The following is a 57,671-nucleotide window of genomic DNA, read 5'->3' as shown; positions in this document are numbered from 1 at the left end:
CCGTATAAAAATAAATTTTAAAAGTTATGAAAAGAGTTGAATTTTTTCCTTCAGCCTCCTGTTGGACAGTTAATTAAAATGGAGTATTTATTATAATAGGTAACAATAAAGCTCAGATAAGTGTTTTTATATTTACCCGTGATTAACTTAATTATTACAATCAAACGTCATTGCGAAAAAATAAAAAAAAGGGGCAATGAAATTGCCCCGTAATATAGCTCAGGCGATTGAATACGCCTACAGCCATTAATGTTATGTGCGCTTATTTTGACCAGTAAGCGGCTTTTGCCTTCTGCAATTTTTCATATGCATTCAGCAGCGACTGATGTGCCGGGAAGGCTTTCAGATCGCTATCAACCGCTTGCAGGCCATAGAACGGCTCTTCACCGCTCAGCGCCGCGCTGGCAGCTTCAACGGCATCCGCACCGTACATGCGGACAAAGGCGTTCAGATACTGCAATGGCTCGCGACCGTCTTCCTGAGAAAGCAGGAGTAGCGTTTGCAGGCAACGGTAATAGTTAGTGCGCTCGGCGGAGAAGACGGACTGGTTAAATTCCATCGTCCACTCGGTCCAGGCCAAAGCCTGATCCAGATCGCCGCCCGCCAGCGCCAGCATCGCTTTCAGCTCACCGATGCGCAGGGTGTACCAGCCGTTATCTTTCCCGGTCGCCAGACCCAGTAGTTCGCGTACGCGGGTGAAATCATCGTGTCCTTCTTCGTCCAGCTGGGCGATCAGGTTCAGATAATCTTCTTTATCCCACTCGCTGCCTGGCAGGGCCAGCAGGGTTTCGCGCAAATGCGCGCCCATGCTGTTGTTCGCCAGCCACAGATCTTCTGCCGGATAGATATCCGACATGCCCGGCACAATAATTCGACACGCGTAGACGCCGAGGTGTTCATAGTCGGCAATGTAGACTTCCTGATCTTCCGCGTTGAAGATCGCCATCAGGGTGGCAAACTCTTCTTCCGTCGTACCGGCAAAGCTCCAGTCCACGAACGGATAGTCCGCGTCCTGCTTGAACATATCCCAGGAGATCAAACCGCTGGAGTCGATGAAGTGCGTTTCGAGGTTGGTGTGCTCGGCGACTTCTTCGTCATCGAAGGTTGGCGGGGTAAAGACATCGAGATCTTTCAGGCTGCGGCCTTGCAGCAGTTCGGTCACGGTACGCTCCAGCGCCACGCCGAAGTCCGGGTGCGCGCCGAAAGAGGCGAAGCAGGTGCCATTTGCCGGGTTGAACAGGACCACGCAGATCACCGGATATTTGCCGCCCAGAGAGCCGTCATAAGCAAAGATTGGGAAACCTTCCGCTTCCAGTTTGGCGATGGATTCCACCACGCCCGGGTAGCGCGCCAGCACGTCTGCCGGGATCTCCGGCAGGCTGATGGATTCAGCAATAATGCGGTTTTTGATGTGACGCTCGAAAACTTCAGACAATCCCTGCACGCGCGCTTCGTTACGGGTGTTACCGGCAGACATGCCGTTAGACACATACAGGTTGCCGACGATGTTCATCGGAATATAAACGGTCTGCTCGTCAGACTGACGGGTGAACGGCAGGGCGCAGATCCCACGCTCTTCATTGCCAGACTGAAGATCGATCAGCATGCTGGCGGTCAGTTCGTTTTCCGGATCGTAGAACGCGCGCAGGCGGGCATCGAGAATGCCTTCCGGCAGTTCGTCATCTTCGGCCAGCGGGAACCATTTTTCGTTCGGGTAGTGAACGAACGGACCGTTGGCGATGGTTTCGCCCAGCCAGAAGTCGGCGAAGAAATAGTTGGTGGACAGACGCTCAAAATACTCACCCAGCGCAGAGGCCAGCGCCGCTTTTTTGGTCGCGCCTTTACCGTTGGTAAAGCACAGCGCACAGTCTTTGTCGCGAATATGCACGGACCAGACGTGAGGCACCGGATTCAGCCAGGAGGCTTCTTCGATATTAAAGCCCAGGTCGGTCAGTTTCTGCTGGAAGCGAGCGATGGAATCTTCCAGAGCGGCGTCTTTGCCGGGGATAAACGTTTGAGTCATGGCGTTCACTTTTATCGTACGTAAAGCGCGCAATGATACGGGTTTTGCGTGACGGGTGCTATCTCCGACGAAAATAAATGGCTGGGCTATGCTTATAAGCAGTAACCTACTGTTAAGGCATAGAAAAATGAAAGCATTTGATCTCCAGCGGATGGCGTTTGATAAAGTCCCCCCAGAGTTTTTAGGCGAAGTGGCGCTGCGCAGTCTGTACACCTTTGTACTCGTTTTCCTGTTTCTGAAAATCACCGGACGCCGTGGCGTGCGGCAGATGTCGCTGTTTGAAGTGTTGATCATCCTGACGCTGGGGTCGGCGGCAGGGGACGTTGCCTTTTATGACGATGTGCCGATGGTGCCGGTCTTTATCGTCTTCGTGACGCTTGCGCTGCTGTACCGGCTGGTCATGTGGCTGATGTCGAAAAGCGAGAAACTGGAAGATCTGTTGGAAGGGAAGCCGGTGGTGATTGTCGAAGAGGGTCAACTGGCCTGGGAGAATGTGAAAAGCGCCAATATGACGGAGTTTGAGTTTTTTATGGAACTCCGTCTGAGCAGCGTTGAGCAACTGGGGCAGGTACGTCTGGCGATTATGGAAACGAACGGTCAAATCAGCGTCTATTACTATTCTGACGATGAGGTGAAGCCCGGCCTGTGTATTCTGCCGGATATGCTCATTGAACGATACAAAACCGTACCTGAAGCGGGCGAGTACGCCTGCATAAAATGTAGTCATGTGGTGGTCATGCAGGCGGGCGATCATCAATTATGCCCCCGCTGTACGAATCCAGAATGGACGAAGGTTAGCCGGGCTAAACGCATCACCTGACAGCGATTTTGTCGGTTTTGTGACAACGGTGCGGCAGATTGTTTTGTGTGACGAGGGACACATTTCTCCGGCCATCAGTTTTAGACATTGCGGCGCGTGTCACTGAATGATAAAACCGATATCCACAGTTATAACTTATGGCTTTTAGCGTGGTGAGGGGAAATGGCTCAAGTCTTTAATTTCAGTTCAGGTCCGGCAATGTTACCGGCAGACGTACTTAAACAGGCTCAACAGGAGCTGTGTGACTGGAACGGTCTGGGTACGTCGGTGATGGAAGTCAGCCACCGGGGTAAAGCGTTTATTCAGGTGGCGGAAGAGGCAGAAAAGGATTTTCGCGATCTGCTGAATATTCCCTCGAACTACAAAGTATTGTTCTGTCACGGCGGCGGACGCGGCCAGTTTGCGGGTATCCCGCTCAATCTGCTCGGCGACAAAACCACCGCTGATTACGTTGATGCCGGCTACTGGGCAGCCAGTGCGGTAAAAGAAGCACACAAATATTGCACACCGAATGTTATCGATGCAAAAGTGACCGTTGACGGTCTGCGTGCCGTGAAGCCAATGCGCGAGTGGCAGCTTTCTGACAACGCCGCGTATCTCCACTACTGCCCGAACGAAACCATCGACGGTATCGCCATACACGAAGAGCCAGACTTTGGCGAAAATGTCATCGTGACAGCGGACCTCTCTTCCACCATTCTGTCTACCCCGCTGGATGTCAGCCGCTACGGCGTCATCTATGCGGGTGCCCAGAAAAACATCGGTCCTGCGGGTCTGACTATCGTTATCGTGCGTGAAGACCTGCTGGGGAAAGCCCATAAGTCTTGCCCGTCAATTCTGGATTACACTGTCCTGAACGACAACGATTCCATGTTCAATACCCCACCAACGTTTGCCTGGTATCTCTCCGGCCTGGTCTTCAAATGGCTGAAGCAAAAAGGCGGCGTGGCGCAGATGGACAAGATCAATCAGCAAAAAGCTGAACTGCTGTACGGCGTGATCGACAAGAGTGATTTCTACCGTAACGACGTCGCCAATACTAACCGTTCACGCATGAACGTGCCGTTCCAGCTGGCGGACAGCAACCTGGATAACGTGTTCCTGGAAGAGTCCTTCGCGGCGGGTCTGCATGCGCTGAAAGGCCACCGAGTAGTAGGCGGCATGCGCGCCTCTATCTATAACGCCATGCCGCTGGAAGGCGTTAAGGCCCTGACTGATTTCATGATCGACTTCGAACGTCGTCACGGTTAATTGGCTGTTTTTCACCCCCGCAGCGTTCCTGCGGGGTTTTTATTATGTTGAGTTGAGAGTTGAGTTTCATGGAATCCCTGACGTTACAACCTATCGCGCGGGTAGATGGCACCATTAATCTGCCTGGTTCAAAAAGTGTCTCGAACCGCGCTCTGCTGCTGGCAGCTCTGGCAAACGGCACCACCGTCCTCACCAATCTGCTGGACAGCGATGACGTGCGCCATATGCTCAATGCACTGAAAGCGTTGGGCGTTCAGTACGCGCTGTCTGACGATCGTACCCGTTGTGAAGTCACCGGTAACGGCGGTGCGTTACATTCTGCTGAAGCGCTGGAGCTTTTCCTGGGTAACGCGGGTACAGCGATGCGTCCTCTGGCCGCAGCGCTGTGTCTGGGGAACAACAATATTGTGCTGACCGGTGAGCCGCGAATGAAAGAGCGTCCGATCGGCCATCTGGTGGATGCCTTGCGTCAGGGCGGCGCGCAGATCGATTATCTTGAGCAGGAAAATTACCCGCCCCTGCGTCTGCGCGGTGGTTTTACAGGCGGTAACGTTGAGGTTGACGGCAGCGTTTCCAGCCAGTTCCTGACCGCGCTGCTGATGACCGCACCGCTGGCACCAGAGGACACCGTTATCAGCATTAAAGGCGACCTGGTCTCTAAGCCGTATATTGATATCACGCTGCACCTGATGAACACCTTTGGTGTTGTGGTGGAAAACCAGTTATATCAGCGCTTCGTGGTGCGTGGAGCGCAGCAGTATCAGTCCCCGGGCAACTACCTGGTTGAAGGTGATGCTTCCTCCGCCTCCTATTTCCTTGCCGCTGGCGCGATCAAAGGCGGTACGGTAAAAGTGACGGGTATTGGCCGCAACAGCGTGCAGGGCGATATCCGTTTTGCTGACGTACTGGAAAAAATGGGCGCGGTGGTGACCTGGGGTGATGATTTTATCGCCTGTACCCACGGCGAGCTGAACGCCATCGATATGGACATGAACCATATTCCGGATGCGGCGATGACCATTGCTACGGCGGCGCTGTTTGCCAAAGGAACCACTACACTGCGTAACATCTACAACTGGCGCGTAAAAGAGACGGACCGCCTGTTCGCAATGGCAACCGAGCTGCGTAAAGTGGGTGCGGAGGTAGAAGAGGGCGAAGACTACATTCGCATCACGCCGCCAGCGAAACTGCAATTTGCAGAAATTGGCACCTACAACGATCACCGCATGGCGATGTGTTTCTCGCTGGTGGCGCTGTCCGATACGCCTGTGACTATTCTCGATCCGAAGTGTACGGCAAAAACCTTCCCGGACTACTTCGAGCAGCTGGCGCGCATCAGCACTCCGGCCTGATGACCCTATGCCGCATCATTCGATGCGGCATTTCCTTACGCTTTCTGACAGTCATCCTCTTTCATTTCTTCTACACTCTGCTTCAATCATTCCGTAATTTGCACGCAAAGGTAACAGTTGCGCACGTTGGCGCGTATAATGCGCGGCGTTCATGTAAACGGTATGCCTTAATTAAGGAGAAAAAGATGACGGCAATTGCCCCGGTAATCACCATTGATGGGCCAAGTGGCGCAGGGAAAGGTACTCTGTGCAAAGCGATGGCGGAAGCATTGCAATGGCATCTTTTAGATTCGGGAGCAATCTATCGCGTGCTGGCGCTGGCTGCGCTGCATCATCATGTGGATGTTGCGTCTGAAGAAGCGCTGGTGCCGCTGGCTGCGCATCTGGATGTGCGCTTTGTCTCTACTGATGGCAACCTTGAAGTGATCCTGGAAGGGGAAGATGTCAGCGGTGAAATCCGTACGCAGGAAGTGGCCAATGCGGCCTCTCAGGTGGCGGCTTTCCCACGCGTTCGTGAAGCGCTGTTACGTCGCCAGCGCGGTTTCCGCGAAGCGCCGGGGCTGATCGCCGACGGCCGCGACATGGGAACCGTGGTATTCCCTGATGCACCCGTGAAAATTTTCCTTGACGCCTCTTCGGAAGAACGTGCTCAACGCCGCATGCTTCAGTTGCAGGAAAAGGGGTTTAGTGTTAACTTTGATCGCCTTTTATCCGAGATAAAAGAGCGCGATGACCGCGATCGTAACCGCGCCGTCGCACCACTTGTTCCCGCAGAAGATGCATTAGTTCTGGATTCAACCAGTTTAACTATTGAGCAAGTGATTGAAAAAGCGCTACAATATGCGCGCCAAAAACTGGCACTCGCGTAAACGCGACCGATTTAGCAGTACCCCCGCTGCAATGGATTGACGGCGGGTATGTGAAACAACCCCATCCGGCACGGAGCCAGGTGGACGTTAATATTAACCTGAAGATTAAACATGACTGAATCTTTTGCTCAACTGTTTGAAGAATCCTTAAAAGAAATCGAAACCCGTCCGGGTTCCATCGTTCGTGGCGTTGTTGTTGCTATCGACAAAGACGTAGTACTGGTTGACGCCGGTCTGAAATCTGAGTCTGCCATCCCGGCTGAGCAGTTCAAAAACGCCCAGGGCGAGCTGGAAATCCAGGTAGGTGACGAAGTTGACGTTGCTCTGGACGCAGTAGAAGACGGCTTCGGCGAAACCCTGCTGTCTCGTGAGAAAGCGAAACGTCACGAAGCATGGATCACGCTGGAGAAAGCTTACGAAGAAGCTGAAACTGTGGTCGGTGTTATCAACGGCAAAGTTAAAGGTGGCTTCACTGTTGAGCTGAATGGTATTCGTGCGTTCCTGCCAGGTTCACTGGTAGACGTTCGTCCAGTCCGTGACACCCTGCACCTCGAAGGCAAAGAGCTTGAGTTCAAAGTAATCAAGCTGGACCAGAAGCGTAACAACGTTGTTGTTTCCCGTCGTGCCGTTATCGAATCCGAAAACAGCGCAGAACGCGATCAGCTGCTGGAAAACCTGCAGGAAGGCATGGAAGTCAAAGGTATCGTTAAGAACCTCACTGACTACGGCGCATTCGTTGACCTGGGCGGCGTTGATGGCCTGCTGCACATCACCGACATGGCGTGGAAACGCGTTAAGCACCCAAGCGAAATCGTGAACGTGGGCGACGAAATCACTGTTAAAGTGCTGAAGTTCGACCGCGAGCGTACTCGTGTATCCCTCGGCCTGAAACAGCTGGGCGAAGATCCATGGGTAGCTATCGCTAAGCGTTACCCAGAAGGTACTAAACTGACTGGTCGCGTGACCAACCTGACTGACTACGGCTGCTTCGTTGAAATCGAAGAAGGCGTTGAAGGTCTGGTGCACGTTTCCGAAATGGACTGGACCAACAAAAACATCCACCCATCCAAAGTTGTTAACGTTGGTGATGTAGTGGAAGTGATGGTTCTGGATATCGATGAAGAACGTCGTCGTATCTCCCTGGGCCTGAAGCAGTGCAAAAACAACCCATGGCAGCAGTTCGCGGAAACCCACAACAAGGGCGACCGTGTTGAAGGTAAAATCAAGTCTATCACTGACTTCGGTATCTTCATCGGCCTGGACGGCGGCATCGATGGCCTGGTTCACCTGTCTGACATCTCCTGGAACGTTGCAGGCGAAGAAGCAGTTCGTGAATACAAAAAAGGCGACGAAATCGCAGCAGTTGTTCTGCAAGTTGACGCAGAGCGTGAGCGTATCTCCCTGGGCGTTAAACAGCTCGCAGAAGATCCGTTCAACAACTGGGTTGCACTGAACAAGAAAGGCGCAATCGTAAACGGTAAAGTGACTGCTGTTGACGCTAAAGGCGCAACCGTAGAACTGGCTGACGGCGTTGAAGGTTACCTGCGCGCTTCCGAAGCTTCACGTGACCGCGTTGAAGATGCAACTCTGGTTCTGAGCGTTGGCGACGACGTGGAAGCTAAGTTCACCGGTGTTGACCGTAAGAACCGTGCAATCAGCCTGTCTGTTCGTGCTAAAGACGAAGCTGATGAGAAAGATGCAATCGCAACTGTGAACAAACAGGAAGATGCAAACTTCTCTAACAACGCAATGGCTGAAGCTTTCAAAGCAGCTAAAGGCGAGTAAGTTCAGGTCCGCACCATCATTTGAGCTGTAACGCATTTACAGCGCGAAGGATGGAGAGCAGACTTGACAGATTGCAGGATTCGTCCTGTAATCAATAACAAAGGGCGGCTACGGCCGCCCTTGTTTAATAAGCTGTTTAGCTAATGGGTTTGAAAGGAACCGGAGGAATCATGACCAAGTCAGAATTGATTGAAAGACTTGCCAGTCAGCAACCGCATATCCCTGCCAAGGCTGTGGAAGATGCCGTTAAAGAGATGCTGGAGCATATGGCTACCACTCTTGCCCAGGGCGAGCGCATTGAAATCCGCGGTTTCGGTAGTTTTTCTCTGCACTATCGTGCACCACGTACCGGGCGTAACCCGAAGACTGGCGATAAAGTGGAGCTGGAAGGAAAGTATGTTCCGCACTTTAAGCCGGGTAAAGAACTGCGCGATCGCGCCAATATTTACGGTAACTGAGTTTAATCCTTAAGGTTAAACTGAGTTTAAAGAAAGCACCTCAGGGTGCTTTTTTTGTATCCCGCCTCTGTATTTCTGAATACGCGCCGCATTCTCAGCTTCTCTTTTCTGTAAACACTTAAAAACGTTGCAGCGCCCGCTGTAAATCCCGCCTTTTCTGTCTGACGACGCATCAGTCCCGCCGCATAATCACCTGAAACATGGAGGTGAAGATGGGGATCCACGTCATCAGTATTTGCGCCATTCTGGCCATCATCCCGCTCTATTGGTTGCCCGTTTTGCCAGATTTGCAGACCGTCTGGATGCTGATTGCCGCAGGAATCGCGTTATCACTACAGCAGAGAAAATGGCTTACGTTTTCAGGCCTTGCATTGCTCTTTTTATGCTGGGGCATTCTGGCCGCTCAGGAAAGCGTGTGGCCGATGAACCATTTGACGAAAGCACCGCAGCAGGCCGAGGTAGTCATTACCGCAACGGACGGCGCAACGATGCATCAGGGAAGGATTGTCAGCCTCAATGGGAAGCGCGTGTGGGCTGCCATGGGCGTGGCGCTGTATGGCAACTACCTGCCACAAAACGTCTGCGTCGGCCAACGCTGGGCAATGACCCTGCGGCTCAGGGCAGTGCATGGAGAACTCAACGATGGCGGTTATGATTCGCAGAAAAATGCCTTTGCACGACACCAGACGCTGAGCGGACGGTTTACCCATGCGGAGATTGTGGACGCACACTGTAGTCTGCGTGCGCAATATCTGACATCACTACAGAATACACTTTCTGCATATCAGTGGGGGACCGTGATCCTGGGGCTGGGAATGGGTGAGCGGCTGTCGGTCTCGCGGGAGATAAAAAACCTGATGCGCGAGACCGGTACGATGCATCTGATGGCAATCTCGGGATTGCATATTGCGCTGGCCGCTTCCGTTATCTGGTTTCTGGCGCGGGGCATCCAGTTCTTCCTGCCGGGCCGCTGGATTATCTGGCAAATTCCCTTGCTGGCAGGACTGATTTTTGCCGCGTTTTACTCATGGTTAACGGGCTTGCAGCCGCCCGCGCTGCGTACGGTTATTGCGCTTGTGGCACTGGCTGCATTAAAAATGAGCGGTCGCCAGTGGTCGCCCTGGCAGGTATGGCTTACCTGCGTGGCGGCGATCCTGATTTTTGACCCACTGGCGGTACTGTCACAAAGCCTGGCGTTGTCAGCGTTTGCGGTCGCCGCGCTTATTTTTTGGTATCAGTGGCTGCCTCTTGCGCACTGGCAACGGGGCTGGTGCCTGCGGACGCTGATTACGCTGTTGTATTTGCAGGTCGGAATGCTGCTGCTTCTGTTGCCGCTACAGGTATTGATTTTCCATGGTTTCAGTCTCTCTTCGCTGGTGGCGAATCTGTTTGCTGTTCCTCTGGTGACCTTTATTTCAGTTCCGCTGATCCTGCTCGGCATGTTTCTGCATCTGTTTCCTGTGGCGGCGCTGGAAAGTATCGTCTGGCTGGCTGCCGATAAATCTCTGGCAGGGCTTTTCTGGCTATTGATGCGTTTACCGAATGGCTGGCAGGACGTTGATGAACGCTGGCAATACCTGGCGTTACTGCCGTGGCTGCTGATCATTGGCTGGCGATTCAGGGCCTTCAGCACAGTACCCGCAGTCTGTCTGGCAGGCAGCGTGGTACTGGCATTTCCACTCTGGCACAGGGTAAAAACCGACAGCTGGTCCCTGCATATGCTGGATGTAGGGCAGGGGCTGGCGATGGTCATTGAGCGTCACGGTAAGGCGATTCTGTATGACACGGGGCTGGCATGGCCCGGTGGGGACAGCGCGCAGCAGCTGATCATCCCCTGGCTACGCTGGCATCACCTGAGGCCGGAAGGGGTGATCCTGAGCCATGAACACCTCGATCACGCGGGGGGACTGGCATCGCTAAAAGCTGCCTGGCCCGCAATGTGGATCAGAAGCCCCTTAGCCTGGGCCGGGCATCTTCCCTGCTTTCGTGGGCAGCGATGGCAGTGGCAGGGATTAACGTTCTCCGTGCACTGGCCACCCGCAAACACTCCGGTGAAAGGTAACAACCGCTCCTGCGTGGTAAAAATTGATGACGGCGAACAGAGCGTTTTACTGACCGGGGATATTGAAGCGCAGGCAGAACTGGGAATGCTGAGCCACCGCTGGCGTCAACTTACGGCTACACTGATTCAGGTGCCGCATCATGGAAGTAACACGTCATCCTCAACACCGCTGCTACAGCGCGTGGAGGGGCAGGTGTCGCTGGCCTCAATGGCCCGCTATAACGCGTGGCGTTTCCCTTCCGTCAAAGTGGTCCGGCGCTATCGAAATGAGGGTTATCTCTGGCTTGATACCCCGCAGTCCGGGCAGATATCCGTGACGTTTTCGCACCATAGTCGGCAAATTCGCCGCTTACGCGAACACTATTTACCGCGTTGGTATCATCAGTGGTTTGGCGCGCCCGTAGATAACGGGTAGAATATGCGGCTATTTCAACAAATGCTGGTTTTTTGAATGCATAACGACAAAGATCTCTCCACGTGGCAAACGTTCCGCCGGCTCTGGCCGATGATTGCTCCTTTCAAAGCAGGCTTGATCGTGGCGGGCGTAGCGTTAATCCTCAACGCAGCCAGCGATACGTTTATGTTATCGCTCCTCAAACCGTTACTGGATGACGGTTTTGGTAAAACGGATCGTTCAGTGCTGCTATGGATGCCGCTGGTGGTTATTGGGCTGATGATCTTACGCGGCATCTCCAGCTATGTATCCAGCTACTGCATCTCCTGGGTATCCGGTAAAGTGGTGATGACCATGCGCCGTCGGTTGTTCAGCCATATGATGGGGATGCCAGTCTCATTCTTTGATAAACAGTCAACCGGTACGCTGCTGTCACGTATTACCTACGATTCAGAGCAGGTAGCGTCCTCCTCATCCAGCGCACTGATTACCGTTGTGCGTGAAGGCGCATCCATCATCGGTCTGTTTGCGATGATGTTCTATTACAGCTGGCAACTGTCGCTTATCCTTATTGTGCTGGCACCGATTGTTTCTATCGCTATTCGCGTGGTATCAAAGCGTTTTCGCAACATCAGTAAAAATATGCAGAATACGATGGGGCAGGTGACTACCAGCGCCGAGCAGATGCTGAAAGGCCATAAAGAAGTGTTGATTTTCGGCGGTCAGGCAGTCGAAACCAAACGCTTTGATAAGGTCAGCAACCGAATGCGCCTGCAAGGAATGAAAATGGTATCGGCCTCGTCGATTTCCGATCCGATCATTCAGCTGATTGCCTCTCTGGCACTGGCCTTTGTCCTTTATGCTGCAAGCTTCCCGAGCGTCATGGAAACCCTGACTGCGGGTACCATTACCGTGGTGTTCTCATCCATGATTGCGCTGATGCGTCCGCTGAAATCGCTGACCAACGTCAACGCCCAGTTCCAGCGTGGGATGGCAGCCTGCCAGACGCTGTTCAGCATCCTCGATTCCGAACAGGAAAAAGATGAAGGGACACGCGTGATCGCGCGCGCTAAAGGCGACCTGGAATTCCGCAACGTCACCTTTACCTATCCTGGTCGCGAAGTACCGGCGCTACGCGATATCAGCCTGTCCATCCCGGCGGGGAAAACCGTTGCGCTGGTAGGTCGTTCCGGTTCAGGCAAGTCGACCATTGCCAGCCTGATTACCCGTTTCTACGATATCGACCAGGGCGAGATCCTGCTGGATGGTCATGACCTGCGGGAATATACCCTACAGTCGCTGCGTAATCAGGTCGCGCTGGTCTCGCAGAACGTGCATCTGTTCAACGATACGGTGGCGAACAACATTGCCTATGCCCGTACCGAAGAGTACAGCCGCGAAGAGATCGAGAATGCGGCGCGTATGGCCTATGCGATGGACTTCATTAACAAAATGGATAATGGTCTGGATACGGTCATTGGCGAAAACGGCGTGCTGCTCTCCGGTGGTCAGCGTCAGCGTATCGCGATAGCCCGTGCGCTGCTGCGCAACAGTCCGATTCTGATCCTGGATGAAGCGACATCTGCACTGGATACGGAATCTGAACGCGCTATCCAGTCGGCTCTGGATGAATTACAGAAAAACCGCACCTCGCTGGTTATCGCGCACCGCCTGTCGACTATCGAACAGGCTGACGAAATCGTGGTGGTGGAAGACGGCGTGATCGTTGAACGCGGCAGCCATGCGGACCTGCTGGAACAACGGGGTGTTTACGCGCAGCTTCATAAAATGCAGTTCGGTCAATGATTGCACGCATCTGGTCAGGTGAATCCCCTCTGTGGGTGCTGCTACTCCCGCTCTCCTGGCTGTATGGCCTGGTGAGCGGTGCTATTCGTCTGCTTTATCGCCTCGGGATCAAGCGCGCCTGGCGCGCACCGGTACCGGTAGTGGTGGTCGGTAACCTGACGGCGGGTGGAAACGGCAAAACCCCGGTGGTGATCTGGCTGGTAGAACAACTCCAGAAGCGCGGCATCCGCGCGGGGGTTGTCTCACGCGGTTACGGTGGCAAAGCGGCGCAGTATCCTCTGGTGCTGAGCCCTGACTCGACAACCGCTGAAGCCGGTGATGAGCCGGTACTGATTTACCAGCGTACAGGCGCGCCGGTCGCGGTATCGCCGGTGCGCAGTGATGCCGTGAAGGCACTGCTTGCGAAGCATGACGTACAAATCATTATTACTGATGATGGTTTGCAGCATTACGCGCTGGCGCGTGACAAAGAGATCGTGGTCATTGATGGCGTTCGGCGTTTTGGCAACGGCTGGTGGCTGCCCGCCGGGCCTGTGCGTGAGCGTGCGTCGCGCCTGAAAACCGTCGATGCCGTGATTGTGAACGGCGGTGAAGCCAGAGCGGGCGAAATCCCAATGCATCTTCGTCCCGGACAGGCCGTGAATTTGCTGACCGGCGAACGTAAAGACGTCGCACATCTGGGGCAACTGGTTGCGATGGCCGGGATTGGTCATCCGCCGCGGTTCTTCGCGACGCTGGAGCAATGTGGCGCACAGCTGGAAAAACGTGTACCGCTGGCCGATCACCAGGCGCTGGTTGCCGAAGAGGTCGACAGGCTGGCAGCGCCGGGTCAGACGCTGATCATGACGGAAAAAGACGCGGTAAAATGCCGGGCCTTTGCGAAAGAAAACTGGTGGTATCTGCCGGTTGACGCTGAACTCAGCGGCGAACAGCCGGAACATTTGCTCAAGGAACTGCTCGCGTTAGTGCAGTAACTTCTACGCGGTTCCGGTGGCGCTTTGACTGACAGGAAAACGCATGTCTCTACCGCAACTCTCACTTGCAGCCGCACGAAACTTGCATCTTGCCGCCCAGGGGCTTCTGAAAAAGCCCCGCCGCCGCGCGCAGCCAGCGGATATCCTCTCAACCGTGCAACGCATGTCGTTGCTGCAAATCGACACCATTAACATCGTGGCGCGTAGCCCGTATCTGGTCCTGTTTAGCCGCCTGGGAAACTATCCTCCGCAATGGCTGGATAATGCGCTGAGTCAGGGCGAACTGATGGAATACTGGGCGCATGAAGCCTGTTTTCTCCCGCGCAGCGATTTTTCACTGGTGCGTCACCGCATGCTCGCCCCGGAGAAAATGGGCTGGAAATACCGCCAGGAGTGGATGGTGGAACACGCGACGGAAATAGAGCAACTGATTGCCCATATTCAGGAAAACGGTCCGGTACGCTCCGCGGATTTTGAACATCCGCGAAAAGGCGCAAGCGGATGGTGGGAGTGGAAACCGCACAAACGCCATCTCGAAGGGCTGTTTACGTCGGGCAAAGTGATGGTGGTCGAGCGTCGCAATTTTCAGCGCGTCTATGACCTCACGCACCGCGTAATGCCCCACTGGGACGATACGCGTGACCTGCTGTCTCAGGACGCAGCCGAAGCCATCATGCTTGAAAACAGCGCCCGCAGCCTGGGCATATTTCGCCCGCAGTGGCTGGCGGATTATTATCGTCTGCGTCAGCCGCAGCTAAAACCGCTGCTGGAAACGTGGCAGCGCGAACAGCGCGTCATGCCGGTCTCGGTAGCGTCGTTAGGTGAAATGTGGTTGCATGCGGATTTGTTCCCTCTGCTGCCGCAGGCGCAGGAGGGCAAACTCCAGGCGACCCACAGTGCCGTGCTGTCGCCTTTCGACCCCGTCGTCTGGGACAGAAAGCGGGCCGGGCAGTTGTTTCATTTCAGCTACCGTCTGGAATGCTACACCCCGGCGTCAAGGCGTCAGTATGGTTATTTTGTTTTGCCGCTGCTGCACAAAGGCCAGCTGGTCGGGCGGATGGACGCTAAAATGCACCGTAAAACCGGCATGCTTGAAATTATCGCGCTCTGGCTCGAAGAGGGCATAAAAGTGACGGCTGGCCTGGAAAAAGGGTTAACGACTGCGCTCAGTGACTTTGCGCGCTGGCAGGGGGCGCATGAAATTGTACTCGGTCACGTACCTGCGGGGCTGTTTACGACCTGTCGAGGTGGCTGGGAAACAGACACTCCCTGAAAACGGAATGTGATAAGCTTTAGCGATTACCCATACGGAGGAACTATGGATCACCGTTTACTTGAAATTATTGCCTGCCCGGTGTGCAACGGCAAACTCTATTACAGCCAGGATAAACAAGAGCTGATTTGCAAACTGGACAGCCTGGCATTCCCGCTGCGTGACGGTATTCCGGTCCTGCTGGAAAATGAAGCCCGTTCCCTGGTGGCAGAAGAGAGCAAACCATGAGTTTTGTTGTCATTATCCCTGCGCGTTATGCTTCAACGCGCCTGCCGGGTAAACCGCTGGTGGATATCAACGGTAAGCCGATGATTGTGCACGTGCTTGAACGGGCGCGCGAATCGGGTGCCGGACGGGTCATCGTCGCCACCGATCACCCGGATGTCGCGCGAGCGGTTGAGGCCGCGGGTGGGGAAGTGTGCATGACCCGTGCCGATCATCAGTCAGGCACCGAGCGTCTGGCGGAAGTCGTCGGAAAATGCGGTTTCAGCGACGAGACGGTGATTGTGAACGTGCAGGGCGATGAGCCGATGATCCCGGCGGCGATTATCCGTCAGGTGGCCGACAACCTGGCGCAGCGTCAGGTTGGCATGGCGACCCTCGCGGTGCCGATTCACCACGCTGAAGAGGCGTTCAATCCGAATGCGGTGAAAGTGGTCACGGACGCAGAGGGCTACGCGCTCTATTTCTCCCGCGCCACCATTCCGTGGGATCGCGACCGTTTTGCACAATCGAAAGAGACGATCGGCGAAACCTTCCTGCGCCACATTGGAATTTATGGCTACCGCGCCGGTTTTATTCGTCGCTATGTCGCCTGGTCGCCAAGCCCGCTGGAGCATATCGAAATGCTCGAACAGCTTCGTGTGCTGTGGTACGGCGAGAAAATTCACGTTGCGGTTGCCCGGGAAATCCCTGGCACCGGCGTGGATACCCCTGAAGATCTTGAGCGCGTACGCGTCGAAATGCGTTAATTCGCTGGCATCCCCTCGTTCGGGGGGATGCTCTCCCGCCTGGCTATTTTTCCCTTTTCTTTTTCATTATTGATCTCTACCGGGTGACATCCGGGGTTCACGCGCTCATTATAAAAGCAGTAGTCTTAATGGGGGGAATCTCATATGGAACAACTGCGTGCTGAACTCAGCCATCTGCTGGGCGAAAAGCTAAGCCGGGTGGAGTGCGTGAATGAAAAGGCCGATACCGCACTCTGGTCGTTGTATGACAGTCAGGGAAACCCCATGCCGCTGATGGCCAGAAGTTTTACCTCGCCGGGTGTCGCCAGACAGCTGGCCTGGAAAATGTCAATGCTGGCGCGGGAAGGAACGGTCCGTATGCCGACGGTTTACGGCGTGATGACGCATGAGGATCATCCCGGCCCGGATGTTCTGCTTATTGAGCGTTTACGCGGGGTCTCTGTTGAGGCCCCGACACGTACACCGGCGCGCTGGGAGCAGCTGAAAGATCAGATTGTTGAGGCTCTGCTTGCCTGGCACCGGCAGGACAGCCGGGGTCTTGTCGGCGCGGTAGACAGCACGCAGGAAAACCTGTGGCCGCTGTGGTATCGCCAGCGTGTCGAAGTGCTGTGGGGCACGCTGAACCAGTTCAACAACACCGGTTTAACGATGCAGGACAAACGTATTCTGTTCCGCACCCGGGAATGTCTGCCGACGCTGTTTGAAGGTTTTAACGACAACTGCGTGCTGGTGCACGGCAACTTCACGCTGCGCAGTATGCTGAAAGACTCGCGCAGCGACCAGCTGCTGGCGATGGTCGGGCCGGGGATCATGCTCTGGGCGCCGCGTGAGTACGAACTGTTCCGGCTCAGCGAGGGCGGGGCGGCGGAAGATTTGCTCTGGCACTATCTTCAGCGCGCCCCCGTTGCGGAGGCCTTTCTCTGGCGGCGCTGGCTCTATCTGCTCTGGGATGAGGTGGCGCAGCTGGTCAACACCGGGCGCTTTAATCGCGCCAGTTTCGATCTGGCCGCTAAATCACTCCTGCCCTGGCTTGCCTGACGAACCTTTGAGCCACTGCCAGAGGCGGCCAAGCGTCTCGTAGCCGACGCGGTCGCTGTGCATCAGCCATACCGGGGACGGGATTATTCGTTCCCACGGATTGAGCGGGGCGTCAATAGCCATCTGGTTTGCCGGAGCAGGAAGCGGATGCAGGCCCTGCTGCTCAAAGAAAATCATTGCGCGCGGCAGGTGTGAAGCAGAAGTCACCAACAGGAATGGGACATCACCGATGGCCTGTTTCACTGCGGCCGCCTCTTCTTCGGTATCTTTTGGGCTATCCAGCGTGATGATGGCGGAGCGTGGTACGCCAAGGGATTCAGCCACTCTCGCTCCTGCTTCAGCGGTACTGACCGGGTTGGTTTTTGCCGCAGCGCCCGTGAAGATCATCTTCGATCCCGGATTGGCCAGCCACAGGCGGATCCCCTCGTTCAGACGCGGCAGACTGTTATTGATCAGGTTCGAGCTGGGTGCCCAGTGTGGATCCCAGGTATACCCGCCGCCCAGCACCACGATATAGCCTACCTTCTGACTTCCCTGCCATGTCGGGTAGGTGTTTTCAATCGGACGTAACAAACCGTCAGCGACCGGTTGCAGGCTGAGTAACAGCAGCGCCAGCCAGCCCACGGTAACGAGAGATTTACCGCTTTTCTGAAAGCGGCTAAACCATATCAATGCCAGCCCCAGCGCGATGAGAAGCAGCAGCAGGGGAAGAGGAAGCATCATGCCTCCGAGATATTTTTTTAGGGTAAAAAGCATCCTTTTTGGTTCCTTTTTTAACCATACAGCAGGCGATTGCCCGTGATATTACACCAGAGTGGTTCATTCTCCGCGCGGGTGTGACAAAATAGCGGTTTTGCAGTGAGTGGAACCCTCCCAATGCGGGATCGCAATTTTGATGACATCGCGGAAAAGTTTTCGCGCAACATTTATGGCACCACCAAAGGTCAGCTTCGTCAGACGATCCTCTGGCAGGATCTGGACAAGTTGCTGGCGGAATTCGGTGACCGACCGTTGCGCGTGCTGGATGCCGGCGGTGGGGAAGGCCAGACTGCAATTCTGATGGCGCAGCGGGGACATCACGTCACGCTTTGCGATCTTTCTGCCGAGATGGTTGCACGCGCCGGGCGCGCGGCAGAAGAGGAAGGTGTGAGCGACAACATGCATTTTATACATTGCGCCGCTCAGGACATTCCGCAGCATTTGGAAACGCAGGTTGATCTGATATTGTTTCATGCTGTGCTCGAATGGGTCGCCGAACCACAGGCAATGTTAAAAACGCTGTGGTCGATGTTGCGCCCGGGCGGTGCGTTATCGCTGATGTTTTACAATGCCAACGGCCTGCTGATGCGAAACGTGCTGGTTGGCAATTTTGGCTACGTACAGCAGGGCATGTATAAAAAGAAACGACGCACGCTTTCACCGGATTTCCCCCGTGAACCGCAGCAGGTCTATGGCTGGCTGGAGGAGATCGGTTGGGAAATTACCGGCAAAACCGGCGTGAGGGTGTTTCATGATTATCTGCGTGATAAACAAAAACAGGATGACTGTTTAGACGCCTTAACAGAAATAGAGACGCGGTACTGCCGCCAGGAGCCTTATCTGAGCCTTGGCCGCTATATACACGTCACCGCGCGCAAGCCGCAGATGCAAGGATAATCTATGAGTGAATTTTCCCAGACAGTCCCCGAACTGGTTGCCTGGGCCAGGAAAAACGATTTCTCCATCTCGCTGCCGGTAGACAGACTCTCATTCCTGCTGGCGGTTGCGACGCTAAACGGCGAACGTCTTGATGGCGAAATGAGTGAAGGCGAACTGGTGGATGCGTTCCGCCACGTCAGTGATGCGTTTGAGCAAACCAGCGAAACCATTAGCGTGCGTGCCAACAACGCAATCAATGATATGGTGCGTCAACGTCTGCTGAACCGCTTTACCAGCGAACAGGCGGAAGGAAACGCCATCTATCGTCTTACGCCCCTGGGCATTGGCATTACCGACTATTACATCCGCCAGCGCGAGTTTTCCACCCTTCGTCTCTCCATGCAGCTCTCTATTGTTGCAGGCGAGCTGAAGCGTGCCGCCGACGCGGCCGATGAAAACGGTGACGAATTCCACTGGCACCGCAACGTTTACGCGCCGCTGAAATACTCGGTCGCCGAGATTTTCGACAGTATCGATCTGACTCAACGTCTGATGGACGAACAGCAGCAGCAGGTGAAAGACGATATTGCCCAGTTGCTGAATAAAGACTGGCGTGCGGCCATCTCCAGCTGTGAACTCTTACTGTCAGAAACGTCCGGTACACTGCGTGAATTGCAGGATACGCTGGAGGCGGCGGGAGATAAGCTTCAGGCCAACCTGCTGCGCATCCAGGACGCGACGATGGCGCACGACGATCTGCATTTTGTCGACCGTCTGGTGTTCGATTTGCAAAGCAAGCTTGACCGTATTATCAGCTGGGGCCAGCAGTCGATCGACCTGTGGATCGGCTACGACCGCCACGTGCATAAATTTATCCGTACCGCCATTGATATGGATAAAAACCGCTTCTTTGCTCAGCGTCTGCGCCAGTCGGTGCAGACTTACTTTGATGCGCCGTGGGCGCTGACCTATGCCAACGCCGATCGTCTGCTGGATATGCGCGACGAAGAGATGGCGCTGCGCGATGAAGAGGTCACCGGGGAACTGCCGCCGGATCTGGAATACGAAGAATTTAACGAAATTCGCGAGCAACTTGCGGCGATGATCGAAGAACAGCTCGCTGTCTACAAAACCAGACAAGCACCGCTGGATCTTGGCCTCGTGGTACGCGACTATCTGGCGCAGTATCCGCGCGCGCGCCACTTCGATGTTGCCCGCATTGTTGTAGACCAGGCGGTGCGCCTGGGCATCGCACAAGCCGATTTCACCGGACTGCCGCCGAAGTGGCAGCCGATTAACGATTACGGAGCCAAGGTACAGGCGCATGTCATTGACAAATATTGAACACGTGATGCCAGTTAAGCTGGCACAGGCGCTGGCGAATCCGTTGTTTCCGGCGCTGGACAGCCAGCTGCGTGCCGGTCGTCACATTGGCCTTGACGAGCTGGATAATCACGCCTTTTTGATGGACTTTCAGGAGTATCTGGAAGAGTTTTACGCTCGCTATAACGTTGAGCTGATCCGCGCGCCGGAAGGCTTTTTCTACCTGCGTCCGCGCTCTACCACGCTTATTCCGCGCTCGGTGCTTTCCGAACTGGATATGATGGTCGGCAAAATTCTCTGCTACCTCTACCTCAGCCCGGAACGTCTGGCGAATGAAGGGATCTTCACCCAGCAGGAGCTTTACGATGAGCTGCTGTCGCTGGCGGATGAAAGCAAGCTGCTTAAGCTGGTGAATAACCGCTCGACGGGGTCCGATCTGGACCGTCAGAAATTACAGGAAAAAGTGCGATCTTCCCTTAACCGTCTGCGCCGTCTGGGAATGGTCTGGTTCATGGGTCACGACAGCAGTAAGTTCCGCATCACCGAATCGGTCTTCCGCTTTGGCGCCGACGTGCGCGCGGGTGACGATGCGCGTGAAGCACAGCTGCGCATGATCCGTGACGGTGAAGCGATGCCGGTGGAAAACCATTTGCAGCTCAATGACGAGCACGAAGAGAATCAGCCGGATAGCGGGGAGGAAGAGTAATGATTGAACGCGGTAAATTTCGCTCACTAACGCTGATTAACTGGAACGGCTTCTTTGCCCGAACCTTCGATCTGGATGAGCTGGTGACAACGCTCTCCGGCGGTAACGGGGCGGGGAAATCCACCACCATGGCGGCCTTCGTGACGGCGCTGATCCCTGACCTGACCCTGCTGCACTTCCGTAACACCACAGAAGCGGGCGCCACGAGCGGCTCTCGTGATAAAGGCCTGCACGGTAAGCTGAAAGCGGGCGTCTGTTATTCCGTGCTGGACGTGATCAACTCCCGTCATCAGCGCGTGGTTGTAGGCGTGCGCCTGCAACAGGTTGCTGGCCGCGACCGTAAAGTGGATATCAAACCGTTTGCGATCCAGGGGCTGCCAACCTCCGTACAGCCAACCGCGCTGCTGACGGAAACCCTGAATGAACGCCAGGCGCGCGTCCTGACGCTCCAGGAGCTGAAAGACAAGCTGGAAGCCATTGAAGGCGTACAGTTTAAGCAGTTTAACTCCATTACCGACTACCACTCTCTGATGTTCGATCTGGGCGTGGTGGCCCGTCGTCTGCGCAGTGCGTCAGATCGTAGTAAATACTACCGTCTGATTGAAGCCTCTCTGTACGGCGGTATCTCCAGCGCCATTACCCGCTCCCTGCGTGACTATCTGTTACCGGAAAACAGCGGCGTGCGTAAGGCCTTCCAGGATATGGAAGCTGCGCTGCGTGAAAACCGCATGACGCTGGAAGCGATTCGCGTCACACAGTCTGACCGCGACCTGTTTAAACACCTGATCAGCGAAGCCACTAACTACGTGGCGGCGGATTATATGCGCCACGCCAACGAGCGCCGCATCCATCTCGACCAGGCGTTAGAGTATCGCCGCGAGCTGTTTACCTCCCGCAAACAGCTGGTGGCCGAGCAGTATAAGCATGTCGAAATGGCGCGCGAACTGGGTGAGCACAACGGTGCCGAAGGGGATCTGGAAGCCGATTACCAGGCAGCCAGCGAACACCTGAATCTGGTGCAGACCGCGCTGCGTCAGCAGGAAAAAATCGAGCGCTACGAAGCCGATCTTGATGAGCTGCAAATTCGTCTTGAAGAGCAAAACGAAGTGGTGGCCGAAGCCGCCGAGTTGCAGGAAGAGAACGAAGCCCGCGCGGAAGCCGCCGAGCTGGAAGTGGATGAGCTGAAAAGCCAGCTCGCTGACTACCAGCAGGCGCTGGACGTGCAGCAGACGCGTGCGATTCAGTACAACCAGGCGTTGCAGGCGTTGCAGCGTGCTAAAGAGCTATGCCACCTGCCGGACCTGACTCCGGAAAGCGCTGATGAATGGCTGGATACGTTCCAGGCCAAAGAGCAGGAAGCCACTGAAAAACTGCTTTCTCTCGATCAGAAAATGAGCGTGGCGCAAACGGCGCACAGCCAGTTTGAGCAGGCGTACCAGCTGGTGGTGGCGATTAACGGTCCTCTGGCGCGTAACGAAGCGTGGGACGTTGCCCGTGAACTGCTGCGCGACGGCGTCAATCAACGCCATCTGGCCGAGCAGGTGCAGCCGCTGCGCATGCGCTTGAACGAGCTGGAACAGCGTCTGCGTGAACAGCAGAAAGCGGAGCGTCTGCTGGCGGAATTCTGCAAGCGTCAGGGTAAAAATTACGATTTCGACGAGCTTGAGGCCCTGCACCAGGAGCTGGAAGCACGTATTGCGGCCCTGTCGGATACCGTATCGAACGCCAGCGAACAGCGCATGACGCTGCGTCAGGAGCTGGAACAGCTTCAGTCGCGTTCGAAGACGCTCTTACAGCGTGCGCCGATCTGGCTGGCTGCACAAAGCAGCCTGAACCAGCTCAGCGAACAGTGTGGCCAGGAGTTTGCCTCCAGCCAGGACGTCACCGAATACATGCAACAGCTGCTGGAGCGCGAGCGTGAAGCGATTGTTGAGCGTGACGAAGTGGGTGCGCGCAAGCGTGACGTCGATGAAGAGATTGAGCGTTTAAGCCAGCCTGGCGGCTCAGAAGATCCGCGCCTGAATGCCTTAGCCGAGCGTTTCGGCGGCGTGCTGCTGTCTGAAATTTACGACGACGTTGGTCTGGATGATGCGCCGTACTTCTCCGCGCTGTACGGTCCGTCCCGTAACGCGATTGTGGTGCCGGATCTGTCGCTGATTTCAGACCAGCTGGCAGGGCTGGAAGACTGTCCGGAAGATCTCTACCTCATCGAAGGGGATCCGCAGTCGTTTGATGACAGCGTATTCAGCGTCGACGAGCTGGAAAAAGCGGTGGTGGTGAAAATCGCCGATCGCCAGTGGCGTTACTCGCGCTTCCCGGAACTGCCGCTGTTTGGCCGCGCCGCGCGTGAAAACCGAATTGAAAGCCTGCACGCCGAGCGCGAAACGCTTTCAGAACGTTTTGCAACCCTGTCGTTTGATGTGCAGAAAACCCAGCGTCTGCATCAGGCGTTCAGCCGCTTTATCGGCAGCCATCTGGGCGTTGCCTTTGAACCCGATCCGGAAGCCGAAATTCGTAAGCTCAACACCCGCCGTGGTGAGCTGGAGCGTGCGCTTGCGAGCCATGAAAATGACAACCAGCAAAGCCGCGTGCAGTTCGAGCAGGCGAAAGAGGGCGTTGCGGCGCTTAACCGCATCCTGCCGCGCCTGAACCTGCTGGCGGACGATACGCTCGCCGACCGCGTGGATGAAATTCAGGAACGTCTGGATGAAGCGCAGGAAGCGGCGCGCTTTGTGCAGCAGCACGGCAATCAGCTGGCAAAACTGGAGCCGATGGTTTCCGTTCTTCAGAGCGACCCGGAACAGTTTGAGCAGTTAAAAGAAGATTACGCCTGGTCACAGCAGGTGCAGCGCGAAGCCCGTCAGCAGGCGTTTGCCCTGACGGAAGTGGTGCAACGTCGCGCGCACTTCGGCTACTCCGATTCAGCAGAAATGCTGAGCGGGAACAGCGATCTGAATGAAAAGCTGCGCCAGCGTCTGGAGCAGGCCGAAGCAGAACGTACGCGCGCCCGTGAAGCGATGCGTACTCACGCCGCACAGCTGAGCCAGTACAGCCAGGTCATGGCGTCGCTGAAAAGTTCCTTCGACACCAAGAAAGAGCTGTTAAACGATCTGCATAAAGAGTTGCAGGACATTGGGGTGCGCGCCGACAGCGGTGCAGAAGAGCGGGCGCGTATTCGTCGCGATGAGCTGCATGCTCAGCTCAGCAACAACCGCGCGCGGCGTAATCAGCTGGAAAAAGCGCTGACCTTCTGTGAAGCGGAAATGGACAACCTGACACGACGCCTGCGCAAGCTGGAGCGTGACTATTTTGAGATGCGTGAACAGGTTGTGACCGCGAAGGCGGGCTGGTGCGCGGTAATGCGCATGGTGAAAGACAATAACGTGGAACGTCGTCTGCACCGTCGCGAGCTGGCGTACCTGTCCGCCGATGAACTGCGTTCGATGTCGGATAAGGCGCTGGGTGCGCTGCGTCTGGCCGTGGCGGACAATGAACACCTGCGCGACGTGCTGCGCATGTCCGAAGATCCGAAGCGTCCTGAGCGCAAAATTCAGTTCTTCGTGGCGGTTTATCAGCACTTACGCGAGCGTATTCGTCAGGACATCATCCGTACCGACGATCCGGTAGAAGCCATCGAACAGATGGAGATCGAACTGGGCCGTCTGACGGAGGAGCTGACCTCCCGCGAACAGAAGCTGGCAATCAGCTCCCGCAGCGTGGCGAATATTATTCGTAAAACCATTCAGCGCGAGCAGAACCGTATCCGTCAGCTGAACCAGGGTCTGCAAAGCGTGTCGTTTGGCCAGGTCAACAGCGTGCGGCTGAACGTGAACGTGCGTGAAGCGCACTCCACGCTGCTGGACGTGTTGTCTGAACAGCATGAGCAGCATCAGGATCTGTTCAACAGTAACCGCCTGACCTTCTCCGAAGCGCTGGCGAAACTGTATCAGCGTCTGAATCCGCAGATTGACATGGGCCAGCGTACGCCACAAACCATCGGTGAGGAGCTGCTGGACTACCGCAACTATCTGGAAATGGAAGTTGAGGTTAACCGTGGTTCCGACGGCTGGCTGCGCGCTGAATCCGGTGCGCTCTCTACCGGGGAAGCCATCGGTACCGGTATGTCGATTCTGGTGATGGTGGTGCAAAGCTGGGAAGATGAAGCGCGTCGTCTGCGTGGCAAAGACATCTCTCCATGCCGCCTGCTGTTCCTCGATGAAGCGGCGCGTCTCGACGCCCGCTCCATTGCCACGCTGTTTGAGCTTTGCGATCGCCTTGATATGCAGCTCATTATCGCGGCGCCGGAAAACATCAGCCCGGAAAAAGGGACGACCTATAAACTGGTGCGTAAGGTATTCCAGAACAGCGAGCACGTACACGTCGTTGGCCTGCGCGGTTTCGCACCACAGCCACCGGAGTCGTTACCGGGCACGGCTGACGCCTCTTAACACGGGGTGCGACAAAGGGCGGCGCTGAGGCGCCGCTTTTTTTATTCACTTAACTTGTGTTCAGGGCTGCGTTATCTTTAAACTTCTTTACATAAGGTAAGGCAGTAGCGTGTATGCCTTTCTATACTGAAGGAAAGCTCCAGAATAATGGGCATGTCGTGAAAAACAGGGGGCAAGGGATGTTGCTTAATAAAAATCGTGGTCGTCAGCTGTCTGCGCTGAGTTTGTGCCTGACAGTGATGTTTGCTCCACTGTTTACCGCTCAGGCCGATGAGCCTGAAATTGTACCGACTGACAGCTCTGCGACGATGGGCGCGCAGCCGACATCACTGTCACAACCGCTGGATCAGTCTCCGGCCACGGCCATTATGGCCGGCATTAAACCGCTGCCGGAAGGCATCGACATTGAATCCTTGCGCCAGAAGCTTATGACCGGGCTGCCCTCGGGCTATACCCCGGCTTATATTAACCAGCTCACGCTGCTTTACGCGGCGCGCGATATGAAACCGATGTGGGAAAATCGCGAGGCGGTACGTGCCTTCCAGCAGCAGCTGGCTGAAGTCGCGATTGCGGGTTTTCAGCCGCAGTTCACGACCTGGGTTGAACTCCTGACCGACCCTGCCGTTACCGGACAGGCGCGTGACGTGGTGCTGTCTGATGCCATGATGGGCTACTTACAGTTTGTGGCGGGCATTTCGGTGAACGGCAACCGCTGGTTATACAGCAGTAAACCGTACAAGCTGGCAACGCCCGCGCTGTCCGTTATTAATCAGTGGCAACTGTCGCTGGATAACGGTGAACTGCCGCGCTTTATCGCAAGCCTGGCGCCTGCCCATCCGCAATATGCCACGATGCATCAGTCGCTCCTTGAGCTGGTTGCGGATTCCCGCCCCTGGCCTCAGCTGCGCAGCACCACAACGCTGCGTCCGGGGCAGTGGAGCAGCGATGTGCCTGCGATCCGCGAAATTATGAAACGCTCCGGTATTCTCGACAATGGTCCTAAAATTGCGCTGCCCGGAGACGAGACGCAAAACGCGGTCGTCAGCCCGTCGGCGCCGGTAAAAGAGAAAACCGCCGTTGCGCTGAGCAATAAGCCCGCTGCGTACGATCGTGAGCTGGTCGCGGCGGTTAAGCAGTTCCAGGCCGCACAGGGGCTGGGGGCCGACGGCGTGATTGGTCCCTCCACTCGCGACTGGCTGAACGTCTCTCCGGGCCAGCGGGCAGGGGTGCTGGCGTTGAATATCCAGCGCTTGCGCTTGCTGCCGGGCACGTTGTCTACCGGTATTATGGTCAACATTCCGGCGTACTCCCTGGTCTACTATCAGGACGGTAGCGAAGTGCTGGCATCCCGTGTGATTGTGGGTCGGCCTGACCGTAAAACGCCAATGATGAGCAGCGCGCTGAATAACGTGGTGGTTAACCCGCCGTGGAACGTGCCGCCGACGCTGGCGCGCAAAGATATCCTGCCTAAGGTCTGGAATGATCCGGGATATCTGGAGCGACATAACTATACGGTGATGCGGGGCTGGAACAGCAAAGAAGCGATTGACCCCTGGATGGTGGACTGGTCAACGATTACGCCTTCGAACCTGCCGTTCCGTTTCCAGCAGGCACCGGGCGCACATAACTCACTGGGGCGTTACAAATTCAATATGCCAAGTTCGGACGCTATCTATCTGCATGATACCCCGAACCATAATCTGTTCCAGAAAGATGCGCGCGCGCTCAGTTCCGGCTGTGTTCGCGTGAACAAGGCTTCGGAGCTGGCGAATATGCTGTTGCAGGATGCAGGCTGGAATGATACGCGGATATCAGATGCCCTGAAGCAGGGGGATACGCGTTACGTTAATATTCGCCACAATATTCCGGTTAATCTTTATTATCTGACGGCGTTTGTGGGCGCGGACGGACGTACCCAGTACCGTACAGATATTTACAATTATGATCTGACAGCGCGATCCGGCGCACAAATTTTGCCAAAAGCGGAACAATTAATCAGGTAAATGAAGTAGTTCGGTAAAAATGATTGTCGTAAGTTATGGTGAATATGGGGCGATCTGGCTGTAAGCCGCGTATTTACTGGGATTGGGCGCCTTGACGTAACAGGTTTTGCCAGTTATGGTGCCCTTCGTGCGCTAAGCATATTGACAATTTCTTTTACCTGTAGACCTGATTATCATGGACAAATTTGACGCTAATCGCCGCAAATTGCTGGCGTTAGGTGGCGTTGCGCTGGGCGCAGCGGCCATCCTTCCGACGCCAGCATTTGCCACCCTCTCGACACCTCGTCCGCGTATTTTAACGCTCAACAATCTGCACACTGGTGAGACGCTTAAAGCGGAATTTTTCGATGGCAGAGGCTATATTCAGGATGAATTAGCAAGACTCAACCATTTTTTCCGTGATTTCCGCGCGAATAAAATCAAAGCCATCGACCCTGGATTATTCGATCAGCTTTACCGTTTGCAGGGACTGCTGGGCACCAAAAGGCCGGTGCAACTCATTTCTGGCTATCGCTCTCTGGATACCAACAATGACCTGCGCGCCCACAGCCGTGGGGTAGCGAAAAAAAGCTATCACACCAAAGGTCAGGCGATGGATTTCCATATTGAAGGCGTTTCGTTAGCCAATATTCGCAAAGCGGCGTTATCTATGCGCGCAGGTGGTGTAGGATACTACCCACGTAGCAACTTTGTGCATATTGATACCGGGCCGGTTCGGCACTGGTAATAACGAAACACAGGAGCAGTATGAACTATCGTATTATTCCGGTTACCGCGTTCTCACAGAACTGTTCATTGATCTGGTGTGAACAAACTAAACTGGCCGCGCTTGTCGATCCTGGCGGAGACGCTGAGACAATCAAGCAGGAAGTCGCTGCCAGCGGTGTGACGCTGATGCAGATTTTACTGACCCATGGTCATCTTGACCATGTGGGTGCAGCGGCTGAACTGGCTGAACACTACGGTGTGCCGATTATCGGTCCGGAAAAAGAAGATGAGTTCTGGCTACAGGGGCTACCTGCCCAAAGCCGTATGTTTGGCCTGGAAGACTGTCAGCCACTGACACCGGACCGCTGGCTGAACGAAGGCGATCGCGTTAACGTGGGGAATGTAACTTTACAGGTGTTGCATTGCCCCGGGCATACCCCCGGTCATATTGTCTTCTTTGATGACGCTTCGCGCCTGCTGATTTCCGGTGACGTGATTTTCAAAGGGGGCGTAGGACGCAGCGATTTCCCGCGCGGCGATCACGGTCAGCTGATTCAGTCGATCAAGCAGAAGTTATTGCCGCTGGGTGATGATGTGACGTTTATTCCTGGACACGGCCCGATGTCGACGCTGGGCGATGAGCGGTTGCATAACCCGTTCCTTCAGGATGAAATGCCTGTCTGGTAAACCTGGTTAAATAAAAAAGCCTGCGCGATGCAGGCTTTTTTGTGGGTGCAGGTTACAGCACTGCGACAATGGCTTCGCACAGTGGTGCCATGTTGTCAGGCGTCATACCTGCAACGTTTACGCGGCCAGAGGCAACGGCATACACGCCAAACTCTTCACGCAGGCGCAGCACCTGCTCTTTGGTCAGACCGCTGAAGGAGAACATGCCGTTCTGCTTGATGATGAAGCTGAAGTCACGGTCAGCACCTTTCTCTGCCAGCGTGTTCACAAACAGCAGACGCATGCGCTGAATGCGCTGACGCATATCGTTCAGCTCTTGTTCCCAGATTGCGCGCAGCGCATCGTTGCTCAGGATCGTCGCGACCACAGACGCACCGTGTGCGGGTGGGTTGGAGTAGTTAGCGCGGATCACGGACTTCATCTGGCTGAATGCGCGATCGACGGTTTGATCGTCAGCGGCCACCAGCGTACAGGCACCGACACGCTCGTTATACAGGCCAAAGTTCTTGGAATAGGAGCTTGCGACAATCAGCTCCTGATGCACGGCGGCGAATGCGCGCAGTCCTTCAGCATCCTCTTCCAGACCACGGGCAAAGCCCTGGTAAGCAAAGTCGAACAGCGGCAGCCAGCCTTTTTCAAAGGACAGCTTAGCCAGCTGTTCCCACTGCTCAAGCGTAGGATCGATACCGGTTGGGTTGTGGCAGCAACCGTGGAACAGCACCACGTCGCCCGCCTGGGCTTCGCTCAGGCTTGCCAGCAGGCCGTCAAAGTCGAGAGAGTGATTTGCCGCGTCGTAGTAGGCATATTCACGTACTTCCAGACCCGCAGAATTGAACACGCTCTTGTGGTTCGGCCAGCTAGGGTTACTGACCCACACGCGTTTCACGGCGGTATTTTTCGCCAGGAAATCTGCCGCCACGCGGAGTGCGCCGGTACCGCCTGGAGTCTGCGCCGTGCGGGCGCGTTTTTCGCTCACAATGGTGCTGCCTTTGCCGAACAGCAGCTCCTGGGTGCAGCGACCAAATTCAGGGATACCATCAATACCGAGGTAGTTTTTGGTGGTTTCGTTTTCCAGCAGATACTGCTCAGCTTTTTTTACACTGGTCAGTACCGGAGTTTTGCCGGTTTCATCTTTATATACACCAATACCCAGGTTGATTTTGCCAGGGCGGTCGTCGGCACGAAACAGATCGGCCAGGCCCAGAATTGGGTCGGCAGGAGCGGCAGTAATGTTCTCAAACATGACGAAGTTCCATTGTGATTACAGAAGTGAAATCCGCTATCAGGTTAACGGTAGATTTACAAAATGCCAACCGTTTGCGACGAAAAGCGTGCGGCTTTTCAAAAGTCGCTATTTTTTCCTCTCAGGAATAAAAAAAACAGGGCCGAAGCCCTGTTCATTAAGCATATAACAACGAGGTGTGCTGATTAGAACTGGTAAACCAGACCCAGAGCCACGATGTCGTCGTTGTTGATGCCCAGCTTGTTGTCGTCTTTCAGCTGGTTGATCTGGTAGTCAACATAGGTGGACATGTTTTTGTTGAAGTAGTATGTCGCACCAACGTCGATGTAGTTGATGTAGTCTTCGTCACCGATACCTTCTACGTCTTTCGCTTTAGATTTGTAGTAAGCGATGGACGGACGCAGGCCGAAGTCGAACTGGTACTGAGCCACAACGGAGAAGTCCTGAGACTTGTTAGCGAAACCTCTGTTGCTCAGACGCGCGGCGTTACGCATTTCGCCGTATACAGCTGCCAGGTAGATGTTGTTTGCGTCGTATTTCAGACCAGTAGCCCACTGCTCAGCTTTGTCGCCTTTACCCCAATCCAGCGTCTGCTGGTTGTTGGTACGGTCAGCGGCGCCATAAGCACCGACAATGCCGAAGCCTTCGAAATCATAGCTCAGAGAGGTTGCCCAGCCGTCGCCGTTGGAACGTACTGCGATATCACGGTCGTTTTTACCCAGGTACTGAACGCCAAAGTTCAGACCATCAACCAGGCCGAAGAAGTTGCTGTTACGGTAAGTCGCCAGACCACCGGTACGGCCAGAGAAGAAGTTATCGGTTGCGCCGGTGTCACCACCAAACTCAGGCAGCATATCGGTGATGCCGATTGCGTCATAGACCAGGCCGTAGTTACGACCGTAGTCGAAGGAGCCTGCGTCACCGAATTTCAGACCTGCGAATGCCAGACGGGTTTTGTTGCCGTTCTGGGCATCAGCGCCTTCAGAGTTGTTACCCTGGAAGTTGTATTCCCACTGACCGTAGCCAGTCAGCTGATCGTTGATCTGAGTTTCGCCTTTGAAGCCCAGACGCGCATAAGTGTTGTCGCCATCGTTGCCATCACTGTCAGAGAAGTAATGCAGGCCAACTGCTTTCCCGTAAAGATCTAATTTGTTGCCGTCTTTGTTATAGATTTCAGCAGCGTTTGCTGCACCGGCTACCAGCAGGGCAGGGACTACCACTGCCAGGATATTGCGCTTCATCATTATTTATTACCCTCATTGGTTTTTTTATGACACTCGCCACTGCCGTCAATAAATTCTGTCAATAAATATTTCCGGAACTATTGATGAGAGTTAGGTGTCTTTATGTGTCTGACAGGCATCTTTCCATTCATAGAACCGTTTCGCTACACTGAAAGTGCTACAATCTTCAAGATTCAGTTTCTAAAAGAAAATATGTGTAACTAAATGTGTATTTTTAGGAACTTTGTGAAGCACCTCAAATTTTAGTGCTCCCTGGCGAAATAAACACCCGCTTTATTCTTATATATATGATTTCCTTATGTTTAATTTAGCTAAAGGTCTTTCATATAAACAGAAATTAAACGGCGCAATTTTTCTTATGAGCAAAAAAAGCCGTCCAGATGGCTGTGAAATTGGTTGTTTTTTATGCTATCGATGAGAATTGTATTAGGCGCAATAAGAATGAGGTTAATTTTTTGTCCACAGATATTTCATGGAAACAAAACGTAACAGGTAGAGGTTATCGCGGGGTTGTGGTTTAAAGATGCTTACTTTTGACTGACGAAAACTGACATTGCAGGATAAAATAATGGCCAGCATTTGCTGGCCATGAATGATGAGGTCGGTTAGAAACTTGCGTTACGCGGTGTGCGTGGGAATGGAATTACATCACGTACGTTCTGTACACCTGTTACGTAGGCAATCAGACGTTCGAAGCCTAGGCCAAAGCCGGAGTGCGGAACGGTGCCGTAGCGACGCAGATCGCGATACCAGCTGTAGTCCGCCGGGTTCAGACCCATTTCCTGCATACGCGCGTCCAGCACGTCCAGACGCTCTTCACGCTGGGAGCCACCGATGATCTCACCGATGCCCGGCGCCAGGACGTCCATCGCGGCAACGGTTTTCCCGTCTTCGTTAAGACGCATATAGAACGCCTTAATGTCTTTCGGATAGTTTTTCACTACAACCGGTGCTTTGAAGTGCTTCTCTGCCAGATAACGTTCGTGCTCGGAGGAGAGATCCACGCCCCAGTAAACCGGGTTCTCGAATTTCTCACCGCATTTTTCCAGGATAGCGACCGCATCGGTGTAATCCACCTGCGCGAAGTCTGCGGAGACGAAGCGCTCAAGACGGGCGATGGCGTCGTTATCGACACGCTCAGCGAAGAATTTCATGTCGTCTGCACGCTCTTCGAGAACGGCTTTGAACACGTATTTCAGCATCGCTTCAGCCAGGCCCGCTACGTCATTCAGATCGGCAAAGGCCACTTCCGGCTCCAGCATCCAGAATTCCGCCAGGTGACGACTGGTGTTGGAGTTTTCCGCACGGAAGGTTGGGCCAAAGGTGTAGATCTTAGACAGCGCACAGGCGTAGGTTTCGCCGTTGAGCTGGCCGGAAACCGTCAGGAAGGCTTCTTTACCAAAGAAGTCTTTGTCGTAATCGACTTTACCTTCCGGCGTACGCGGCAGGTTTTCCATATCCAGCGTTGATACGCGGAACATTTCACCTGCGCCTTCGGTATCGGATGCCGTGATAAGCGGAGTAGACACCCAGAAGTAACCCTGCTCGTCAAAGAAGCGATGCAGCGCCTGCGCCAGCGTATGACGCACGCGAGCAACCGCACCAATCAGGTTGGTGCGCGGACGCAGGTGCGCGACTTCACGCAGATATTCAATGCTGTGACGCTTAGCCGCCATCGGATAGGTGTCCGGATCTTCAACCCAGCCGGTCACTTCCACCGAGGTCGCCTGAATTTCGTAGCTCTGACCCTGGCCCGGAGAGGCCACCACAACACCGGTGACGATCACGGAACAGCCTGTTGTCAGGTGCAGAACGTCATCATTGTAATTGGGCAGAGAATTATTAATGACGGCCTGTACAGGATCAAAGCAGGAACCGTCATAGACGGCGAGGAAGGAGATGCCAGCTTTAGAATCTCGGCGAGTACGCACCCATCCGCGCACGGTGACCTCCTGGTCAACGGCGACACGGCCCTGGAGTACGTCGGCTACAGGCACAACGCTCATAATATTCTCTCTGTTAATAGTCGGAAAAAATAAACACTTGTCCGCCCTTATCGGGGGGATATCTATGTTACCTGCCATCCGCTATCAGACAAGTAAATTTCACCGTCTTAAGAGAAGAAATAAGAAATTAATAAGAGAAGGGGAGCCATGAAGGCTCCCCGAAGCCGTTAACTGGCTTTTTTAACCTGCGGCAGATCGAAGGCTTTACGTAATGCGCGGACAAACGCTTTGTCATGGCAGATGGTTTTGCCCGGGCTGTCGGAGAGCTTCGCGACCGGCTTACCGTTACATTCCACCAGTTTTATGACGATGTTCAGCGGTTTCACCTGAGGGATATCGCAGGTTAACCGCGTACCGATCCCGAAACTCAGGTTCACCCGCGATGAGAAGTGGCGATAAAGGTCAACGGCTTTCGCCAGGTCAAGGTTATCGGAGAAGACCAGCACCTTACTCATGGGGTCGATACCCAGTTTTTCGTAATGGGCGATGGCTTTCTCACCCCATTCAACCGGATCCCCGGAGTCATGGCGCAAACCCTGGTAGCGTTCGGCAAACTCAGGGCCAAAGTCGCGCAGGAACGCGTCCATGGTAATGCAGTCGGTAAGGGCAATACCCAGCTGATCCGGGTATTCCTCAAGCCACGCGGCAAGGGCGGCGCGCTGGCTGTTGGCAAGGTCAGGGCTGATCTGCTGGTGCGCCTGGAACCATTCGTGCGCCTGGGTGCCCATCGGCGTTAAATCAAGGCGACGTGCCAGATCGTAGTTACTGGTGCCAACGAACCACGGCTCCTGTTGCAGACGTCTGACAATGGCCTCCTGAACCTCGCGAGAGAAGCGGCGGCGCGTGCCAAAGTCCATCAGACGGAAGCGGGACATATCCAGCCCTTCGGTCAGTCTGGAAAACTCAACGAGTTTATTCTCCAGAGCGGCAACCGCCTGCGTCACACCGGTTTCAGGGGAACGATAGCGGTGGGCCAGCTCGCTGATCACGGCCAGAAGCGGCACCTCCCACATGATCACTTCGCGCCACGGGCCGGTCAGACGAATGTCCAGCTTGCCGTTATCATTGGTGACGGTGACCTGTTCCGGCTTATAGCGGAACTCACGCAGCCAGTTCAGGTAGTCCGCTTTAAAGAAAGGCAGGCCAGAAAGCCACTGATATTCGTCATCGTTGAGCGCCAGATGCTGCATGGCATCGACCTGTTCACGAATGGAATCTGCGTAGATACCCAGCAAGTCGTCACCCCGGCAGCGGAATTCCGCCGCAACATGAACATCATGATAGTGGTGAAACACGGCTTGCTGCATATGCAGCTTGTACGCGTCGGTATCCAGCAACGTATGCAGAACCGGAGAAGCGAATTGAGTCATAGGTGCGCTGTAGGATCCTCTCACGGGAGCGTTTAGTACAATAAACAACTCCGGAGTATACCTTGTTTAGTGATTTATTGAACCCCGATCACAACATAAGCACACTTTATGGTCGAGTGCATTTCGTGCCCCGTGTTATAAAAATGTAGCTAAAAAGGGCGTTGTGCCTGAAAAGATGAACATTCTGCATAGCGCGTTTTACACAACAGGAATATATTGAATCGTTACTCGACAAACGATGCATAAGGTTTTCTATGACACAACAGCCACAAGCTAAATACCGCCACGACTACCGTGCGCCGGATTACCTGATAAGCGATATCGATCTGACTTTTGACCTGGATGCCACAAAAACCGTCGTGACGGCGGTAAGCCAGGTGACGCGCCAGAGCGCGACAGCTGTGCCGCTGCGTCTCGATGGTGAAGACCTGACGCTGGTTTCCCTGCACATTAATGATGAAGCCTGGTCAGACTATAAAGAAGAAGGCAACCAGCTGGTCATCGACAACCTGCCGGAACGCTTTACCCTGCGCATCGTGAACGAAATCAGCCCTGCCGCCAATACCGCGCTGGAAGGGCTTTACCAGTCAGGCGTGGCCCTGTGTACCCAGTGTGAAGCCGAAGGTTTCCGCCATATTACCTGGTATCTGGATCGTCCGGACGTCCTGGCGCGCTTTACCACCAAAATTATTGCCGACAAAACGTTGTACCCGTACCTGCTCTCCAACGGCAACCGGATTGGCGAGGGGGAACTGGAGAATGGTCGTCACTGGGTGCAGTGGCAGGATCCATTCCCGAAGCCCTGCTATCTGTTTGCGCTGGTGGCGGGAGATTTCGATGTTCTGCGCGACACCTTTAAAACGCGCTCTGGCCGTGAAGTCGCGCTGGAGCTGTTCGTGGATCGTGGCAATCTTGACCGCGCGCCGTGGGCAATGACCTCCCTCATCAACTCCATGAAGTGGGATGAAATGCGCTTTGGCCTCGAATATGACCTCGACATCTATATGATCGTTGCTGTCGATTTCTTCAACATGGGCGCGATGGAGAATAAAGGTCTTAACATCTTTAACTCCAAATACGTGCTTGCGCGTACCGATACCGCAACGGATAAAGATTATCTCGATATTGAACGCGTTATCGGGCACGAATATTTTCACAACTGGACCGGGAACCGCGTCACCTGCCGCGACTGGTTCCAGCTCAGCCTGAAAGAGGGTTTAACCGTCTTCCGCGATCAGGAGTTCAGTTCCGATCTGGGGTCGCGGGCGGTGAACCGCATCAACAACGTACGTACCATGCGTGGTCTGCAATTTGCAGAAGATGCCAGCCCAATGGCGCACCCGATCCGTCCGGACAAAGTCATTGAGATGAATAACTTCTACACCCTGACGGTGTATGAAAAAGGCGCTGAAATTATCCGCATGATCCACACCCTGCTGGGCGAAGAGAATTTCCAGAAAGGGATGCAGCTTTACTTCGAGCGTCACGACGGCAGTGCGGCTACCTGCGATGACTTCGTCCAGGCGATGGAAGACGCCTCTAACGTCGATCTTTCTCATTTCCGCCGCTGGTACAGCCAGGCCGGTACGCCGATTGTGACGGTCAAAGACGACTACAACCCGGAAACCGAGCAGTACACGCTGACCATCAGCCAGCGCATGCCGCCAACGGCCGAACAGGAAGAGAAACATCCGTTGCACATTCCGTTCAGCGTTGAACTGTACGACAACGAAGGCAACGTGATCCCGTTACAGAAGGGCGGTCACCCGGTACATAACGTGCTGAACGTGACCCAGGCAGAGCAGACCTTTATCTTTGATAACGTCTATTTCCAGCCTGTTCCTGCCCTGCTGTGCGAGTTCTCCGCGCCGGTTAAACTTGAGTACAAGTGGAGCGATCAGCAGCTGACGTTCCTGATGCGACACGCACGCAACGATTTCTCTCGCTGGGATGCGGCACAAAGCCTGCTGGCGACCTACATCAAGCTTAACGTGAACCGTTACCAGCAGGGCCAGCCGCTGACGCTGCCGGTTCATGTGGCCGACGCGTTCCGTGCCATCCTGCTGGATGAGAAGATTGACCCGGCGCTGGCGGCTGAAATTTTAACGCTGCCGTCTGCGACTGAAATCGCCGAGCTGTTTGACATCATCGACCCGATTGCGATTGTCGCCGTGCGTGAAGCACTGACCCGCACGCTGGCGACCGAACTGGCAGATGAGTTCCTTGCCATTTACAACGCCAACAAGCTGGACGCGTACCGGGTGGAACATGCGGATATCGGTAAACGTTCCCTGCGCAATACCTGCCTGCGCTATCTGGCATTTGGTGAGGCAGAGCTGGCGAACACGCTGGTCAGCAAGCAGTACCACGAAGCCGATAACATGACGGATGCGCTGGCCGCGCTGGCTGCAAGCGTTGCCGCCGAGCTGCCGTGCCGCGATGCGCTGATGCAGGAGTACGACGACAAGTGGCATCAGGATGGTCTGGTGATGGACAAGTGGTTTATTCTTCAGGCCACCAGCCCGGCAGCCGATGTACTCAGCAAGGTCCGCAGCCTGCTGAAGCACCGTTCGTTCACCATGAGCAACCCGAACCGCGTCCGCTCTCTGATTGGCGCATTCGCCAGCAGCAACCCGGCCGCGTTCCATGCCGAAGACGGCAGCGGTTATCAGTTCATGGTTGAAATGCTGACCGAGCTGAACAGCCGTAACCCGCAGGTGGCGTCTCGTCTGATTGAGCCGCTGATCCGCCTGAAACGCTACGATGCGCAGCGCCAGGCGAAAATGCGCGCCGCGCTTGAGCAACTGAAAGGGCTGGAAAACCTGTCTGGCGATCTGTACGAGAAGATTGCTAAGGCCTTAGCGTAATAAAAAAATTGCCCGGTGGGCAGGTAAAAGCAAAACGGCAACCTCGGTTGCCGTTTTTAGTTTTTTCTCCCTCTCCCTGTGGGAGAGGGCCGGGGTGAGGGCATCAGGCATTAGCTTTAATCAACACCCGTTCACTTACCCCACGCTTCATCACCCGATCCAGCACTTCGGCTTCCAGCTCCGCCAGTCTGGCCGATCCCACACGGCGAGGACGTGGAATATCCACCGTCAGATCCAGACCAATTTTCCCGTCTTCTATTAACAGCACCCGGTCTGCCATTGCCACAGCTTCGCTTACATCATGCGTCACCAGCAGCACCGTAAAGCCGTGCGTCTGCCAGAGGGTCTCAATCAGATCCTGCATCTCGATCCGGGTCAGAGCATCAAGCGCGCCGAGCGGTTCATCAAGCAGTAACAGGCCGGGGCGGTGGATTAACGCCCGGGCCAGGGCCACGCGCTGCTTCTGACCGCCCGACAGGGCCGCAGGCCACTCTCCCGCGCGATGTTCCAGCCCGACTGCGGCGAGTGCCTGCCGGGCGTCCTCCCGCCAGCTGCCTTTCAGACCCAGCCCGACGTTATCCATCACCGTTTTCCACGGCAGCAGACGCGCGTCCTGAAACATCATGCGCGTATCATCCTGAATCGTGGCCAGCGGCGTGGTGCCTGCCAGAATGTCACCGCCGTTTGGCGCTTCCAGCCCGGCTAAAAGACGCAGAAGGGTACTCTTGCCGCCACCGCTGCGACCGACAACGGCCACAAACTGTCCGGCAGGAATATGCAGATCCAGCGCATTCAGAATGGTGTTATCGCCGTAGCGTTTGGTCACGCCGTTCAGCAGTAACGGTGTTCCCTGGTTCAGTCGTGCAGTATTCATGCTTTCGCCTCCTGAGCGGTGTAGGCCGGGTTCCAGCGCAGCCAGCTACGTTCCAGCCACTGGGCGCTGACGTCCGCAAGTTTGCCGAGCAGGGCATAAAGGATAATGGCAACCACCACCACGTCCGTTTGCAGGAACTCGCGGGCGTTCATTGCCAGATAACCAATACCGGAGTTAGCCGAAATGGTTTCCGCCACGATCAGGGTCAGCCACATCAGGCCGAGCGCAAAACGCACCCCAACCATAATGGAGGGCAGGGCGCCCGGCAGGATCACATGGGTAAACAGGGCAAAACCGGACAAACCATAGCTGCGGGCCATCTCAACCAGGCCGCGATCGATATTACGGATCCCATGCCAGGTATTGATATAAACAGGGAACAACGTCCCCAGCGCCACGAGGAAAATTTTGGCGCTCTCATCAATGCCAAACCACAGGATAACCAGCGGGATCAGCGCCAGATGCGGCACGTTACGCAGCATCTGAATGGAGGTATCCAGCAGCCGCTCACCCCAGCGTGACAGGCCGCTGATCAGTCCCAGCGTCAGGCCGATGCTTCCGCCAATCGAAAAGCCGATTACCGCGCGCCAGGAGCTGATGGCAAGGTGCTGCCATAGCTCACCGCTGGCGCTGAGCGACCAGAATGCTTTCACAACGCCCTCCGGAGAGGGCAATATGCGGCTCGACAGCCAGCCAATTGACGACGCCAGTTGCCAGACGAGGACAATGCCGACGGGCAGAAACCATGGCGCGGCGCTCAGCAGCCATTTTTGTGCGGTTGCAGACATAGTGACTCCTTAGCTTTGCGCGACTTTTCTCGGGATAAACGCGTTCGCCACGGCTTCGCCCTGTAACTGAAGCTGACGTGGCTGCGGAATGGCCGGGATAGCGACATCCAGATGCGGGAACAGCAGTTCACCTACCTTGTACGCCTCCTCCAGATGCGGATAGCCAGACAGGATAAAGCTGTCGATCCCCAGTTCCACGTACTCATTAATGCGTGCCGCCACGGTAGGACCGTCGCCGACCAGCGCCGTGCCCGCGCCGCCGCGCACCAGACCCACCCCGGCCCACAGGTTCGGGCTGATCTCAAGATTTTCGCGCTTGCCGTTGTGCAGGGAGGCCATCCGGTGCTGGCCCACGGAGTCAGTCTGGGCAAACGCCGCCTGTGCTTTGGCGATGGTGCCGTCGTCCAGATGAGCGATCAGACGGTCGGCGGCTTGCCAGGCCTCGTCGCTGGTTTCGCGGACGATCACGTGCAGGCGAATACCGAAGCGCACCGTACGGCCATGTTCTGCGGCTTTAGCGCGTACCTGGGCAATTTTCTCTTTCACCAGTTCAGGCGGTTCACCCCAGGTCAGATAGAGATCGACCTGTTCGGCGGCCAGATCCTGGGCCACATCCGACGATCCGCCAAAATAGAGCGGCGGGCGCGGCTGCTGTACCGGCGGGAAGTAGAGTTTCGCATCACGAACGTGGATATGTTTTCCTTCGAAGGTAACGGTTTCCCCTTCCAGCAGACGTCGCCAGACGCGGGTAAACTCTGCGGAGGCTTCATAACGCTCGGTATGATCGAGGAAGACGCCGTCGCCCGCCAGCTCCTGCGGATCGCTGCCCGTTACCAGGTTGAACAGCGCACGGCCGTTGGAAAGCCTGTCCAGCGTTGCCGCCTGACGCGCTGCGACGGTTGGCGACACCACGCTCGGGCGCAGGGCTACCAGGAATTTCAGGCGCTGGGTGACGGGGATCATTGACGCGGCAACCAGCCACGCATCCTCACATGAGCGGCCCGTCGGGATCAGCACCCCGGTAAAACCGATGCGGTCTGCTGCCTGGGCGATCTGCTGTAAATAGCCGTGATCAACCGGGCGGGCGCCTTCTTCTGTGCCAAGATAGTGTCCGTCACCGTGGGTGGGTAAAAACCAGAAAAGATTCAGACTCATGATTTTTTTCCTTCAATGCCATCGGGTTGCCAGATGCGTTCGCGAATATTCACCTGCTTTGGAACCAGGCGGTTTTGATAAAAGAGGTCTGCCGTTTGTTGCTGGAGAGCGGCAACGTGGGCATCAACCGGTGCAATGGTGGTGGGTGGTCGGTGATCCAGATAGGTGGCGATCACCGGTTCAGGCAGGCCCATGGTTTTTGCCAGTAGCGTAATGCTCTGCTGACGCTGGCTCTGGGTCAGCGCATCGGCCTGGGTGAAGGTATCCAGCACCTGCTGAATAAAGGCGCCATTTTTTTCAGCGTAAGGACGTGCTGCCAGGTAGAACGAACCGGTCTGCTTCAGGGAGGTGCCGTCTTTCAGCACCCGTACCCCGCCCTGCAACAGTGCGGCGGAGTAGTACGGATCCCAGATAGCCCAGGCATCAACATTTTTTTGCTGAAACGCAGCGCGCGCATCGGCAGGCGTCAGGTAAACGGGCTGGATATCGGTGAATGTAAGGCCGGACTCCTGCAACGCGCGCAGCAGCAGGTTGTGCGAGCTGGAACCTTTCTGGAAAGCAACCTTATGACCTTTAAGATCGGCGACGCTTTTGATCTCGCTGTTTTCCGGCACCAGGATCACCTCTGCCTTCGGCTTGGCTGGCTCAACGCCAACGTAAACCAGATCCGCCCCGGCAGCCTGCGCAAAGATCGGCGGGATATCGCCGGTGCTGCCTAAATCAATACTCCCGACGTTTAAAGCCTCCAGCATCTGTGGTCCGGCAGGGAATTCGACCCACGAGAATGTGGTCTTCGGAAAACGCTTCTCCAGCAACGCATGGCTTTTCGCCAGCACCATGCTGACGCTGCCTTTCTGATAACCGATACGCAGGCTCTCCGGTGCTTTCTCCGTCGCCTGAGCCAGCGACGCCACTGCCAGCAGACCTGCCAGCCCGATACGGGTAATGGTTTTAAACATGCGCCACTCCTTGTGTTTGATAAAATGCCGCTGCATGGCGATCCCGACGATTCAGGGCGTGCCAGAAGGTGTCGAGCGCACTGTCGAGGCGGGTTTGCAGGTTTGGCGTGAAATGCGGTTTATGCTGGTAGTCGATCACCTGTGAGTCGTCAGCGAAGACGCCATGCAGGATCTCCTGCGCTTTCAGCGCGTTCAGTACCGGCTTAAGGGCATAATCCACCGCCAGTAAATGGGCTACCGTACCGCCTGTGGCCAGCGGCAGGACGACTTTACCCTCCAGCGCGCGTTCAGGCAGCAGATCGAGCAGCGTTTTCAGTGCGCCGGAAAAAGAGGCTTTATAAATCGGGGTCGCGACGACCAGCCCGTCAGCACCCTTAAGCTGTTCGATCAGGGTTTTCAGCGTCGGGCTGTCGAAACGGGCGTAGAGCAGATCTTCAGGTGCGAAATTGTGCAAATTCCAGTGGCACACTTCCACATCCAGAGCATTAAGCTTTTCGCGAGCGTATTCCAGCAGAGCGCTGGAGCGAGAGGGGAAGCGGGGGCTTCCGGCCAGAGTAATGACGCGCATGGTTGCTCCTTATAACTAATTGTTTGCTTTTATCTAACATTCATAACAATTTTCAGGAGTGTGACATTGTGTGGTTATTCCACTAAATGATTTATCCTCAGGATGAATGCAGAAAAATGCATAAGAAGCGAACCGATAAGTAAACGATTGCGTTTTACATGGCTTTTTTTGCCACAGGTCAATTCCCTTTCCGGGCGGGATCGCACATAATCCCCTCCCGGTTTGCACACCGGGAATCCAGGAGAGTTCATGTACTACCCCTTCGTTCGTAAAGCCCTTTTCCAGCTCGATCCTGAGCGCGCTCATGAATTTACATTTCAGCAGTTACGCCGTATTACAGGAACGCCTCTGGCCGCGCTGGTGCGTCAAAACGTGCCAGAAAAACCAGTTCAGTGCATGGGCCTGACCTTCAAAAATCCACTGGGCCTGGCGGCCGGTCTGGACAAAAATGGCGAATGTATTGATGCACTCGGTGCGATGGGCTTTGGCTCGATCGAAATCGGGACGGTGACGCCGCGCCCGCAGCCGGGAAATGATAAGCCGCGTCTGTTCCGCATGGTTGAAGCCGAGGGGCTGATCAACCGCATGGGCTTTAATAATCTTGGCGTCGATCATCTGGTGGAGAACGTTAAAAAAGCCCATTTTGATGGCGTGCTGGGTATTAATATTGGCAAAAATAAAGATACGCCGGTTGAGCAGGGTAAAGATGACTATCTGATTTGTATGGAAAAAGTCTATGCCTATGCCGGTTATATCGCGGTGAATATCTCCTCGCCTAACACCCCGGGGCTGCGTTCATTACAATATGGCGAAGCGCTCGACGATCTTCTTAGCGCCATTAAAAATAAACAAACGGCGCTACAGGCGATCCACCAAAAATATGTCCCGGTCGCGGTTAAGATCGCCCCGGATCTTTCGGTTGAAGAATTGATCCAGGTTGCCGACAGTTTAGTTCGCCATAATATTGATGGTGTGATTGCAACCAATACGACACTCGATCGCTCTCTCGTCCAGGGAATGAAAAACTGTGACGAAGCGGGTGGATTAAGCGGCCGTCCGGTACAATTAAAAAGCACCGAAATTATTCGCGCACTCTCCGCGGAATTAAAAGGCCAGCTGCCGATTATTGGCGTGGGTGGCATTGACTCCGTCATCGCTGCACGTGAGAAGATGGCGGCAGGCGCATCGCTGGTGCAAATTTATTCCGGCTTTATTTTTAAAGGGCCGCCGTTGATTAAAGAAATCGTCACGCATATCTAATCTTTTCTCTTAATCAGACAACCAGGGCTTTATTTCCAGCCCTGGTTGTTTTATATTCCGTCATTGTTGCTTATTTAGACATTATAGTCTTTTATTACTGGTGTTATAAGCGAAGCGACAAACAGGACATTTTTAGTACAGGACGTTTAGGGGACGGGAGAGAAACATGCGAATTAAACCTGACGATAACTGGCGCTGGTATTTTTGTGACGAGCATGACCGTATGATGCTCGACTTAGCCAATGGCATGTTGTTTCGCTCTCGTTTTGCGCGCCGAATGTTAACGCCAGACGCGTTTGCTCCTTCAGGCTTTTGCGTTGACGATGCTGCACTCTATTTCTCTTTTGAAGAAAAATGCCGCGAGTTCGATCTCTCCAAAGAACAGCGCGCTGAACTGGTTTTAAATGCGCTGGTGGCGATCCGTTTCCTGAAACCACAAATGCCGAAAAGCTGGCATTTCCTCGCGCACGGCATGAGCTGGACCCCGGCTATCGGCGATGCGGCAAGCGTCAATCTGAGCGATACCGAAGAAGAGGTGAATTTGCTGGTGGTTGAACCCGGTGAAAACGCCGCGCTCTGTTTGCTGGCCCAACCCGGCGTGACCATTGCCGGGCGAGTCATGCAGTTAGGTGATGCCATTAAAGTAATGAATGACAGGCTGAAGCCACAGCTGCGCGTCGATTCCTTCAGCCTTGAACAGGCGGTTTAAGCTTCGAGCTGTACGCTCGTTTTTGGCACGCAGCTACAGCACAGGATCGTGCCGTCATTGCCAATCGCCGATTTCTTCAGGGCACTCACTTCACCCTCGACCAGTTTGATGCGACAGCATCCGCAAATCCCCGCGCGACAGGAATACGGGACGCGAATACCCGCCTGCTCCAGCTGCTCCAGAAGCACCTGCTGATTGTTACCACGGATAACTTTGCCTTCCCAGTGAATATCCACCGCGGAAGCGACGTTGGTCACAACGTCAACCATCTCTTCTTCCTGACCTGCGCCGTACAACCTGGCAGGCCCGCGGGTCAGAATTTCGACCTCATCGCCCACGCGGATCACGCCGCTGGAGCGGGGGATCAGGTTCTGACCGAAGTCGACATCACCGTTATCCTGCGCGGTACGAAATGACTGCAAGGTTTTCAGCGGTTCGCCGGAAGGGTGTTTCTGGCCTTTCTCCGGGCTGACGGTGGTAAAAATACAGCGGCTGCACGGCTTCACGACATCAAAAATAACGCTGCCGATGCGGATCACTTTCCAGGTATCTTCATCCCAGGCATCCGCTCCGGTCACCACCAGATTCGGGCGAAACTGCTCCATCTGCACGCTGGCTTTGCAACGGTTTTGTAAATCACGCAGCGAGGCCTCGCTGGTTAGCAGGAAGGGAAAACCATCCGCGAAGGAGAGAGGAACCGCGTCGTGGCGCTTCACGCGACGGGTCAGCGCAGGTCCCACCCAGCGCAGCTGAACGTTACGGGAGAAAAAGCCGCTCAGCCATTGGTTAATGCTTTCCGGCGCAATACGCGCGGTAAAATGATTGCCCCACACTTCCGTTGGCGCATCAACCGGCGCAAAATCAGCAAAGCGGATCACGACGCTTGAGCCGTCCGGCGCGGTCAAATGCAAACCGTCATGAAGCGGGGAAGGGGTAAAGCGAACCATCTGCGGGAACTGACGAGCGGTGATAAACGTACCGTCAGGCTCGGTGACCATAAAAATACGATCGAAGGCGAATCCGCTCATGTCGGCCAGCGCGTGAGTCACGCCAATACCGCGCATCGATTTCACCGGATGAATAAAAAGCCTGGATAACGTCGCCACTGCACACTCCCGCGAAAGAAAATAAGCCTTCAACTTTATGACATACACGCCATATTAGCTATAATGCGCGACAATTTTCTATGAGTAAAAGTGACGATATGAATTCTCTGTTTGCCAGTACGGCCCGTGGGCTGGAAGAGCTGTTAAAAACTGAACTGGAAGCCCTGGGCGCGAAAGAGTGCCGGGTGGTTCAGGGTGGTGTCCATTTTGAGGGCGACACGCGGCTTATTTACCAGAGCCTGATGTGGAGCCGTCTGGCGTCGCGCATCATGCTGCCGATGAAAGAGTGTAAGGTCTACAGCGATCTTGATCTCTACACTGGCGTACAGATGATCGACTGGACAGAGATCTTCACCCCTGACGCCACCTTTGCGGTGCATTTCAACGGCGTCAACGATGAGATCCGCAACAGCCAGTACGGTGCCCTGCGCGTCAAAGACGCCATTGTGGACTGCTTCACGCGGCGCAATAAGGAACGCCCGAACGTTGATCGTGAAAACCCGGATCTGCGTATTAACGTCTGGCTGAACGGCGACACGGCGAGCATCTCCCTCGATCTGAGCGGTGCCGGTCTGCATCTTCGCGGCTATCGCGATCGCACCGGGATGGCACCGATCAAAGAAACGCTGGCTGCCGCTATCGTGATGCGCTCCGGCTGGCAGCCGGGTACGCCGCTGCTCGATCCGATGTGTGGTTCCGGTACGCTGCTGATTGAAGCCGCGATGCTGGCCACCGACCGTGCGCCAGGACTGCATCGTAGACAGTGGGGCTTCAAAGGCTGGGCACAGCACGATGAAGCTATCTGGAAAGAGGTCAAAGACGACGCGCAGACCCGCGCGCGTAAGGGGCTGGCGGAATACACCTCTCACTTTTACGGTTCAGACAGCGACGCACGTGTGATTGAACGCGCGCGCAGCAACGCCCGTCGCGCCGGTATCGGCGAGCTGGTCACCTTCGAGGTGAAAGACGTGGCCAACCTGACCAACCCGCTGCCAAAAGGCCCGTACGGGACCGTGATCAGCAACCCGCCGTACGGCGAACGTCTGGACAGCGAGCCGGCGCTGATTGCGCTGCACAGCCTGCTGGGGCGCAACATGAAAGCGCAATTCGGCGGCTGGAACCTCTCTCTCTTTAGCGCCTCGCCGGAGCTGCTGAGCTGCCTGCAATTGCGTGCCGATCGCCAGTTCAAAGCGAAAAACGGCCCGCTGGACTGCGTGCAGAAGAACTACCATCTGGCAGAGATTGCAGCAGACAGCAAACCGACTGGCGTGGCGGAAGATTACGCCAACCGCCTGCGCAAAAACCTGAAAAAATTTGAGAAGTGGGCGAAGCAGGAAGGCATCGAATGCTATCGTCTGTACGACGCAGACCTGCCGGAATACAACGTAGCGGTTGACCGCTATGCGGACTGGGTGGTGGTTCAGGAATACGCCCCGCCGAAAACCATCGATGCGCAGAAAGCGCGTCAGCGTATGCTGGATGTCATCGCGGCCACCATCGCCGTACTCGGCATTTCGCCTAACAAGCTGGTGCTGAAAACCCGTGAGCGTCAGAAAGGCAAAAACCAGTATCAGAAGATGGGCGAGAAGGGTGACTTCATCGAAGTGGGCGAATATAACGCGCGCCTGTGGGTTAACCTGACCGACTACCTTGATACCGGCCTGTTCCTCGATCACCGTATCGCCCGCCGTATGCTGGGCCAGATGAGCAAGGGCAAGGACTTCCTGAACCTGTTCTCCTATACCGGCAGCGCCAGCGTCCATGCGGGGCTTGGCGGTGCGCGTAGCACCACCACGGTAGACATGTCCCGGACTTATCTGGAGTGGGCTGAGCGCAACCTGCGTCTTAACGGTTTAACCGGCCGTCAGCATCGCCTGTTACAGGCCGACGTACTGGGCTGGCTGCGTGATACGGATGAGCAGTTCGATCTGATCTTCATCGATCCACCGACCTTCTCTAACTCCAAGCGTATGGAGGATAGCTTTGATGTTCAACGCGATCACCTGCGCCTGATGAACGACCTGAAGCGTCTGCTGCGTAAAGGCGGCACTATTATGTTCTCGAACAACAAGCGCGGATTCCGCATGGATCACGACGGCCTGGCCGAACTGGGACTGAAAGCACAAGAAATCAGCCAAAAAACGCTGTCTCAGGACTTTGCCCGTAACCGTCAAATCCACAACTGCTGGCTGATCTCCGCGGTCTGAAAGGAAAAATAAATGTCTTTAATTAGTATGCACGGCGCGTGGCTCTCTTTCAGTGACTCACCGCTTCTCGATAATGCAGAGCTGCATATCGAAGATAACGAGCGCGTCTGTCTGGTGGGGCGTAACGGCGCAGGTAAATCAACGCTGATGAAAATCCTCAACCGTGAACAGGGGCTGGATGATGGCCGTATTGTTTACGAGCAGGATCTGATCGTCTCTCGTCTGCAACAGGATCCGCCGCGTAACGTCACCGGCAGCGTGTATGATTTCGTGGCCGAAGGGATTTCAGAGCAGGCGGAATACCTCAAACGCTACCACGAGATTTCGCATCTGGTGATGACGGACCCGAGCGACAAGAATCTCAACGAGCTGGCAAAAGTGCAGGAGATGCTCGATCACCACGGCCTGTGGCAGCTGGAAAACCGCATTAACGAAGTGCTGGCCCAGCTTGGCCTGGAAGCGGATATGGAGCTGTCAGCGCTCTCCGGCGGCTGGCTGCGTAAAGCGGCGCTGGGTCGTGCCCTGGTGAGCGGGCCTAAGGTGCTGCTGCTGGACGAACCGACGAACCACCTGGATATCGAAGCGATTGACTGGCTGGAAGGGTTCCTGAAAACCTTTAACGGTACCATTATCTTCATCTCCCACGACCGTTCGTTCATCCGCAACATGGCCACGCGCATTGTCGATCTCGATCGCGGCAAGCTGGTGACCTATCCGGGCGATTACGATACTTATCTGCTGGAGAAAGAAGAGAACCTGCGCGTGGAAGAGCTGCAAAATGCGGAGTTCGACCGCAAGCTGGCGCAGGAAGAGGTATGGATCCGTCAGGGCATCAAGGCGCGCCGTACCCGTAACGAAGGCCGCGTTCGCGCCCTGAAGGCGATGCGCCGCGAACGTAGCGAACGTCGTGAAGTCATGGGTAGCGCCAAAATGCAGGTGGAAGAGGCGTCCCGCTCGGGCAAGATTGTCTTCGAAATGGAGAACGTGAATTATTCGGTCGACGGCAAAGTGCTGGTGAACGATTTCTCCGCTCAGGTGCAGCGCGGCGACAAGATTGCGCTTATCGGTCCGAATGGCTGCGGTAAAACCACGCTGCTGAAACTGATGCTGGGTCAGCTTCAGGCCGACAGCGGTCGTATTCACTGCGGTACTAAACTGGAAGTAGCGTACTTTGACCAGCACCGCGCAGAGCTGGATCCAGACCGTACGGTGATGGATAACCTCGCTGAGGGTAAACAGGAGGTGATGGTTAACGGCAAGCCGCGTCACGTGCTGGGCTACCTACAGGACTTCCTGTTCCACCCGAAACGCGCCATGACGCCGGTGCGCGCGCTGTCCGGGGGAGAACGTAACCGTCTTTTGCTGGCGCGTTTGTTCCTGAAACCCAGTAACTTATTGATTCTGGATGAACCGACTAACGATCTGGATGTCGAAACGCTGGAACTGCTGGAAGAGTTGATTGATGGTTATCAGGGAACCGTGATGCTGGTCAGCCACGATCGTCAGTTTGTCGACAACACCGTGACCGAGTGCTGGATCTTCGAAGGCCAGGGACGCATCGGTCAATATGTAGGCGGCTATCATGACGCGCGTGGGCAGCAATCGCAGTCGCTGGCGCAAAAACAGGCGAAGACCAGACATATCGCTGAACCTGTTGTTGCGAAAGCAGAAACTGTCAAAAAGTCTCCAGCTAAAATGAGCTATAACTTGCAGCGCGAGCTGGAAGGGCTGCCGCAGCGTCTGGAAGAGCTGGAAGCTGCACTGGAAGCACTGCAAATTCAGGTCGCTGATGCGTCATTCTTTACGCAGCCTCACGACTATACTCAGAAAGTATTGGCTGAACTCTCCCAGGCTGAACAGGCGCTGGAAGAGGCTTTTGAGCGCTGGGAGTACCTTGAGTCTCTGAAAAACGGCGCATAAACAGGGATAAACTATGTGTGACCAGCACCATGCCGATCGGCATATTTTATGCTCGCAATGCGATATGCTCGTGGCGTTGCCAGAGCTGGGTCACGGACATAAGGCTGCCTGCCCGCGCTGCGGCGCTACGCTGACGACCGAGTGGGACGCGCCAAGGCAGCGTCCTACGGCTTACGCGCTGGCAGCCCTATTCATGTTACTGCTCTCCAATCTCTTCCCTTTCATCTATATGAAAGTGGGCGGGATGACCAGTCAGGTGGATTTACTGGAAATTCCAGGCGTGATGTTCTCGGAAGATTACGCCAGCCTTGGCACCTTCTTTCTGCTTTTCGTGCAGATCGTCCCGGCTTTTTGCCTGGTCGTCATTCTGCTGCTGGTCAACCGCGTCAGGATGCCCACTGTCCTTAAAATCAAACTCGCGCGGATCCTGTTCCAGCTGAAAAGCTGGGGGATGGCGGAAATTTTTCTTGCGGGTATCCTGGTGAGCTTCGTGAAGCTCATGGCGTACGGCGATGTGGGCATTGGCAGCAGTTTTATTCCCTGGTGTCTGTATTGTGTGCTGCAACTGCGCGCGTTCCAGTGCGTGGACCGACGCTGGGCCTGGGATGATATTGCCCCGGCGCCGACGCTCTCGCAGACGGTAAAGGTGGGTGTACCGGGTATCCGTCAGGGTCTGCGCTCCTGCTCCTGTTGCACCGCCGTGCTGCCCGCGGATGTCGAGGTGTGTCCGCGCTGTGAAACAAAAGGTCACGTCCGGCGTAAAAATAGTCTGCAATGGACCATGGCGCTGCTGGTGACCTCTGTCATGCTCTATCTGCCCGCCAATATCTTGCCGATCATGATCACCGATCTGCTCGGCGACAGAATGCCCTCGACCATACTGGCCGGGGTAATACTGCTGTGGAGCGAGGGATCATACCCTGTGGCAGGTGTCATATTCCTCGCCAGTATCATGGTTCCGACCTTAAAGATGATTGCCATTGCCTGGCTCTGTTGGGATGCAAAAGGGCACGGTAAGCGCGACAGCGAGCGTATGCATTTAATCTATGGGGTAGTGGAATTTGTTGGCCGCTGGTCGATGATTGACGTGTTCGTGATTGCGGTTCTCTCAGCGCTGGTGCGCATGGGGGGACTGATGAGTATTTATCCCGCTATGGGAGCGCTGATGTTTGCGTTGGTCGTCATTATGACCATGTTTGCGGCCATGACCTTCGACCCTCGTTTATCGTGGGATCGTGAGCCCGATTCAAGCCATGAGGAAGAGTAAGAGCATGGAAAATAAGAGTGGAGAGGCTAAAGTGCAGAAGGTCAGAAACTGGTCGCCGGTGTGGATTTTCCCCATCGTGACCGCGCTGATCGGTGCATGGATCCTGTTTTATCATTACAGCCATCAGGGGCCGGAAGTGACGCTAATCACCACCAATGCAGAGGGGATTGAGGGCGGTAAAACCACCATCAAGAGCCGCAGCGTGGATGTGGGTGTCGTGGAAAGCGCGACCCTGACGGATGATTTAACCCATGTTGAAATCAAGGCCCGCCTGCATGCCGGCATGGAAAAACTGCTCCATGAAGATTCCGTTTTTTGGGTAGTGAAACCGCAGGTCGGTAGAGAAGGGATCAGTGGCTTAGGGACGTTGCTGTCAGGGGCTTATATCGAACTCCAGCCCGGCAACAAAGGAACTCAGCCAGCAAACTATCAACTGCTGGATTCACCGCCACTTGCGCCGCCGGATGCAAAAGGGATCCGCGTTATTCTGGACAGCAAAAAAGCGGGCCAGCTCTCACCGGGCGATCCGGTGCTGTTCCGCGGGTATCGCGTCGGTTCGGTTGAAACAAGCACCTTCGATCCGCAAAAACGGACCATCAGCTATCAGCTATTTATCAATGCGCCTAATGACCGCCTGGTGACCAGTAACGTTCGCTTCTGGAAAGACAGCGGGATCGCAGTAGATCTCACCTCTGCGGGGATGCGCGTTGAAATGGGTTCACTCACCACGCTCTTTGGTGGGGGCGTCAGTTTTGACGTGCCGGAAGGCTTGGATCTGGGACAACCGGTGGCGGAGAAAACCGCCTTCAGACTGTTTGACGATCAAAAGAGCATCCAGGATGCGCTCTATACCGATCACATCGACTACCTGATGTTCTTTAAGGATTCTGTACGCGGCTTGCAGCCAGGGGCGCCAGTCGAGTTCCGCGGTATTCGTCTGGGGACGGTGGGACAAGTGCCTTACTTTGTTCCGGGTCTTAAGCAGATGCTTGATGACGATTATCGTATTCCGGTGCTGATCCGCATTGAGCCTGAGCGTTTGCTTAACCAGATTGGTGAGGATCAGGATATCGGCGAGCATATTACCGACCTGATGAATCGCGGTCTGCGCGGCTCGCTGAAAACCGGCAACCTGGTCACAGGGGCGTTGTATGTCGATATGGACTTCTATCCAAAAGCGCCACCCATGACGGGGATCCGTGAGTTTGGCGGCTACAAAATCATTCCTACGGTCAGCAGTGGCCTGGCGCAGATCCAACAGCGCCTGATGGAAACGCTGGATAAGATCAACAATCTGCCGCTGAATCCAATGCTTGAGGCTGCGACGGGGTCACTGCGTCAGAGCCAGGCGACGATGCAACGTCTGCAAGCCACGCTGGATAATATCAACAAAATCACCGCCAACCAGTCCATGCAGCAGCTGCCGCAGGATATGCAGAAAACGTTGCGCGAACTGAATCGCAGTATGCAGGGCTTCCAGCCGGGTTCAGCGGCCTACAACAAGATGGTGGCGGATATGCAGCGTCTTGATCAGGTTTTACGCGAGCTACAGCCCGTTCTGAAAACGCTCAATGAAAAGAGCAACGCGCTGGTGTTTGAAGCGAAAGACAAAAAGGATCCTGAGCCTAAGAGGGCGAAACAATGAAAAAATGGCTAATCATAGCAGGCGCACTGGTATTAACGGCCTGTAGCTCTGGAAGCGATAACAAAAGCTACTACCAGCTGCCGTTAAGCGCGCAGTCCGGTGCGCAGAGCAGCGCCTCACAGGGCAGCCGTCTGCTGTGGGTTGAACAGGTTGCCGTGCCAGATTATCTGGCGGGCAACGGGGTGGTCTACCAGACCAGCGATGTGCAGTACGTTATCGCCAACAATAATCTGTGGGCCAGTCCGCTGGATCAGCAGCTACGCAATACGCTGGTGGCGAATCTGAGCAGCCAGCTCCCAGGTTGGGTGGTCGCCTCGCAGCCTCTGGGAAGCGATCAGGACACCCTGAATGTTAACGTGACGGGATTCCATGGCCGCTATGATGGTGCCGTTGTTATCAGCGGGGAGTGGCTGTTAAATCACCAGGGCCAGCTGATTAAGCGTCCTTTCCATCTGGAACTGAAGCAGCAGAAAGATGGCTATGACGAAATGGTGAAAATGCTGGCGCAGGGGTGGGCACAGGAGTCGGCCGCAATAGCAAGAGAGATTTCCCGGCTGCCATAAGTAAAATTCATCGACGAAAGCCGCACTCAGCTTCTTGCTGATTGCGGCTTTTTTTTCGTTTTATGTTCAGGTTGTTACTTGTCCCGCGTCACATTTTTTGTACAAACGATCTTCCATGTAGCTCACAAATATGACACCCGTATGAATTTTGAACGTTGACGCTGACGCCGATTCGGGGTATTCGTTAACTGTGCTTGCACCTATTGCAACCACTGTTTTCTTTCCACCAGACAAAAGAATGAGGGAAACGAGGCATGAAGAGACAGAAACGAGATCGCCTGGAAAGGGCTCATCAACGTGGTTATCAGGCTGGCATCGCCGGACGTTCAAAAGAAATGTGTCCCTATCAGGCCCTGAATCAAAGGTCCCAATGGCTAGGGGGCTGGCGAGAAGCCATCGGAGACAGGGCAGTACTTGCTTGATACCGTCTCTTTAAAAAGAAACCTCCGCAATGCGGAGGTTTCGCCTTTCTGAAAGGGGCTAAAAGCCGTTATCAGAAAGCAGAGGTATCCTGGAACAGACCCACTTTCAGGTCGTTAGCGGTATAGATCAGACGGCCGTCTACCAGCACTTCACCGTCCGCCAGGCCCATAATCAGGCGGCGGTTAACGATGCGTTTGAAATGGATACGGTAGGTGACTTTCTTCGCGGTAGGCAGAACCTGACCGGTGAATTTCACTTCGCCTACGCCCAGCGCACGGCCTTTGCCTTCACCGCCAAGCCAGCCCAGATAGAAGCCAACCAGCTGCCACATGGCATCGAGGCCCAGGCAGCCAGGCATTACCGGATCGCCAATAAAGTGGCAACCGAAGAACCACAGGTCCGGGTTGATATCGAGTTCTGCTTCTACGTAACCCTTATCAAAGTTGCCGCCGGTTTCGGTCATTTTCACGACACGGTCCATCATCAGCATATTAGGGGCCGGTAACTGCGGGCCTTTCGCGCCAAACAGTTCACCGCGACCAGAGGCAAGAAGGTCTTCTTTCGTATAGGATTCGCGTTTATCTACCATGTTCTCAGTAAGCCTTATTTTAGTGAAGCACGCAGGATAGCTAACACGTGTACGCTGAACAAGTCCGATCAGTTTGCACTAAACCAACTTAACCAGCGTAACGGCCAGGGATAACGATGACGAGCATCCTGCTGTGTCGCCTGAGCTATACGTTCCTGAATGGTCTGCATCAGGGTTGTCTGGCCTTCGCCGTCCCAGACCAGATTCGTCAGTAAGGGTAGTGCATCCTCAACCCCTTCGATGGCCCAGACGGTGAATTGTTCCTGCTCTACCGCATCCAGAATCGCCTGGCTCAGGCTCAAATGGCGAGCGTTAGGCGCTGGAATAATCACGCCCTGTTTGCCGTTTAAGCCGCGCTGCTGACAGATAGCGAAGAAGCCTTCGATTTTTTCATTCAGTCCACCCACCGGTTGGGCACGACCAAACTGATCCACGGATCCGGTAATCGCAATATTCTGATTAATCGGCACGTCCGCAAGGGCGCTGATCACGGCGCACAGCTCCGCCATTGAGGCGCTGTCGCCGTCGACTTCACTGTAGGACTGCTCAAAGGTCAACGAGGCAGAGAAGGGGATCTGCTGCTCAAGCTGGAGTTCAGACATCAGGAATGCCTGCATGATCATCATGCCTTTAGCATGAATGTTTCCGCCCAGTTCCGCCTTACGTTCGATATCGGTAAACTCGCCGTCACCAATGTGCACGACACAGCTGATGCGGGAAGGCTCGCCAAAGGCGCGGGGGTGTCCGGGGAACTCGATGACGGACAAGGCGTTGATTTGCCCGATACGTTCGCCTTCGGTCTCCACCAGAATCTGTTCCAGCAGAATTTCATCCTGCATACGGTCAGCAAGATAGCCTTCACGCCATTCACGCTGGGCCAGCATCTGGCTAAGCTGCTCACCGGTGAACATACCGTTGCCGCTGATAACGCCCACTTCACGCAGCTGTTTACCGATCCAGAGCGGGCAGAGCGGCAGGGTTTCCTGATCGCCGGTGTAGCGTACGGCTTCACGGATTAAGCCCGGCCACGCATCCTCGGCAGGGGAAGGCAGCGAGAAACGCTCTGCCACGGCCATAACCCACTGACACCACTGCGCCATATCATCGGCATCGGCAATCTGAATATTTTCTTCGTATTCGCTGTAGACAGCCTGCTCCGCAAGTTCTGGCTCCATTTCCTGGAAATCAGCCAGGGATTCACGGTCACCCGTCAGCACGACGGTCAGCGACAGTGGCATAGACGGGATGGAAACAGGAAGAGGACGTGACTCGTCGTATCCTACCCAGTCAAAACGTTGCTGCGTCACCACCGTTTTCAGGCGCATCCACAGCAGAGGCTGTGCAAGCAGGGTGCGAAGGGAGATGAGCAACACGCCGCCATTCGCGCGGTGTACCAGCCCGGGTTGCAGTGACACGTCGCCATTGAACTGACGAAGGCAGCCGAACAGCTGTTCTGCTTCCACCCAGTTGGCGGTAATCACCTCGCCTTTTGCCGCGAACAGTCCGTCTGCCTGCGTGGCAGGTTCGAACGTCACGTCACGTCCGGCAATATGATACTGACCACCAAAAACGGCATTCGTTTTTGGCTGCAACTGGCGCATGGCATCACCGAGAAGCGTCAGATACTCGGCTTCTTCCGGGGCTTTGAGCAGCATGAAAGGAGATGTAGCCCATGGGGATGACATCTGCTCCAGCGCGTAATGCAAACGCGGTTGTGTATCGCTAAGTATGAATTCGTGTTCTTTTGTGAGGTCTGGCTGTGCAAACAGCTCCTGATAGCTCTCGGTATCCGGAACCAGGTCACGCCATGCAAGTTTCGTAATGGTCAAAGTTGATGTTTTTTAGTCAGAAGTAAAACCGTGGAGTATACCGTAAGCGGCGCACTCTGCCCAATCAGGATTCGGGTTTTCGTCATGCGGATCGCCTGCGGTGTTTCACAGGATATGATTTCTTTTCAGCAGATTGCCAAAAAACTGATATTCTGAACAGAGTTACACGGTAACACTGAGATCGCAATGAAATATCAACAACTGGAAAACCTCGAAAGCGGCTGGAAATGGAAGTACCTGGTCAAAAAGCACCGTGAAGGGGAGCTGATCACCTGCTACATCGAAGCCAGCGCGGCACAAGAAGCTGTGGATATGTTGCTGACCCTCGAAAACGAACCGGTACAGGTCAACGGCTGGATTGAGAAACACATTAATCCGGCCTTGTTGAACCGGATGAAGCAAACTATCCGTGCTCGTCGTAAACGGCATTTCAATGCCGAGCATCAGCACACCCGTAAGAAATCCATCGACCTGGAGTTTATGGTCTGGCAACGTCTGGCCGGGCTTGCGCAACGGCGCGGGAAAACCCTGTCGGAAACGGTGGTGCAGCTGATTGAAGACGCCGAGCACAAAGAGAAGTATGCCAGCCAGATGTCGACGCTGAAGAACGATCTTCAGGCACTGTTAGGTAAAAAATAACGTTTTTGCCTTTCTTCAGATAATAAAAAACCCCGCATGGCGGGGTTTTTTTATAAGACGATAACTTATGCCGCAGGCTGAGTTACAACGTCTTTGATACCTTTAACTTCGATCTCTACGCGACGATCTGGTGCCAGGCAGTCGATCAGTGCAGCGCGTGGTTTCACGTTGTCACAGGTAGAACCGGTCACTGGGTTAGATTCGCCCATACCACGTGGGGAGATCTTGTTAGCTGGGATACCTTTAGATACCAGGTAATCAACTACAGACTGAGCACGTTTCTCGGACAGACCCTGGTTGTAAGCGTCAGAACCGATACGGTCGGTGAAGCCCAGAACCACTACAGAACCGTCTTTAGGATCCAGGTTGCTCAGCTGGGTGTACAGCTGATCCAGTGCCTGCTGACCTTCTGGTTTCAGGGTAGCTTTGTTGAAGTTGAACAGAACGTCAGACTTCAGAGTGAAGTGCTTGGTCTGTACTTCTGGAGCTGGAGCCGGTGCTGGAGCTACGACTGGCGCATCTTCCTGCTGACCGAAACGATAAGAAACACCAACGCTCAGCATGCCGTTGTCTGGACGAACGCCAACGGTAGCACCGTCACCGATGTTGTTAACCCACTGGTATTCCAGACGGGTAGCGATGTCACGGGTCATTGCCCACTCAACGCCGCCAGCGAATACTGGAGAAACACCCGTGTCGTGGTCGTCACCAGCGATGCTGTTGCTGGAGTCTGCACGCCATACCATGCCGCCCAGACGGGTGTACACGTCCAGATCGTCAGTTACTGGGTAACCCAGTTTAGCGGTCAGCTGTACGCCTTGAGCTTTGAAAGCGCCATTTACGTTGTCGCCTTTGTAAGGCATACGACCTAACCAGTCGTAACCCATTTCAAAGCCAACATACGGGTTAACCTGATAGCCACCGAACGCACCTGCACCCAGCTGGCTCTCGTGAGTAGGGCCATCGTTGTTCAGGCTGCTGTTGTACCAACCGGTGTCATGGAACTGAGACCAGCCCAGTTTACCACCTGCATACCAGGTATTATCTTTCGGAGCGGCCTGCGCTACGGTAGCGAAGCCAGCCAGTGCCACTGCAATCGCGATAGCTGTCTTTTTCATTTTTTGCGCCTCGTTATCATCCAAAATTTGCCATGAATATCTCCATCGGAGGAATCACGGTTAAATCCTTCACCGGGGGGCGTGGTCAAATATAAACCTACCGATATCTTCGGCTTAGGCCGAGCACCCCTGGCGATGTAAAGTCTACAACGTAGCTGAAAACTTACAAGTGTGAAGTCCGTCAGGCATATGAAAAAAAAAGTTCCGTATACCTAATATTTAACAATTTTTGAATGAATTTTGTGCAGTAAAATTAACGAGAACCGCGTCAGACAAGCCTTGCCGCAGTTTTGGCGCGTTGAACTTTTTTTGAATACTGCGGTCGAAAAAAATTCCAGGAAAACTCTTAAAATGACTCAATGGTACACATTTGAGTGAATTTTTAGCCCGGGATGTTGTCCTCTGCGATAGGAATCTCCACGAACCGGTCGCATGATGAAGCCCATCGCGTTACCTTCTTCAGCGGCTTCAGTCAGACGCAAATGTTCCTCTTGCGACAGATCCTCAGGCAACCACCCAATCACGACGCTATAGTTCCCGGTACGTAATGCCCGAACCATCGACTCGACCGTATCGCAAGGGGAGAGTTGATTAATCTGCATCACCTTCGCCAGCGGCAGGCCAGCCGACTGAACCCATTCACGGCTCAACTTTTGCTGTGGCGTCAGCCAGAGCTGCCAGCGAGACTGTTGCCCGAGCTGCTGCAAAAGCGGCAGGAGTAAGAGTTGTGTTA

General features: G+C 54.8%; 46 protein-coding genes (1 of these 46 cut by a window edge). 30 read left to right on the top strand and 16 right to left on the bottom strand.

Annotation, left to right across the window (positions count from 1 at the left end; genetic code table 11):
* Positions 1-262 precede the first annotated feature (262 nt).
* On the bottom strand, positions 263-2,023 hold the full coding sequence (ycaO, locus tag ACOTX7_RS12035; protein WP_221257164.1) for a 30S ribosomal protein S12 methylthiotransferase accessory factor YcaO: 1,761 nt from the start codon (positions 2,021-2,023) through the stop codon (positions 263-265).
* A 127-nt stretch (positions 2,024-2,150) separates the two neighbouring features.
* Here ycaO and ACOTX7_RS12030 point away from each other — a divergent pair, with 127 nt between their 5' ends.
* The 13 genes from ACOTX7_RS12030 (at position 2,151) to ACOTX7_RS11970 (ending at position 17,076) form a co-directional block, all read left to right on the top strand.
* Positions 2,151-2,843 carry a DUF421 domain-containing protein gene (locus ACOTX7_RS12030; protein WP_032673555.1) on the top strand — a complete coding sequence of 231 codons (693 nt, stop codon included), beginning with the start codon at positions 2,151-2,153 and terminating at the stop codon, positions 2,841-2,843.
* A gap of 162 nt (positions 2,844-3,005) precedes the next feature.
* Positions 3,006-4,094, top strand: coding sequence for a 3-phosphoserine/phosphohydroxythreonine transaminase (gene serC / locus ACOTX7_RS12025; protein WP_205924144.1), 1,089 nt, complete (start codon positions 3,006-3,008; stop codon positions 4,092-4,094).
* Positions 4,095-4,162: 68 nt separating this feature from the next.
* Complete coding sequence (gene aroA / locus ACOTX7_RS12020; protein WP_221257165.1) at positions 4,163-5,446, top strand: 3-phosphoshikimate 1-carboxyvinyltransferase; 1,284 nt, start codon at positions 4,163-4,165, stop codon at positions 5,444-5,446.
* Positions 5,447-5,631: 185 nt separating this feature from the next.
* Positions 5,632-6,315 carry a (d)CMP kinase gene (cmk, locus tag ACOTX7_RS12015; RefSeq protein WP_000125020.1) on the top strand — a complete coding sequence of 228 codons (684 nt, stop codon included), beginning with the start codon at positions 5,632-5,634 and terminating at the stop codon, positions 6,313-6,315.
* Between the two features lie 111 nt (positions 6,316-6,426).
* Entirely contained in the window at positions 6,427-8,100 is a 1,674-nt protein-coding gene (rpsA, locus tag ACOTX7_RS12010; RefSeq protein ID WP_003858235.1) for a 30S ribosomal protein S1, read from the top strand.
* Positions 8,101-8,270: 170 nt separating this feature from the next.
* Positions 8,271-8,558 (top strand): integration host factor subunit beta, encoded by a 288-nt coding sequence (gene ihfB / locus ACOTX7_RS12005; RefSeq protein ID WP_003858233.1) that lies wholly within the window; start codon positions 8,271-8,273, stop codon positions 8,556-8,558.
* 212 nt (positions 8,559-8,770) lie between these two features.
* Positions 8,771-11,035: a ComEC family protein gene (locus ACOTX7_RS12000; RefSeq protein WP_221257166.1), complete on the top strand. Its 2,265-nt coding sequence runs from the start codon at positions 8,771-8,773 to the stop codon at positions 11,033-11,035.
* A gap of 36 nt (positions 11,036-11,071) precedes the next feature.
* Positions 11,072-12,820, top strand: a complete 1,749-nt coding sequence (gene msbA / locus ACOTX7_RS11995; protein ID WP_221257167.1) for a lipid A ABC transporter ATP-binding protein/permease MsbA — start codon at positions 11,072-11,074, stop codon at positions 12,818-12,820.
* On the top strand, positions 12,817-13,794 hold the full coding sequence (gene lpxK, locus ACOTX7_RS11990) for a tetraacyldisaccharide 4'-kinase (RefSeq protein WP_221257168.1): 978 nt from the start codon (positions 12,817-12,819) through the stop codon (positions 13,792-13,794). Before msbA ends, lpxK begins: the two co-directional genes overlap by 4 nt.
* Before the next feature lie 43 nt (positions 13,795-13,837).
* A complete protein-coding gene (locus ACOTX7_RS11985; protein ID WP_221257169.1) occupies positions 13,838-15,067 on the top strand; it encodes a winged helix-turn-helix domain-containing protein in 1,230 nt (409 codons plus the stop codon).
* Positions 15,068-15,112: 45 nt separating this feature from the next.
* The gene (gene ycaR / locus ACOTX7_RS11980; protein ID WP_006174474.1) at positions 15,113-15,295 is read left to right on the top strand and encodes a protein YcaR; all 183 of its coding nucleotides are present in this window, start codon (positions 15,113-15,115) and stop codon (positions 15,293-15,295) included.
* Positions 15,292-16,038: a 3-deoxy-manno-octulosonate cytidylyltransferase gene (kdsB, locus tag ACOTX7_RS11975; protein WP_221257170.1), complete on the top strand. Its 747-nt coding sequence runs from the start codon at positions 15,292-15,294 to the stop codon at positions 16,036-16,038. Before ycaR ends, kdsB begins: the two co-directional genes overlap by 4 nt.
* Positions 16,039-16,182: 144 nt before the next feature.
* Entirely contained in the window at positions 16,183-17,076 is an 894-nt protein-coding gene (locus ACOTX7_RS11970) for a YcbJ family phosphotransferase (protein ID WP_006809375.1), read from the top strand.
* On the opposite strand, the gene elyC is transcribed toward ACOTX7_RS11970, so the two are convergent.
* Positions 17,053-17,832: an envelope biogenesis factor ElyC gene (elyC, locus tag ACOTX7_RS11965; RefSeq protein ID WP_221257171.1), complete on the bottom strand. Its 780-nt coding sequence runs from the start codon at positions 17,830-17,832 to the stop codon at positions 17,053-17,055. The two genes, ACOTX7_RS11970 and elyC, sit on opposite strands and share 24 nt — an antisense overlap.
* Before the next feature lie 120 nt (positions 17,833-17,952).
* On the opposite strand from elyC, the gene cmoM reads away from it, so the two are divergent.
* From cmoM to ACOTX7_RS11930, 7 genes are all read left to right on the top strand, one after another.
* Positions 17,953-18,732 carry a tRNA uridine 5-oxyacetic acid(34) methyltransferase CmoM gene (gene cmoM / locus ACOTX7_RS11960; protein WP_221257172.1) on the top strand — a complete coding sequence of 260 codons (780 nt, stop codon included), beginning with the start codon at positions 17,953-17,955 and terminating at the stop codon, positions 18,730-18,732.
* Between the two features lie 3 nt (positions 18,733-18,735).
* Complete coding sequence (mukF, locus tag ACOTX7_RS11955) at positions 18,736-20,058, top strand: chromosome partition protein MukF (RefSeq protein WP_221257173.1); 1,323 nt, start codon at positions 18,736-18,738, stop codon at positions 20,056-20,058.
* Positions 20,039-20,743, top strand: coding sequence for a chromosome partition protein MukE (mukE, locus tag ACOTX7_RS11950; protein ID WP_017384823.1), 705 nt, complete (start codon positions 20,039-20,041; stop codon positions 20,741-20,743). Before mukF ends, mukE begins: the two co-directional genes overlap by 20 nt.
* Complete coding sequence (gene mukB, locus ACOTX7_RS11945) at positions 20,743-25,191, top strand: chromosome partition protein MukB (protein ID WP_221257174.1); 4,449 nt, start codon at positions 20,743-20,745, stop codon at positions 25,189-25,191. Before mukE ends, mukB begins: the two co-directional genes overlap by 1 nt.
* Positions 25,192-25,370: 179 nt before the next feature.
* On the top strand, positions 25,371-27,194 hold the full coding sequence (ldtD, locus tag ACOTX7_RS11940) for a L,D-transpeptidase (RefSeq protein WP_221257175.1): 1,824 nt from the start codon (positions 25,371-25,373) through the stop codon (positions 27,192-27,194).
* A 175-nt stretch (positions 27,195-27,369) separates the two neighbouring features.
* Complete coding sequence (locus ACOTX7_RS11935) at positions 27,370-27,921, top strand: YcbK family protein (protein WP_221257176.1); 552 nt, start codon at positions 27,370-27,372, stop codon at positions 27,919-27,921.
* A 20-nt stretch (positions 27,922-27,941) separates the two neighbouring features.
* Positions 27,942-28,589, top strand: a complete 648-nt coding sequence (locus tag ACOTX7_RS11930; protein WP_006809368.1) for an MBL fold metallo-hydrolase — start codon at positions 27,942-27,944, stop codon at positions 28,587-28,589.
* Between the two features lie 52 nt (positions 28,590-28,641).
* Here the strand turns inward: ACOTX7_RS11930 and ACOTX7_RS11925 are convergent, their stop codons facing one another.
* The 4 genes from ACOTX7_RS11925 to pncB form a co-directional block, all read right to left on the bottom strand.
* Positions 28,642-29,832: an amino acid aminotransferase gene (locus ACOTX7_RS11925; protein WP_221257177.1), complete on the bottom strand. Its 1,191-nt coding sequence runs from the start codon at positions 29,830-29,832 to the stop codon at positions 28,642-28,644.
* Positions 29,833-30,017: 185 nt separating this feature from the next.
* Positions 30,018-31,076: a porin OmpF gene (gene ompF, locus ACOTX7_RS11920; RefSeq protein ID WP_006809366.1), complete on the bottom strand. Its 1,059-nt coding sequence runs from the start codon at positions 31,074-31,076 to the stop codon at positions 30,018-30,020.
* Positions 31,077-31,681: 605 nt separating this feature from the next.
* Positions 31,682-33,082, bottom strand: a complete 1,401-nt coding sequence (gene asnS / locus ACOTX7_RS11915) for an asparagine--tRNA ligase (RefSeq protein ID WP_003858191.1) — start codon at positions 33,080-33,082, stop codon at positions 31,682-31,684.
* 167 nt (positions 33,083-33,249) lie between these two features.
* A complete protein-coding gene (pncB, locus tag ACOTX7_RS11910; protein ID WP_006809363.1) occupies positions 33,250-34,452 on the bottom strand; it encodes a nicotinate phosphoribosyltransferase in 1,203 nt (400 codons plus the stop codon).
* A gap of 254 nt (positions 34,453-34,706) precedes the next feature.
* Here pncB and pepN point away from each other — a divergent pair, with 254 nt between their 5' ends.
* A complete protein-coding gene (pepN, locus tag ACOTX7_RS11905; RefSeq protein WP_221813463.1) occupies positions 34,707-37,319 on the top strand; it encodes an aminopeptidase N in 2,613 nt (870 codons plus the stop codon).
* 103 nt (positions 37,320-37,422) lie between these two features.
* Here the strand turns inward: pepN and ssuB are convergent, their stop codons facing one another.
* Genes ssuB through ssuE form a run of 5 tightly spaced genes read right to left on the bottom strand, consistent with a single transcriptional unit; the run spans position 37,423 to position 41,663 of the window.
* Positions 37,423-38,193 carry an aliphatic sulfonates ABC transporter ATP-binding protein gene (gene ssuB, locus ACOTX7_RS11900; RefSeq protein ID WP_221813461.1) on the bottom strand — a complete coding sequence of 257 codons (771 nt, stop codon included), beginning with the start codon at positions 38,191-38,193 and terminating at the stop codon, positions 37,423-37,425.
* A complete protein-coding gene (gene ssuC / locus ACOTX7_RS11895) occupies positions 38,190-38,981 on the bottom strand; it encodes an aliphatic sulfonate ABC transporter permease SsuC (protein WP_221255749.1) in 792 nt (263 codons plus the stop codon). Before ssuC ends, ssuB begins: the two co-directional genes overlap by 4 nt.
* 9 nt (positions 38,982-38,990) lie before the next feature.
* Positions 38,991-40,136, bottom strand: a complete 1,146-nt coding sequence (gene ssuD / locus ACOTX7_RS11890) for an FMNH2-dependent alkanesulfonate monooxygenase (protein WP_421626084.1) — start codon at positions 40,134-40,136, stop codon at positions 38,991-38,993.
* Entirely contained in the window at positions 40,133-41,095 is a 963-nt protein-coding gene (locus ACOTX7_RS11885; protein ID WP_221255751.1) for a sulfonate ABC transporter substrate-binding protein, read from the bottom strand. Before ACOTX7_RS11885 ends, ssuD begins: the two co-directional genes overlap by 4 nt.
* On the bottom strand, positions 41,088-41,663 hold the full coding sequence (gene ssuE, locus ACOTX7_RS11880) for an NADPH-dependent FMN reductase (protein ID WP_221255752.1): 576 nt from the start codon (positions 41,661-41,663) through the stop codon (positions 41,088-41,090). Before ssuE ends, ACOTX7_RS11885 begins: the two co-directional genes overlap by 8 nt.
* A 249-nt stretch (positions 41,664-41,912) precedes the next feature.
* Here ssuE and pyrD point away from each other — a divergent pair, with 249 nt between their 5' ends.
* Positions 41,913-42,923, top strand: coding sequence for a quinone-dependent dihydroorotate dehydrogenase (gene pyrD, locus ACOTX7_RS11875; protein ID WP_221255753.1), 1,011 nt, complete (start codon positions 41,913-41,915; stop codon positions 42,921-42,923).
* Positions 42,924-43,089: 166 nt separating this feature from the next.
* On the top strand, positions 43,090-43,632 hold the full coding sequence (gene zapC / locus ACOTX7_RS11870; protein WP_006809355.1) for a cell division protein ZapC: 543 nt from the start codon (positions 43,090-43,092) through the stop codon (positions 43,630-43,632).
* Here the strand turns inward: zapC and ACOTX7_RS11865 are convergent.
* Positions 43,629-44,738, bottom strand: a complete 1,110-nt coding sequence (locus tag ACOTX7_RS11865; RefSeq protein ID WP_221255754.1) for a YcbX family protein — start codon at positions 44,736-44,738, stop codon at positions 43,629-43,631. The two genes, zapC and ACOTX7_RS11865, sit on opposite strands and share 4 nt — an antisense overlap.
* A 98-nt stretch (positions 44,739-44,836) precedes the next feature.
* On the opposite strand from ACOTX7_RS11865, the gene rlmKL reads away from it, so the two are divergent.
* From rlmKL to rmf, 6 genes are all read left to right on the top strand, one after another.
* Entirely contained in the window at positions 44,837-46,945 is a 2,109-nt protein-coding gene (gene rlmKL, locus ACOTX7_RS11860; protein ID WP_221257225.1) for a bifunctional 23S rRNA (guanine(2069)-N(7))-methyltransferase RlmK/23S rRNA (guanine(2445)-N(2))-methyltransferase RlmL, read from the top strand.
* A 12-nt stretch (positions 46,946-46,957) separates the two neighbouring features.
* Entirely contained in the window at positions 46,958-48,865 is a 1,908-nt protein-coding gene (locus ACOTX7_RS11855) for an ABC transporter ATP-binding protein (protein ID WP_221255755.1), read from the top strand.
* Between the two features lie 13 nt (positions 48,866-48,878).
* Positions 48,879-50,132 carry a membrane integrity-associated transporter subunit PqiA gene (gene pqiA / locus ACOTX7_RS11850; RefSeq protein ID WP_221255756.1) on the top strand — a complete coding sequence of 418 codons (1,254 nt, stop codon included), beginning with the start codon at positions 48,879-48,881 and terminating at the stop codon, positions 50,130-50,132.
* A gap of 4 nt (positions 50,133-50,136) precedes the next feature.
* The gene (pqiB, locus tag ACOTX7_RS11845) at positions 50,137-51,777 is read left to right on the top strand and encodes an intermembrane transport protein PqiB (protein WP_205921127.1); all 1,641 of its coding nucleotides are present in this window, start codon (positions 50,137-50,139) and stop codon (positions 51,775-51,777) included.
* Positions 51,774-52,340 carry a membrane integrity-associated transporter subunit PqiC gene (gene pqiC / locus ACOTX7_RS11840; protein WP_221255758.1) on the top strand — a complete coding sequence of 189 codons (567 nt, stop codon included), beginning with the start codon at positions 51,774-51,776 and terminating at the stop codon, positions 52,338-52,340. The genes pqiB and pqiC overlap by 4 nt, the downstream gene beginning before the upstream one ends.
* Positions 52,341-52,594: 254 nt before the next feature.
* Positions 52,595-52,762: a ribosome modulation factor gene (gene rmf / locus ACOTX7_RS11835; protein ID WP_003858162.1), complete on the top strand. Its 168-nt coding sequence runs from the start codon at positions 52,595-52,597 to the stop codon at positions 52,760-52,762.
* A 71-nt stretch (positions 52,763-52,833) separates the two neighbouring features.
* Here rmf and fabA read toward each other — a convergent pair whose 3' ends face one another.
* Both fabA and ACOTX7_RS11825 read right to left on the bottom strand, forming a co-directional pair.
* Positions 52,834-53,352, bottom strand: coding sequence for a bifunctional 3-hydroxydecanoyl-ACP dehydratase/trans-2-decenoyl-ACP isomerase (fabA, locus tag ACOTX7_RS11830; RefSeq protein ID WP_000227926.1), 519 nt, complete (start codon positions 53,350-53,352; stop codon positions 52,834-52,836).
* A 68-nt stretch (positions 53,353-53,420) separates the two neighbouring features.
* Positions 53,421-55,181, bottom strand: coding sequence for an AAA family ATPase (locus ACOTX7_RS11825; RefSeq protein ID WP_421626083.1), 1,761 nt, complete (start codon positions 55,179-55,181; stop codon positions 53,421-53,423).
* A 186-nt stretch (positions 55,182-55,367) separates the two neighbouring features.
* Between ACOTX7_RS11825 and matP the strand changes: the two genes are divergently transcribed.
* Positions 55,368-55,820: a macrodomain Ter protein MatP gene (matP, locus tag ACOTX7_RS11820; RefSeq protein WP_006809347.1), complete on the top strand. Its 453-nt coding sequence runs from the start codon at positions 55,368-55,370 to the stop codon at positions 55,818-55,820.
* Positions 55,821-55,885: 65 nt separating this feature from the next.
* Here the strand turns inward: matP and ompA are convergent, their stop codons facing one another.
* Both ompA and sulA read right to left on the bottom strand, forming a co-directional pair.
* Entirely contained in the window at positions 55,886-56,938 is a 1,053-nt protein-coding gene (gene ompA / locus ACOTX7_RS11815) for a porin OmpA (protein WP_017694761.1), read from the bottom strand.
* A 356-nt stretch (positions 56,939-57,294) separates the two neighbouring features.
* On the bottom strand, positions 57,295-57,671 hold the 3' portion of the coding sequence (sulA, locus tag ACOTX7_RS11810) for an SOS-induced cell division inhibitor SulA (protein ID WP_032673744.1). 133 nt of this gene lie beyond the right edge of the window; only the last 377 of its 510 coding nucleotides appear in the window; the start codon falls outside the window, past its right edge; it ends in the stop codon at positions 57,295-57,297.

The organism is Enterobacter cloacae complex sp. IR5418 (genome assembly GCF_049238105.1).
Taxonomy (GTDB): Bacteria; Pseudomonadota; Gammaproteobacteria; order Enterobacterales; family Enterobacteriaceae; genus Enterobacter; species Enterobacter hormaechei.
The sequence above is the reverse complement of the archived record's forward strand: the minus strand, read 5'-3'. Positions and strand labels throughout refer to the sequence as shown.

What these genes read in the sequence shown, in the direction of transcription:
- ycaO (WP_221257164.1), bottom strand. Translation starts at nt 2,023, where the DNA reads ATGACTCAAACGTTTATCCCCGGCAAAGACGCCGCTCTGGAAGATTCC.
- ACOTX7_RS12030 (WP_032673555.1), top strand. Translation starts at nt 2,151, where the DNA reads ATGAAAGCATTTGATCTCCAGCGGATGGCGTTTGATAAAGTCCCCCCA.
- serC (WP_205924144.1), top strand. Translation starts at nt 3,006, where the DNA reads ATGGCTCAAGTCTTTAATTTCAGTTCAGGTCCGGCAATGTTACCGGCA.
- aroA (WP_221257165.1), top strand. Translation starts at nt 4,163, where the DNA reads ATGGAATCCCTGACGTTACAACCTATCGCGCGGGTAGATGGCACCATT.
- cmk (WP_000125020.1), top strand. Translation starts at nt 5,632, where the DNA reads ATGACGGCAATTGCCCCGGTAATCACCATTGATGGGCCAAGTGGCGCA.
- rpsA (WP_003858235.1), top strand. Translation starts at nt 6,427, where the DNA reads ATGACTGAATCTTTTGCTCAACTGTTTGAAGAATCCTTAAAAGAAATC.
- ihfB (WP_003858233.1), top strand. Translation starts at nt 8,271, where the DNA reads ATGACCAAGTCAGAATTGATTGAAAGACTTGCCAGTCAGCAACCGCAT.
- ACOTX7_RS12000 (WP_221257166.1), top strand. Translation starts at nt 8,771, where the DNA reads ATGGGGATCCACGTCATCAGTATTTGCGCCATTCTGGCCATCATCCCG.
- msbA (WP_221257167.1), top strand. Translation starts at nt 11,072, where the DNA reads ATGCATAACGACAAAGATCTCTCCACGTGGCAAACGTTCCGCCGGCTC.
- lpxK (WP_221257168.1), top strand. Translation starts at nt 12,817, where the DNA reads ATGATTGCACGCATCTGGTCAGGTGAATCCCCTCTGTGGGTGCTGCTA.
- ACOTX7_RS11985 (WP_221257169.1), top strand. Translation starts at nt 13,838, where the DNA reads ATGTCTCTACCGCAACTCTCACTTGCAGCCGCACGAAACTTGCATCTT.
- ycaR (WP_006174474.1), top strand. Translation starts at nt 15,113, where the DNA reads ATGGATCACCGTTTACTTGAAATTATTGCCTGCCCGGTGTGCAACGGC.
- kdsB (WP_221257170.1), top strand. Translation starts at nt 15,292, where the DNA reads ATGAGTTTTGTTGTCATTATCCCTGCGCGTTATGCTTCAACGCGCCTG.
- ACOTX7_RS11970 (WP_006809375.1), top strand. Translation starts at nt 16,183, where the DNA reads ATGGAACAACTGCGTGCTGAACTCAGCCATCTGCTGGGCGAAAAGCTA.
- elyC (WP_221257171.1), bottom strand. Translation starts at nt 17,832, where the DNA reads ATGCTTTTTACCCTAAAAAAATATCTCGGAGGCATGATGCTTCCTCTT.
- cmoM (WP_221257172.1), top strand. Translation starts at nt 17,953, where the DNA reads ATGCGGGATCGCAATTTTGATGACATCGCGGAAAAGTTTTCGCGCAAC.
- mukF (WP_221257173.1), top strand. Translation starts at nt 18,736, where the DNA reads ATGAGTGAATTTTCCCAGACAGTCCCCGAACTGGTTGCCTGGGCCAGG.
- mukE (WP_017384823.1), top strand. Translation starts at nt 20,039, where the DNA reads ATGTCATTGACAAATATTGAACACGTGATGCCAGTTAAGCTGGCACAG.
- mukB (WP_221257174.1), top strand. Translation starts at nt 20,743, where the DNA reads ATGATTGAACGCGGTAAATTTCGCTCACTAACGCTGATTAACTGGAAC.
- ldtD (WP_221257175.1), top strand. Translation starts at nt 25,371, where the DNA reads ATGTTGCTTAATAAAAATCGTGGTCGTCAGCTGTCTGCGCTGAGTTTG.
- ACOTX7_RS11935 (WP_221257176.1), top strand. Translation starts at nt 27,370, where the DNA reads ATGGACAAATTTGACGCTAATCGCCGCAAATTGCTGGCGTTAGGTGGC.
- ACOTX7_RS11930 (WP_006809368.1), top strand. Translation starts at nt 27,942, where the DNA reads ATGAACTATCGTATTATTCCGGTTACCGCGTTCTCACAGAACTGTTCA.
- ACOTX7_RS11925 (WP_221257177.1), bottom strand. Translation starts at nt 29,832, where the DNA reads ATGTTTGAGAACATTACTGCCGCTCCTGCCGACCCAATTCTGGGCCTG.
- ompF (WP_006809366.1), bottom strand. Translation starts at nt 31,076, where the DNA reads ATGATGAAGCGCAATATCCTGGCAGTGGTAGTCCCTGCCCTGCTGGTA.
- asnS (WP_003858191.1), bottom strand. Translation starts at nt 33,082, where the DNA reads ATGAGCGTTGTGCCTGTAGCCGACGTACTCCAGGGCCGTGTCGCCGTT.
- pncB (WP_006809363.1), bottom strand. Translation starts at nt 34,452, where the DNA reads ATGACTCAATTCGCTTCTCCGGTTCTGCATACGTTGCTGGATACCGAC.
- pepN (WP_221813463.1), top strand. Translation starts at nt 34,707, where the DNA reads ATGACACAACAGCCACAAGCTAAATACCGCCACGACTACCGTGCGCCG.
- ssuB (WP_221813461.1), bottom strand. Translation starts at nt 38,193, where the DNA reads ATGAATACTGCACGACTGAACCAGGGAACACCGTTACTGCTGAACGGC.
- ssuC (WP_221255749.1), bottom strand. Translation starts at nt 38,981, where the DNA reads ATGTCTGCAACCGCACAAAAATGGCTGCTGAGCGCCGCGCCATGGTTT.
- ssuD (WP_421626084.1), bottom strand. Translation starts at nt 40,136, where the DNA reads ATGAGTCTGAATCTTTTCTGGTTTTTACCCACCCACGGTGACGGACAC.
- ACOTX7_RS11885 (WP_221255751.1), bottom strand. Translation starts at nt 41,095, where the DNA reads ATGTTTAAAACCATTACCCGTATCGGGCTGGCAGGTCTGCTGGCAGTG.
- ssuE (WP_221255752.1), bottom strand. Translation starts at nt 41,663, where the DNA reads ATGCGCGTCATTACTCTGGCCGGAAGCCCCCGCTTCCCCTCTCGCTCC.
- pyrD (WP_221255753.1), top strand. Translation starts at nt 41,913, where the DNA reads ATGTACTACCCCTTCGTTCGTAAAGCCCTTTTCCAGCTCGATCCTGAG.
- zapC (WP_006809355.1), top strand. Translation starts at nt 43,090, where the DNA reads ATGCGAATTAAACCTGACGATAACTGGCGCTGGTATTTTTGTGACGAG.
- rlmKL (WP_221257225.1), top strand. Translation starts at nt 44,837, where the DNA reads ATGAATTCTCTGTTTGCCAGTACGGCCCGTGGGCTGGAAGAGCTGTTA.
- ACOTX7_RS11855 (WP_221255755.1), top strand. Translation starts at nt 46,958, where the DNA reads ATGTCTTTAATTAGTATGCACGGCGCGTGGCTCTCTTTCAGTGACTCA.
- pqiA (WP_221255756.1), top strand. Translation starts at nt 48,879, where the DNA reads ATGTGTGACCAGCACCATGCCGATCGGCATATTTTATGCTCGCAATGC.
- pqiB (WP_205921127.1), top strand. Translation starts at nt 50,137, where the DNA reads ATGGAAAATAAGAGTGGAGAGGCTAAAGTGCAGAAGGTCAGAAACTGG.
- pqiC (WP_221255758.1), top strand. Translation starts at nt 51,774, where the DNA reads ATGAAAAAATGGCTAATCATAGCAGGCGCACTGGTATTAACGGCCTGT.
- rmf (WP_003858162.1), top strand. Translation starts at nt 52,595, where the DNA reads ATGAAGAGACAGAAACGAGATCGCCTGGAAAGGGCTCATCAACGTGGT.
- fabA (WP_000227926.1), bottom strand. Translation starts at nt 53,352, where the DNA reads ATGGTAGATAAACGCGAATCCTATACGAAAGAAGACCTTCTTGCCTCT.
- matP (WP_006809347.1), top strand. Translation starts at nt 55,368, where the DNA reads ATGAAATATCAACAACTGGAAAACCTCGAAAGCGGCTGGAAATGGAAG.
- ompA (WP_017694761.1), bottom strand. Translation starts at nt 56,938, where the DNA reads ATGAAAAAGACAGCTATCGCGATTGCAGTGGCACTGGCTGGCTTCGCT.